Here is a 57235-nt window from a genome sequence, read left to right as displayed (position 1 = left end):
GGACATCGACGCCCGCTTCCCGCACCTGCTCGACACCGTGCTCGCCGCCGCCGACCGGGACGACGTCGGCAACCACGTCACCACCCCGGGCGCCGCGTGCTGAGCGAAGGGGTCCGCGGCGCCGGTCCCGCCGGCAGGATGTCCGCGTGACCAGGGGCCTGCAGTACTTCGCCGCGTGGTCGGCGTCGACGGCGGTCGCGGTGGTGCTGTCCTGGCTGGGCATCCGGTTCGTGCTGGACGCGGGCGCGCCCGAGCGGCCGCGCGTCGTCGCCGGGCCCACGCAGTCCTCGGCGATCGCCCGGACCACCACCACGACCACCACCGCCGCGCCCATCACGACCACGACCACGGTCGCGGTGATCGCCACCGTCGCGCCGACCACGACGACGACGGCCGTGCCGACCACCACCACGACCACCCAACCCCTGCCGTCGGAGAACGGCACCTGGACCGAGCGCGACGGCGAACCGGTCTACCTGCGCAGCTTCACCCTGCACGGCGGGGTCGCCGCGATCAGCTTCTCCGCCTCGGACATGGAGCCCATCTCGGCCACCCCGCGCCAGGGCTTCGCCGCCACCGTCGAACAGCCCGCGGACGCCGTCGTGGTCGAGTTCACCGGCGGCGGCCACCGGTCCCGGCTCGAGGCCACCTGGGTCGGCGGACCGCAGTGGCGGATCGTCGAGGCCGGCTGACCGCCCGGCCCGGTCGCGGCCCGACCTACACCGCCAGGGTCACCTCGGCGCGCAGCCTCGGCAGCAACGCGTGGAAGGCGTCGCCCGGGCACACGGTGCCGTCCCAGAAGTCCCGGTGGCCGTGGATCTCCGCCGGCGGGATCGAGTACTGCCGGCAGATCACCACGCACAGCCACACCAGCGCGTCCCACTGCCCGGCGGGCGGCACCTCGTCGACGTAGGTGCCCTCGTTCTCGATCCCGATCGAGTTCCGGTTCTGCCCGTACGCGTGCGCGCCCTCCACCATCCGGTCGCCGGCCAGCAACGCGTCCACGCTGCCGTGCCGCCCCTCCAGCACCACGCCGCCGCGCGTGATGGTGAAGTGCTGCCCGGTGTCGCCCCAGTCGTTGGCGTCCATGTGCAGCGCCTGGAAGAACCGCGCCAACTCGTGCGCGTGCTGCCGCGAACCGTCCGCGACGTTCTCCGTCGCCGTGTGGTGCACCAGGATCCGCTCCGGCCCGCGGCCCAATACCACCGGCCGGTCGACCGGCGTCCGGGCACCCCACTCGGCGCACCGCTCGATGCGCCGTCGCGGCGCACGGGGCGGCAACGTGGCCGCGACCGACCCGACCACCGCGCCGACCCCGAGCAGCACCGCACGCCTGCTGACCACCGCTCCCCCTGATTCGTCAGCCGGGAGCCGATCACCCCGGCCCCCGGCGGGCAACCCGCCCCCGCTGTCCATGCTTTCACCCGTTCGCGGCAGCGACGCCACCCGTTGGCCGAGTGGTGGTTCGATCACGGTCATGACGCACCCCGGCGAACCGCACCGCGACGACCTCTCCGGCCGGCTCAACCGGCTGCGCGCCGGCGTCCTCGGCGCCAACGACGGCATCGTGTCGACGGCCGGGCTCGTGGTCGGCGTCGCGGGCGCCACCACCGACCGCACCGCGATCTTCGCGGCGGGCCTGGCCGGGCTCGTGGCGGGCTCGCTGTCCATGGCGGGCGGCGAGTACGTCTCGGTCAGCACCCAGCGGGACACCGAGCGGGCCGCGCTCAGGCTCGAGGAGCGCGAGCTGCGCGAGATGCCCGAGGAGGAGGAACGCGAGCTCGCCGAGATCTACCAGGACAAGGGGCTGTCGGAGGACCTCGCCGCGCGGGTCGCCCGCGAGCTGACCGAGCAGGACGCCCTGCGCGCGCACGCCGAGGCCGAGCTGCAGATCGACCCGGACAACCTGACCAGCCCGTGGCAGGCCGCGTGGGCGTCGCTGGTGGCGTTCGCGGCGGGCGCGCTGATCCCGCTGGTCGCGATCGTGCTGCCGCCGACCGGGTGGCGGGTGTGGGCGTGCGCGGTGGCCGTGCTGGTCGGCCTGGTGCTCACCGGCGTGATCAGCGCCCGCCTCGGGTCGAGCCGCGTCGGCCGCGCGGTGCGCCGCAACGTGGTCGTCGGGTCGCTCACGATGATCGTCACGTACTACGTCGGCCTCCTGTTCGGAGCAACGGTCGGCTGACCGTGATCACGCAGCGCACACACCCTCGGTGGTTCGCGGGAAAAAGTCACCACCCGGAGGTGTGAGGTACGCAAAGTGCGGGTACCCGCAGCCGACTTGTCGCCGTCGAGCGCGGCAGGCCCGGACCGGAGGTGCGCGCCGTGGCCCATCCACCGACATCACTGCTCCTCCTGCGCGGCGCGAAGGCCGAACGCCGGCTCTGGGCGCTGCTGGCGGCGCTGTTCGCGCTGGTCTCGGGCGTCAACGTGATCTTGGCCGTGAGCGAGGGCGCGTGGTGGCAGGGCGCGCTCGCGGCGCTGTGCCTCGTCGTCGCGGTGGGCTGCGGGCGGGAGTCCAGAAGAGCCGGCAGCTGATTTCACCCGGCACTGAAGTTCCGAAAGTGAGCGAAACTCTGGTCCGACCGGGTGTACCCCGTTGGTCGGAACGGCGTCAAGTAGTGGTGTGATTCACCACGACGCCCTGTCGGACTAGAGCCATAACCGCGAATTCACACTATCGTCACAAGACCCCGGCAATCCCGGTGCACCGCCAAGCGCTCCCGAACGGCCCCATCCGGCCGCGAGGCGCGCACGAGCAAGTGCAGTTCTCCCGCACAACGGAGTGCGGAACCCACGCCGACGATCTCTCGGGCGTGGGTCCACAGCCAGTACCTGCAGGCCGAGCTGTCCGCGTAAAGCCGCGCGCGGGCGTTCGGCCGTCTCCGTATGCCCGGACGACGCCACGGGAGGGCCCGTTGTGACCCACCACCAGCCGCAAGGCCTTTACGACCCGCAGTACGAGCACGACGCCTGCGGTGTCGCGTTCGTCGCCGACCTGGCCGGTCGCAGAAATCACGCGATCGTCAGCCAGGCCCTGGTGGCGCTGCGCAACCTCGAACACCGGGGAGCGCGCGGCGCCGAGCCGGAGACCGGTGACGGCGCGGGCATCCTGATCCAGGTGCCCGACGCGTTCTACCGCGAGGTCGTCGGCTTCCCCTTGCCCGAGCCCGGCGGCTACGCGGTCGGCACCGCGTTCCTCCCCCAGGAGGGTCAGGACGAGGTCAAGGAGCAGATCGAGCGCATCGCCGCCGAAGAGGGCGCGACGGTCCTCGGGTGGCGCGCGCTGCCGGTGGACGCCGACCACGTCGGTCCCACGGCGAAGACCACCATGCCCGCGTTCAGCCAGCTCTTCCTCAGTGGCGCGGAAGGCCTGGAACTGGAACGCCTGGCGTTCGTGGTGCGCAAGCGCGTCGAGCACGCGACCGACGTGTACTTCCCGAGCCTGTCCGGGCGGACGATCGTCTACAAGGGCATGCTCACCGAGCCGCAGGTGGAGAAGTTCTTCCCCGACCTGACCGACGAGCGGGTCACCAGCTCGATCGGCCTGGTGCACTCGCGGTTCTCCACCAACACGTTCCCGTCGTGGCCGCTGGCCCACCCGTACCGGTACGTGGCGCACAACGGCGAGATCAACACGTTGCGCGGCAACCGGAACTGGATGGACGCGCGCGAGTCGGTGCTCGCCACCGACCTGATCCCCGGCGACCTGTCCCGGGTCTTCCCGGTCATCACGCGCGGCGCCAGCGACTCGGCGACGTTCGACGAAGTGCTGGAGCTGCTGCACCTGGGCGGGCGCAGCCTGCCGCACGCGGTGCTGATGATGATCCCCGAGGCGTGGGAGAACCACGCCGAGATGGACGCGCAACGGCGCGCGTTCTACGAGTTCCACTCCACGCTCATGGAGCCGTGGGACGGCCCGGCGCTGGTGGCGTTCACCGACGGCACGCTGATCGGCGCGGTGCTCGACCGCAACGGCCTGCGCCCGGCCCGGTACTGGGTCACCGAGGACGGCCTGGTCGTGCTCGGCAGCGAGGCGGGCGTGCTGGAGCTCGACCCGGCCACGATCGTGCGCAAGGGCCGGCTGGAGCCGGGCCGGATGTTCCTGGTCGACACCGCCCAGGGGCGGATCATCGACGACGAGGAGATCAAGGGGCAGCTCGCGGCCGAGCACCCGTACCAGGAGTGGGTCGCCGACGGCATCCTGCACCTGGCCGACCTCCCGGCGCGCGAGCGCGAGGTGCCGACGCACTCGTCCCTGGTGCGCCGCCAGCAGGCGTTCGGCTACACGGAAGAGGAAATGGCGCTGCTGCTGCGCCCGATGGCGCGCTCCGGCGCGGAACCGATCGGCTCGATGGGCAACGACGCGCCCTTCGCGCCGCTGTCGGACCGGCCGCGGCAGCTGTTCGACTACTTCACGCAGCTCTTCGCCCAGGTGACCAACCCGCCGCTGGACGCGATCCGCGAGGAGCTGGTGACCTCGCTGCACGCCACGCTCGGCGCGGAGCCGAACCTGCTGTCGGTCGACGCCACGTCGTGCCGCCGGATCTCGTTGCCGTTCCCCGTGCTGGACAACGACGAGCTGGCCAAGCTCGTGCACGTGGACGACGACGGCACGCTGCCGGAGTTCCGCACGTTCACCGTGCGCGGCCTCTACGAGGTGGCCGGCGGCGGCGAGGCGCTGGTGCGGCGGCTGGACGAGATCCGGGCCGAGGTGTCGCAGGCGATCCGGGACGGCGCGCGGCTGGTCGTGCTGTCGGACCGGGGCGTGGACCAGGAGCACGCGCCGATCCCGTCGCTGCTGCTGACCGGCGCGGTGCACCACCACCTGGTGCGGGAGAAGACCCGCACCCAGGTCGACCTGATCGTGGAGTCGGGCGACGCGCGCGAGGTGCACCACATCGCGCTGCTCGTCGGCTACGGCGCGAAGGCGGTGAACCCGTACCTGGCCATGGCGTCGGTCGAGGAGCTGCCCGACGTCGAGCCGGAGGTGGCGACCCGCAACCTGATCAAGGCGCTGGGCAAGGGCGTGCGCAAGACGATGTCCAAGATGGGCGTCTCGACCGTGGCCTCCTACACCGGCGCGCAGATCTTCGAGGCGATCGGCCTCGGTGACGAGGTCGTGGCCACGTGCTTCACCGGCACCACCTCGCGGCTGGGCGGCGTCGGCTTCGACGTCATCGCCGAGGAAGTGGCGCGGCGGCACCGGATGGCGTTCCCGGCCGACGGCGTCCGGGCGCACCACCGCGAGCTGGAGGTCGGCGGCGACTACCAGTGGCGCCGCGAGGGCGAGGCGCACCTGTTCAACCCGCAGACCGTGTTCAAGCTCCAGCACTCCACGCGCACCGGGCGTTACGACATCTTCAAGGAGTACACGCGGGGCGTGGACGAGCAGGCCAAGCGGCTGATGACGCTGCGCGGGCTGTTCGCGTTCAAGGAGGGCGTGCGCGAGCCGGTGCCGATCGACGAGGTCGAGCCGGTCTCGTCCATCGTGAAGCGGTTCGCCACCGGCGCCATCTCCTACGGGTCCATCTCGCAGGAGATGCACGAGGTGCTGGCCATCGCGATGAACCGGCTGGGCGCGAAGTCCAACACCGGCGAGGGCGGCGAGGACGCCGAGCGGTTCACCCCCGACGCCAACGGCGACTCGCGGCGCAGCGCCATCAAGCAGGTGGCCTCGGGCCGGTTCGGCGTGACGAGCGAGTACCTGGTCAACGCCGACGACATCCAGATCAAGATGGCGCAGGGCGCGAAGCCCGGCGAGGGCGGCCAGCTGCCCGGCGCGAAGGTGTACCCGTGGATCGCCAAGACCCGGCACTCCACGCCCGGCGTCGGCCTGATCTCGCCGCCGCCGCACCACGACATCTACTCGATCGAGGACCTGGCGCAGCTCATCCACGACCTGAAGAACGCCAACCCGGCGGCGCGCATCCACGTGAAGCTCGTCTCCGAGGTCGGCGTCGGCACGGTCGCGGCGGGCGTCTCCAAGGCGCACGCGGACGTCGTGCTGATCTCCGGCCACGACGGCGGCACCGGCGCGTCACCCCTGTCGTCCATCAAGCACGCGGGCGGACCGTGGGAGCTGGGCCTGGCCGAGACGCAGCAGACGCTGCTGGCCAACCGGTTGCGCGACCGGATCGTGGTGCAGACCGACGGCCAGCTCAAGACCGGGCGCGACGTGGTGATCGCGGCGCTGCTCGGCGCGGAGGAGTTCGGCTTCGCCACCGCTCCCCTGGTCGTCTCGGGCTGCGTCATGATGCGGGTCTGCCACCTGGACACCTGTCCGGTCGGCGTGGCCACGCAGAACCCGGTGCTGCGGGCGAAGTTCGCGGGCAAGGCCGAGCACGTGGTGAACTTCTTCGAGTTCGTCGCGCAGGAGGTCCGGGAGCTGCTGGCGCAGCTGGGTTTCCGCACCCTGGCCGAGGCCGTCGGGCACGCGGACCTGCTCGACACGCGGGCCGCGGTCGACCACTGGAAGGCGGCCGGGCTCGACCTGTCGCCGATCTTCCACGTGCCGTCGCTGCCCGAGGGCGCGGCGCGGCACCGCACCACCTCCCAGGACCACGGGCTGGACAAGGCGCTGGACAACACGCTGATCCAGCTCGCCGAGGGCGCGATCGCCTCCGGCGACCGGGTGCGGCTGGAACTGCCGGTGCGCAACGTCAACCGCACCGTCGGCACCATGCTCGGCTCCGAGGTGACCAAGCGGTGGGGCGGCGAGGGCCTGCCCGACGACACGATCGACATCACGTTCACCGGCACGGCCGGGCAGTCGTTCGGCGCGTTCGTGCCGCGCGGCATCACGTTGCGGCTCATCGGCGACGCGAACGACTACGTGGCCAAGGGCCTGTCGGGCGGGCGGATCGTCGTCCGGCCGGTGCCCGACGCGCAGTTCGCCGCCGAGCAGCACATCATCGCCGGCAACGTGATCGGCTACGGCGCGACCGGCGGCGAGATCTTCCTGCGCGGCAAGGTCGGCGAGCGGTTCTGCGTGCGCAACTCGGGCGCGCTGGCCGTCGTCGAGGGCGTCGGCGACCACGGGTGCGAGTACATGACCGGCGGCCGGGTGGTCGTGCTCGGCGCGACCGGGCGCAACTTCGCCGCGGGCATGTCCGGCGGCATCGCCTACGTGCTGGACGCGGCCGTGCCGCGGGTCAACCCCGAGATGGTGGACCTGGACCCGGTGGACGAGGCGGACCGCGAGTTCCTGCGGCGCGCGGTGGAGAAGCACTACCTGGAAACGGACTCGGCGGTGGCGCACGCGCTGCTGGCCGACTGGGACCTGGCGGTGGACCGGTTCACCAAGGTCATGCCGAAGGACTACAAGAGGGTGCTGGCGGCACAGGCCCGGGCCGAGCTCGAGGGCCGGGACGTCAACGAAGCGATCATGGAGGCGTCTCATGGCTGACCCTCGTGGGTTCCTCACCACCGAGCGTGAGACCCCGCGCAGCCGTCCCGTTTTCCTGCGCCTGCGCGACTGGCGCGAGGTCTACGAGGAGTTCGAGCGGCCCAAGCTGGAGAAGCAGGCCGGCCGGTGCATGGACTGCGGCATCCCGTTCTGCCACCAGGGCTGTCCGCTGGGGAACCTGATCCCCGAGTGGAACAACCTGGTGTTCAGCGACGACTGGCGCAAGGCCTCGGAACGGCTGCACGCCACCAACAACTTCCCGGAGTTCACCGGGACGTTGTGCCCGGCGCCGTGCGAGGCCGCGTGCGTGGTGGGGATCAACGGCGATCCCGTCACCATCAAGCGGGTCGAGATCTCCATCATCGACCGGGCGTGGGACGAGGGCTGGGTCACGCCCCAGCCGCCCGTCGCGCGCACCGGCCGTTCGGTGGCCGTGGTGGGTTCCGGGCCGGCGGGCCTGGCCGCCGCGCAGCAGCTGACCCGCGCCGGTCACTCGGTCGTGGTGCTGGAGCGGGCCGACGCGATCGGCGGGCTGCTGCGCTACGGCATCCCCGAGTTCAAGATGGAGAAGTGGCGGCTGGACCGCAGGCTCGACCAGATGCGCGCCGAGGGCACCGAGTTCCGGACGAACGTGAACGTCGGCGTCGACGTCACGGTCGAGGAGCTGCGGGAGTCCTACGACGCGGTGGTGCTGGCCGGCGGCGCGACGGCGTGGCGCGACCTGCCGGTGCCCGGCCGGTCGCTGACGGGCGTGCACCAGGCGATGGAGTACCTGCCGGGGGCCAACAAGGTGGCTCGCGGCGAGCTGGACGCGCCGCCCATCACCGCCGAGGGCAAGCACGTCGTCGTCATCGGCGGCGGCGACACCGGCGCGGACTGCGTCGGCACGGCCCACCGCCAGGGCGCGTTGTCCGTGACGCAGCTGGAGATCATGCCCCGGCCGCCGGAGAAGCGCGCCGAGGCGCACCCGTGGCCGACCTACCCGATGCTCTACCGGGTCACGTCGGCGCACGAGGAGGGCGGCGAGCGGCTGTACTCGGTGTCCACCGTCGAGTTCCTCGGTGACGACGAGGGCGCGGTGCGGGCGTTGAAGCTGGTCGAGGTCGAGGCGTCCGGCGGGCGGTTCGAGCCGGTGCCCGGCAGCGAGCGGGAGATCCCGGCGCAGCTGGTGACGTTGGCGATGGGCTTCGTCGGCCCCGAGAAGGACGGCCTGCTCACCGAGCTGGGCGTCGACCTCGACGCGCGCGGCAACGTGGCGCGGGACGAGGAGTTCGCGACCTCGGTCGACGGCGTGTTCGTGGCCGGCGACATGGGCCGCGGCCAGTCGCTGATCGTGTGGGCCATCGCCGAGGGCCGCTCGGCCGCCGCCGGCGTGGACGCCTACCTGACGGGCCGCTCCGTGCTGCCCAGGCCGATCGAGCCGACCGACCGGCCGCTCGTGTGACTCGTCCCCGGCCGCACAACGACGTGCGGCCGGGGACGGCCTTCCCGCGCGGCCGGACAGCGTGGTCCGGCCGCGCGGGAAGTCGAAGCGGCGCGTGCGCCTACCGGTCGAGCCTTTCGCGCACGCGCTCAGGCGGGCCGGTCCGGTGGGTGGGGACCACCACTCACCGGGCCGGTTCGCTCACGGGCAGGTCTTCCAGGCGAAGTGGTAAGTCGTCTCGACGCTGCCGTCCGTGGAGTCCATGGACATGAAGCTGGTGGTCGTCGTCGTGTCGGACGACCCGGCGCTCACCCGCAACTCCGTGTTGATGTTGAACAGCCGTTGCTCGCCGCACGGGTGGTAGACGATCGCGGCGAGTTCGGTGGTGTCGGTGGCCTGCCAGTCGTCGCTGAACGGTCCCGCGTAGCTGTGGCTCCGGTACGCCGTCGGCGACATGCCCTGGAAGTAGTAGTTGGCCCGTTCCAGACCGGTCGCGCCCCGCTCGAGGTGGGCGAAGCCGCGATAGTCGGTTTGCGCGATGCCGTAGGTGAACCCCTGTGGGATGTTCAGCCTCAGGTTGAGCTGGCAGTTCTTCCGGAAATCGGTGGGCAGCGCGCCTACGCCCACCTGCGCCATGAACTGGCTGTAGGTGACGGTGAACGCCTTGTTGTCCGGAGAGACCGCCACGGCCGCGGTACCGGCCGGGCATCCGGATCCGTTGACGGTCACCACGTCGATGGTCATGTGATCCGGCGGCGGGGTGGTGTTCGGCGCCCCGCCGGGAGGAATGATGATCACCGCCGCCGCCATGGTGACGGCCGCCACGAAATTGAACATGCAGCACCTTCCGACTCGTCATTGAGCACGGTATCGGCGGCGAATTGACGCAAGTCCCTTGCCCGGTCACCGGTCGGGCCGTCCTAGCACCGCTTCCACGAGAAGTGGTACGTGGTGCTCACGTTGCTGTCGGTCGAGTCCATCACCATGAAACTGGTGCCGGTCGACGTGCCCGCGGTGACCCGGAGTTCGGTGTTGATGTTGAACATCCGCTGTTCGCCGCACGGCGCGTAGACGATCGCGTCCCATTCCGTGGCGTCCGTCGCCTGCCAGTTGTCGCTGTAGGGCCCGGCGTAGGAATGGCTCTTGCGGGCAGTCGGAGACATGCCCTGGAAGTAGTAGTTGCCCTGCTCCATGCCCACCGCGCCGCGCTGGAGGTGCGCGAACCCGCGGTAGTCGGCCCTGGCGATGCCGTAGGTGAAGCCCTGGGGGTAGTTCAGCTCCAGCGCGAGCTGGCAGTTCTTCCGGAAGTCCGTCGGCTCGGAGTCGGCGCCGGCCTGCGCCAGGAAACTGCTGTAGGTGACGGTGAAGGCGGTGCGGTCGGGCGAGGCGGCGACCGCCGCGGTGCCGGCCGGGCAACCGGATCCGTTCACGGTCCTGACCTGGACCGTGACGTATTCGGGCGCGGTCTCGACCGTTGTTTCACCGGAGGGGGAGAGCGCGGACAGGGTCAATGCAGCCGCGGCCACTAAGGTCAGCATGAACGGCCTTTCTCCTGCGGGTTGACGTGCGGTGTGACGGCGGTTACAGGACCGTAGCGCAACGTCGCCGGAGCACTGCTCCTCCATTAGAGTGGAACCGCTCCCAGATATTGGGACAAATGTTTTCCCGCAGAAATGGCCAAGACTTTTCCAGCCGACCGGGCATACCGACGCCGTGAATTCGACGACGACCGCGGGCGATCCGCACGGCGTTCGTTGAAATCGCGACGAAATTGCGAAAAACCGCGTCTCGACCGGGCTACCTCGGACGGGCGGCGGCCACTCGTCGGAGCAATTGCACCATCTGCGCGCGCTCGTCGGGGTCCAGCACGGCGAACCAGCGCGCCTCGCGCGCGTTCTGGTGCGGGAAGGCCCGCGCCACCGCCGAGCGGCCCTCCTCGGTGAGCGCGACGAACACCACGCGCCGGTCCTGGCCGTCCCTGGTCCGCTCGACCAGCCCGGCCCGCTCCAGCGTGTTGATCAGGTTGGACATCGCCGACCTGGTCGTGCCGGACAGGTCGGCCAGCCGCGCGGGCTGGGTCGGGCCCAGGATCCACAGCTTGAACATCAACCGGAACCCGGGCATGGTCCAGCCCTGCTCGCGGTGCACCAGCGCCTCGTAGTCGTTGATCATCACGTACGCCAGGTGCAACACGTTGTACGAGAGGCCGAACGCGTCCGCGTCGCCTCCCAACTCGGCGATCCGGTGCCGGGCGAACCGCTCGTACTCCTGCTCCGTCACCACGTCGGCGGCGACGGGAACCTCCTGCTCTGCCACCCGCCGATCCTCCCAGGGCGACCCGGCCGAAGGCACCGGAATGCGGCACACTGGCCGACGTGATCGGGACGAGGCGGTTCGCCATCACGGCCGCGGTCGTGGTGGCGCTGGCCACCGCCGCGTCCGTGGCCGCGAGCTTCGACCTCGTCAAGGGCGAGGGCGCGGTGGTCCTCGACGACCTCGCCCAGCTCGCCACCGGTCTGTTCGCCACCGGTTGCTGCTGGTGGACGGCGCGCCGGGCGACCGGGCCGGACCGCCGCTGGCGGCTGGCGATGGGGTTCGGCATGGCGGGCTGGTCCACCGGCCAGGCGTTGTGGACGTGGTACCAGCTGGTCGAGCGGCGCGCCGTGCCGTCGCCGTCGCCGGCGGACGCCGGGTACCTCAGCATCGTGCCGTTCGCGTTCGTCGCGCTGCTCGTGATCGGCAACTTCCGCCGGTCGGACTCCCCCGACGCGCTGCTGGACCGCCGGTCCCGCAGCGCCCGGCTGGTGCTGCTGCTGGACGGCCTGATCGTGGTCGGGTCGTTGTTCGTGCTGACCTGGACCACGTCGCTCGGCGGGCTGGTCGCGGCCGGGAACCCGGGTTCGGCGGCGTTCCTGGTGGCCATCGCCTACCCGGTGACGGACCTGGTGCTGCTGGTGATCGTGGTGGTGCTGAGCGCGGACCGCAAGGTCGTGCTGCGACCGCAGCTGCGGTTGCTCGGCCTCGGCCTGGTGGCGCTGGCCGCGTCCGACTTCGCGTTCGCCTACCTGGTCAGCATCCAGGCGCCGGAGGTGCCGCCGCTGGCCAACGCCGGGTTCGTGGTGGGACCGGCGCTGATCGCGTTGGCGGCGCTGGCGCCCGTGCCGTCGCCGTCGACCGGCCCGAGCCGCAACCGGCGGCCGTGGCAGTGGGCCTACCTGCTGATGCCGTACGTGCCCTTACTGGTCAGCAGCGTGCTGGTGCTGCGGCGCACGATCATCGGCGACCTCGGGCCGTTGGACGCGGTGGAGATCGGCTGCGGCTTCACGGTGTTCGTCGCGGTGATTTTGCGGCAGCTGGTGACCCTTGTGGACAACACGAAGCTCGTTCTGCTGCTGCGCGAGTCCGAGCGCACCCTGACGCACCAGGCGCACCACGACCCGTTGACCGGGCTGGCCAACCGGGCGCTGTTCGAGCGCAGGCTGGACGAGGCGATGGCCGAGCACCACCGCGACGGCAGGCCGTTCGGGCTGCTGTTCGTGGACCTGGACGACTTCAAGGCGGTCAACGACGTCTCCGGCCACGCGCACGGCGACGCGTTGCTCGAACGGGTGGCGCAGCGGCTGCGGCAGTGCGTCCGCGACACCGACGTGGTGGCCAGGCTCGGCGGTGACGAGTTCGGCGTCCTGGTCGAAGGGCTGGAGGAGCCGGAGAAGGTGGCGTTCCGGATCCTCGACGCGCTCGGCGAGGAGATCAGCGCGTCGGTCGGCGTGGTGATCTGCGCCGACCACGACCCCGAGGCCACCGCCGCGACCGTCCTCAGCCGTGCGGACAAGGCCATGTACGAGGCGAAGCGCGACGGTGGCCGGGGTCTGGTCATCCACTCGTAGGGCCGGCCGCGTCGACCTGGTGGAGCGAGGTCCGCGTCAGCCGACCAGGTCGGGGTCCGACCACCACTGCACGGCGTACTGGCGGCCCGCGGGCTCGACCCGGTAGCCCGCGGCGGGGCGGAAGCCGGGTTCGTTGAAGCAGATGCCCAGCGACAGCACCATCACGTTCTCCGGGCCGAAGGCGTCGTCGACGTCGGGGTTGACGCCGTACAGCTTGGTGACGTCACGGCTGAGCCCGGAGCGGAACGAGGTCCACGGCTGTTTGGGCGACTGGCACTTCAACTCGGTGATGATGACCGGCGCGGTGTCCGCGACGGCGGGGCTGAGCGCGTTGAACACGAGATCGGCGCGGGCCTGGGGGGTCTCGAAAACCGGGACCGCGCCCTCGCCGGTCGGGATGAAGTTGGCTTCCGTCAGGACGTCGAGCGGATTGTTGTTGCGGAGCCGCAGTTTCAGCTCGGCCTGCAACCACAGCGCGAACTGGTTGCGGGCCCAGCCTTCCCAGCCGCCCGCGAACACCGAGAGCGCCTCGATCGTCGGCTGGTCCGCTTGGATCCAGCCGACCAGGGCCTTGATGACGTCGACCGGGCCGATGGTGTTGTAAGCCATGGGTGAACTCCTGGGGAGAGGGAGGAGAGGAAGGGGCGCGGAGCGCGCCGGGGAAGTCGCGCTCCGCGCCCGGGACGACGGGCCGGTGTGGTGGGGGCACCCGGGCTGTCGAGCGGGGCGGGTCGTGGGCGCCACCGGACCTCGACCCCGTCGTCCTCCGCGATGCGCCGGAGGGGCGTCCGGGCGCACGGGTCATCGGGGACCGGGGAGAGGTCCGGTCACCGGTGCGGTCAGGCGGCGACCGGCTGCATGCCGGTGCTGATCGACCACGTGTTGTCCGCCTGCAGCACCGCGGTCATGTCGAAGCCCGCGTTGTACTGCAGCTCGACGGAGTTGCTGATCTGCTCGATGTCGAGCACCTCGCCGTGGACGTAGGTGCCCGCGGTGAGCCAGTAACTGGGGTGCGGGGTGAAGACGAGGTTCTCGTTGGGCTGCGCCTGCACCGCGAACACGCCGGAGTTCGACATGCCGATGCCGACCGCCGCGCCGTCCGCCGGCACCGTCGGCAGTTCCCGGACGTAGAGGCTGCCGAGCTCCGGGACGCCGAACGCCTTTCCTGGCACGAACCGGTGCGCGCCGTCGGTGTAGTCGAACAGGATCTGGTTCGCGGTGAGGTCCTGCGGGTTGGCCCGGCGGACCTCCTGCGCGCGGAACCGCGTGCCCGGCTTCAACGAGCCCGTGTAGGACCAGACGAAGCAGTAGTCGAGGGTCCACTCGAAGGTCACGGTGGTGTTCGGCCACGCCGGCGCGGTCAGCCAGGCGAGCGACATGGCGTTGCGCACGCCGAGGTCCACGGGCTGCTGGTACACGCAGAGGTCTTGGAACTGGGTAGATTCATTGCGGACCGTCAGGGAGTACTGGGTTGGCATGGCAGCACAACTCCTTCACGAGGAGACGATTCGGATAAATTCGAACCACGGCGCGGAATAGTCGGCGCAGTGCGATCGGTCGCGGGCCGGTCGATCCCACCGCGTTCCTCCGGGCTCGGAACGGTCGGCCGATCAACGCATTCGGAAACTTTTCGATTCACTTTGCCGGTCCGTCCGACAAAACCAGTACACGCTGGCGAACGCAGGGCGTCAAGCGACCGGCCTTCACCCGATACGTCGACGTCGCATTCACCTGACTTGGCCACCGGAAGCGCCGGGCGCGCCTTTTCGCAACGTGAAAACGCCGGGCGATCCGTAACGAAAGTCGCGTGAATTGAATTGCCAGCAGTGTCGGAAGGAGTTCGCCGCGCGGACCACCGGAAGGCCCCGTCGGTACTGCTCGTCGGCGTGCCGGCAGCGCGCGTTCCGGGCCAGGCGGGTCACCGAGCGGTCGGCCGTGGCGCTGCCCGGTCAGGTGGAGGCGCTCGCGGTCGAGCTCCGGGACAACGCCGAGGTCATCCGCTTCCTGGCGCGCGGCTGGACCCCGGTGGAGCCCGGGACGTCCCTGAGCGACCTGATCGAGGCCACCGCGGACCTCGCGGAGCGGTTACGGGAACTGGGCGGTCGCCTGGCCGACGCGCCGTCCGGGCACGGTGACGCAACGCGCGACGCAACCCCGTGAGCGGGACCGCCCGCGAGTGACCCCCGAAGGCCTGGCGACGACCGTTGGAGGACGCGGGCGCTACCCGGTCCGGTCCCCGAGCCCGCGGTCGGCCGGTGCTCCCGGGCAGGACGGGCAGGTCGGGCGAGAGGTCCGACCAGGGTCGTCCGCGCCCGGCGGCTGTCGAGCAAGCCCCACCACAGGCCTGTGACCAGCCACTTCAACGCCACCCCAGTTTTCCGCAAGCGCCCGCGGGCATGCTCGGGCTTGCCGGGCGGACGTCAGGGGAGCGTTCGACCGGAGGCGGAGCCGGTCGAGGCACGGCGGCCCCCAGACCGCCTGCCTCCCGGCTCCGTCCCGTTCGCCCACGGGCCGCGCGGCGGTCCGGTCGTCAAGCCGGCAGCCCGGCCCAGACCTCCGCCGCGACGACCCGCACCGCGGCACAGGCGTCCTCGACCGCGGCGCCGGTCGGCAGGGCCACGGTGACGAGCGCGAGTTCGCTCAACCCGTCCCCGAACGGGATGTGGGTCGTCTCCGCGCCGCACAGCACGAGCGAGGACGTGGTCAACCCCGACATCACGGTGGGTCGTCCGGCGATGTCCTCGATCTTGCTGTTCCCGCCGTTCGGTTCGGTCGGCACGCCCACCGAGTACGTGACCCGCACCCTGGGCGGTGTCGTCGTGCCGTCCGCGCTCCACCGGCACTGGTGGCCCGCCGGGTAGGCCCAGGCCCGCGAACCCGCCAGCCCGGGCAGCCGCCCGACCGTCGCGTCCGACAGCCCGCGGCACGCGTGCACCGGCCCGAGGGACTTCGCCGCGAACCGCCGGTGCTCCACGTCGCCCGCGAGCACGCGGTCCGCGACGGCGCTCACCACGACGTCGGCGACCTCGCACAGCCGGGTCGCGGCCACGTCCTCGTCCGAGTGGTTCTCGACGGTCACGTTCAGCGCCACCAGGTCCGCGAACACCAGGCCGCGCTGGCACTGCACGTCGCCGCCCCGGATCTCCACGATCCGCAGTTCCTTGTACGGCACCAAGGGCCCGTCGAACACGGCCTCGTGCAGCACCCGGTCGAGGCCGCCCGCCAGCACGTCGAGCACCGCGCCGCCCGTGGACACCTTGAGCAGGCAGTGGTCGAAGGACTCGACCGGCGCCACCGAAGCCTCGCCGAACGCGGCCAGGTCCGCCGGCTCCACCTGCCCGCACGGGTCGACCGACGCCAGGTCGCCGAGCAGCACCTCGGCGGTGCGCGGGGGAGGTTCGGGGAACGTCGGGTCCGGCACCGGCACGGCGGTCCCGGTCACGGTGGCGCCGCACCCGACGAGCAGTGCCGATAACAGGACGACGCCAAGCGCTCTCGCCATGGCGGAAGGGTAGGCGACGATCATCCTCGCACGACACGGTTTCACCCGAGCGCCCTGCGGTTCGAGCCACCCGCGATCGGCCGACCGGAGGCCGCGGCTCGGACGTTCGCCGGCACCGGATCCCGTTGGGCGACACCGGTTTCGAGCACCGCGGCGACATCCCCGGCCACGCCGGTCACGAGGTCGGCCTCGACGCGGACCTCCGGACGATCCGCGCCGCCGCGCCCGGCCGCGTGAAGCCCGCGGTGCCGACCCGAGGCACGCTCACCTGTTTGCCGCCGGCGTGATCAGGGCATTCGGAACTGTCCCGCTCACGCGACCGGAGGTACGAGGTGTCACCCTCGGCAGGCGAGAACGTGCTGGCCGACCGCTACCGGCTGATCGAGCCGATCGGGATCGGCGGCATGGCCGAAGTGCACCGGGCCTGGGACACCGTGCTGCGGCGGCACGTCGCGGTGAAGCTGGTGCAGCCCGGTTTCGACCCGGAGGCCGCCCGGCGGTTCGACAACGAGGTCCACCTCCTGGCCGGGCTCACGCACCCCGCGCTGGTGTCGGTCTACGACGCCGACACCACGGCGCCGACGCCGTTCGTCGTGCTGCGGTTGGTCGAGGGCCGGACCCTGCACGACCGCCTGCTCCTCGGGCCGCTGCCGCTGGACGAGGTGCGCCGGCTGGGCGCCCGGCTGGCCGACGCGTTGGCGCACGTGCACGCGCACGGCCTCGTGCACCGCGACGTGAAGCCGGCGAACATCCTGCTCGACCACGAGGACGACGCCTACCTGGCGGACTTCGGCCTGGCCCACTTGACCGGCGCCACCCGGCTGACCCGGACCGACCAGCTCGTCGGCACCGCCGCGTACCTCGCGCCCGAGCAGGTGCTCGGCCAGGAGATCGACCACCCGGCCGACGTCTACGCCCTGGGGCTGGTGCTCCTGGAGTGCCTGACGGGTCGGCGCGAGTACGAGGGCGGTGAGGTGGAGGCCGCGGTCGCCCGGCTGCACCGACCTCCGGTGATCCCCGAAGACCTGCCCGCCGACGTCCGCGACCTGGTGGCGCGGATGACCACCGCCGCACCGGACGACCGGCCCACCGCGCACGACTGCGCGCGGGTCCTGGCGGGCGCGGTCGTCCTACCGCCCGACGTCGGGGCCGAGGCGGACACCGAAGAACTCCCGCGCGCGGTGACGCGCCCCTCGTGGCGGGTGCTCGTCGCCTCGGCGGGCGCGCTGGTCGGCGCGTTCACGATCACGATGGCCGCGCTCCCGGGCGACCGACCGGCGGACGACCCGCCGCCCGGGCCCACGACGCGGCAGGCGGCGCCCGCGACGGCGGGCTCGTCGGACGTGCCGCGGGACCAGGCCGAGCCCCGGTTCATCGTCACACCGCAGGCCACGGGCGCCGCGCCGTCGACCACTCCCCCGCCGACGACGGCCCCGGCCGCCAACCCGCCGGCCGGGAACCCGGCGCAACCCGCGGCCGGGCCGACCGACGACACCGCGGAGCCCGTCGTCACCACCACCGCCCCGCCGACCTCGGCCCCGCCGACCACCACGTCCCCGAGCCCGGACCCCGAACCGGAACCGTCGGTCCAGCCGACCGAGACGGGAGCTGACGGCGTGCCCGCCGAGGAATGAGCAGTGGTCGCGACTCTGGGTCATCGCTTGCGTGCGGACCGTGTCAACTCCTGAGAACTCGCCGGGTCAGGCCGAGCGGCCGGCGCGGCGCTGGGCGTTGCCGACCACCTGAGCCAGGGGCCGAGTCGGTCGGCGCCGACCCGCGCCGGACCCTGCGGCTGCCGGCCACGCGCGGCGTCTTCGCCGAGGGCGTCCCGGTGACGTGAGGACGTCCCGGCTCAGGGGTGCACGCCCGGCCCGTGGTCGCCCTCTTCGGCGTGCGCGAGAGGGGTCGGGCTGAGCGTGGTCTCGTCCTCACCCTCCTCCAGCAGCGTGGCCGCCGGGCCGACCACCCGCGGGTCCGGCTCACCGACCACCTCGGGGTCCTTGTCGGTGTAGTCGACGCGCGCCAGCACGCTGCGCATGGCCTCGAGCCGGGCCCGCTTCTTGTCGTTGCTCTTCACCACGGTCCACGGCGCGGCGTGGGTGTCGGTGGCCCGGAACATGGCCACCTTCGCCGCGGTGTAGGCGTCCCACCGGTCGAGCGACCTGATGTCGTTCGGGCTGAGCTTCCACTGCCGGACCGGGTCGACCTGCCGGATCAAGAACCGCGTCCGCTGCTCCGCCCGTGACACCGAGAACCACAGCTTGACCAGCGCGATCCCGTCGTCCACCAGCATCCGCTCGAACGTCGGCGCCTGCCGCATGAAGCGCTCGTACTGCTCGTCGGTGCAGTAGCCCATCACCCGCTCGACGCCGGCGCGGTTGTACCAGGACCGGTCGAACAGCACGATCTCCCCCGCGGTCGGCAGGTGGGCGACGTACCGCTGGAAGTACCACTCGCCCTGCTCGCGCTCCGTCGGCTTGCTCAACGCCACCACCCGCGCCCCGCGCGGGTTGAGGTGCTCGGTGAACCGCTTGATGGTGCCGCCCTTGCCCGCCGCGTCACGTCCCTCGAACACGACGACCATCCGCGCGCCCGTGTCCTTGATCCAGTACTGCAGCTTGAGCAGCTCGATCTGGAGCAGGCGCTTGGACAGCTCGTACTCCTCGCGCGTCAGCCGCGTCGGGTACGGGTAGTTCTCCCGCCAGGTGTCGATCTCCGTGCCGTCGGGGTGCCGCAGCACGGGGTCGTCGCCGTCCTCGTAGTCCACCACGAGGTCGTCCACGCGCAGGCCGGGGAAGAGGTCGCCGAGGTCGAGCACGCTGTCCACCGGTTCGGCGTACCCGGCGGCGGTTCGCCGAAACCTGCCGGTCACGCGGGTCGCGCCGCAGGAGCGCGACCCGCGTGGGCGTTACAGCAGCGTGGCGATCTGAGCGGCGACCAGGTCGATCCGGACGCCCTGGTTCGGGCAGCCGCCGTAGTGGTGCAGGCCGATCACCTTGTGCGTGCTCCGGGACAGCACCGGGGAGCCCGACGAGCCGCCCTCGGTGTCGCACCGGTAGGCGATGTCGGACTGCGACGAGCTGCCGTTCACCCGGACGGCGGACACGGCGCAGTACCCGCCGCCGTTCTGGTCGTCACGCAGGGAGAGCTTCTTGAGCTTGCCCGCCGGGTGGCCGACGATGTACATCTCCTCGCCGACCGCCGGCACCCGCGCGTCCAGCTCCAGGTAGCCGAACGACGCCAGCGACGCGAAGTTCGTGACGCTGAACAGCGTGTAGTCCAACGCCGCGCTGGTCTTGAGCACCGACGACACCAGCACCTTCGTGACGGTCGCGCTGGCCGTGCCGCCGCAGGTCGGGCACTGGTAGTTGAACCACACCTCGATCCCGGTGCCACTGGTGAAGCAGTGGTTGTTGGTCAGCATCCGGTTGTTCGCGCCGACCCGCCACGCCGTGCACAGCGAGCCGCCGTTGCGCAGGAGCTTCGCCACCGCCTTGGTCCGGCCGAACTCGGTGGGGTTGCTCGTCTGGTAGCAGACGGCGTCGCGGTAGTCGTTCGTGCCGCAGATGCTCTTGGGCGCCAGGTCCGCCGCCGCGGCCAGCTCGGCGTCGGTGTACCCGCGGGTGATCTTGTCGAGCCGCACCCGGCTGGCCGGGTGCGCCGGTCCGCCGTCCCGGCCGCGCAGGCTGATCACGGCCCGGTCGCCGGTGATCGACATGGCCCAGAAGCCGGTGCCGTCCACGGTGGCGGTGCCCGACGCCGCGACGTCGGCGGTGTAGCGGTAGGACTCGGCGCCCGCCGGGTCGGACACCGTGAGCACGTCGCCCGCGACCAGGCGCAGGCCGGTGAAGTGGGTCTTGAGGTACCACGAGCCGGGTCGTTCGAGGGTCGTGGTCTGGTTCCGGCCGCCGAGGACGGTCGAGACGACCTCGTCCTCGCCGACCTTCTGGGTCTGTTCGACGAGGTCAGGCGCCGGCGCCGCGGTCGCGATCCCGCTTGTCAGCGGGATCGCGAGGAGGGCGGCAGCGAGGAGTTGCAGGGTTCTCCGCACTGGTTCACCTCACATCTGGAGCAGGGATGGGTGACACCTCGATGCTGCTCCTCGGAACGTGGGGTGTCAGCCCTCCGAAGGTCGGGTAAAGCAGGCTGTCCACTTAGGACAGTGCGAAGCAATCGGGAGTCGGCCGATCCATCGCGGGGGCGGATGTTGACCGTCCTCTGTGGACTCTACGAGCCGCGCCTACCGACGGGTAACATATCGTCGGCATATCGAGAACCGCATACGCGCCGGCAACGCCGCGCCGTCTTGACTGACGGCATGACCGACAGCGAACCGGCACGGACGGCGGCCCGTCACACCCGATCGCCGGTGTCCTGGTCCTCGTCGGCCGGTCCGACGACGGGGATCACGGTGTACGGCTGCGAGCCGGACGAGGCCGCCCTGTTCCGGGAGATGGCGCCCCGCTTCGGCGTCGTGCCGACCATCACCCCCGACCCGGTCTCCACCGCCACCGTCGCGCTGGCCTCCGGGAACCGCTGCGTCAGCGTCGGGCACAAGACCCGGATCACGAATCCCACGCTGCTCGCGCTCAGCCGGGCCGGCGTGGAGTACGTCTCCACCAGGAGCATCGGGTACGACCACCTCGACGTCGACTACGCCGAACGCGTCGGCATCACCGTCGGGAACGTCGCCTACTCGCCCGACAGCGTCGCCGACTACACGGTGATGCTGATGCTGATGGTGCTGCGGAACGCGAAGTCCCTCATCAGGCGTGCCGACGCCCACGACTACCGGTTGCCCGACGTGCGCGGGAAGGAGCTGCGCGACCTGACCGTCGGGGTGGTCGGCACCGGCCGCATCGGCGCCGCCGTCATCGATCGGCTGTGGGGCTTCGGCTGCCAGAAGCTGGCTTACGACATCCGGCCCCGGACCTCCGCCGACTACGTGCCCCTCGACGAGCTGCTCCAGCAGAGCGACATCGTCACGCTCCACACCCCGCTCACCGCCGACACGCACCACCTGTTGGACCGCCGGCGCATCGGGCAGATGAAGCACGGCGCGTTCGTCGTCAACACCGGGCGAGGTGGGCTCATCGACACCGAGGCCCTCGTGCCGGCGTTGGCGAGCGGCCGGTTGGGCGGCGCCGCGCTGGACGTCCTCGAAGGAGAGGAAGGGATCTTCTACGCCGACTGCCGCGACCGGCCCCTCGCCGGCACCCCGCTGTCGCGGCTGCAACAACTCCCGAACGTGCTGATCAGCCCGCACACCGCCTACTACACCGACCACGCCTTGAGCGACACGGTGGCGAACTCCCTCGCCGGCTGTCGCGACTTCGACCGCAGAAAGCAGCACTGGATATGAAGATCGGAATCCTGTTCGGCGGCCGCTCCGAGGAGCACGACGTCTCCGTCAAGTCCGCGCGGGAGGTGGCGAAGCACCTCGACCCCGGGAAGTACGAGCCGTACTACGTCGGGATCACGAAGAGCGGCTCCTGGCAGCTCTGCGACGGGCCGGACGCGGACTGGGAGGACGGCGAGTGCCGCCCGGTCGTGCTGTCACCGGACAGCGGCGTGCGCGGGTTGCTCGTGCTGGACGACGGGCAGTACAAGACGATCGGCCTGGACGTGGTGCTGCCCGTCCTGCACGGCAGGCTCGGCGAGGACGGCGCGGTGCAGGGCCTGCTGGAGCTCTCCGGCATCCCCTACGCCGGATGCGACGTCCAGAGCTCGGCCCTGTGCATGGACAAGTCCCTGACCTACCTCGTCGCGCGCGGCGCGGGGATCGCGACGCCGGACTTCCGGACCGTCCCGGCGGGCGGGCACGTCGACCCGGACCGGCTGACCTATCCCGTCTTCGTGAAGCCCGCCCGTTCGGGATCGTCGTTCGGGGTCGTCAAGGTGACCCGGGGAGAAGACCTGGTGAGCGCGGTGGAGACCGCGAGGCGGTACGACTCGAAGGTGCTGATCGAAGAGGCGGTCGTCGGCAGCGAGGTCGGCTGCGCCATCCTCGGCGACGACGGCGAGCTGATCGCCGGCGAGCCGGACCGGATCGCGCTGTCGTACGGCTTCTTCCGGATCCACCAGGAGAACGACCCGGAAAGCGGATCCGAGAACTCGACCACGATCGTCCCGGCCGACATCCCGGCCGAGTCGCGCTCGCTCGTCCAGGAGACCGCCAAGGCCGTCTACCGCGCGCTCGGTTGCCGAGGGCTGTCACGCGTGGACATGTTCTTGAAGGAGGACGGCACCGTGGTCCTCAACGAGGTCAACACCCTGCCCGGCCTGACCTCCTACAGCCGGTACCCGAGGATGATGGCGGCCGCCGGGATGTCGCTCGGCGACGTGATCGACCGGGTCGTGTCGTCGGCGCTGGCCGGGAAAGCCCGATGAACGACGACTTCGTCTTCCTGGACGAGTTCGCGCCCGGCATCCGCTGGGACGCCAAGTACGCCACCTGGGACAACTTCACCGGCAAACCGGTGGACGGCTACCTGGCGAACCGGATCGTCGGCACGAGGGCGTTGTGCGCGGCCCTGGAACGCGCGCAGGAGAAGGCCACGACCCTCGGCTTCGGCCTGCTCGTCTGGGACGGCTACCGCCCGCAACGCGCGGTGGACTGCTTCCTGCGCTGGTCACGGCAGCCCGAGGACGGCCGGACGAAGCCGCGGCACTACCCCCGCCTCGATCGCGCCGAGATGGTCGAGAAGGGGTACGTGGCCGCCAGGTCGGGCCACAGCCGGGGCGGCACGGTCGACCTGACGCTCTACGACTCGGCCACCGGCGAACTGGCGCCCATGGGCGGCGACCACGACTTCATGGACCCGGTCTCGCACCACGGCGCACCGGGGATCACGCAGGTCGAGGCGACGAACCGCCGGCACCTCCGTTCGATCATGGAGGACTGCGGTTTCCGCGCCTACGACTACGAGTGGTGGCACTACACCCTCGTCGACGAGCCGTACCCGGACAGCTACTTCGACTTCCCCATCACCGGCTCGACGCCGCTCGACTGCCGGTGCGGGGCGGCGCGACGGGTAGCCGCACGCTGATGCGGAGGCCACCGCCGACCCGCGGGGTCAGGGTGAGGACGCCGTCGTGGGCCTGGGCGATGCTCTCGACGATCGCGAGGCCGAGCCCGACACCGGCGTGGTCGCTGCGCGCGCGTCGGGTGCCGCGCTGGAACGGTTCGGTGAAGGTCCTGATCAGCTGCGGCGTGAGCTGCTCACCGGTGTTCTCGACCGTGAGCACCGCCTTCTTGGCCTCGACGGCGGTCGTGACCCACACGGTGCCCTGGTCGGGCAGGTTGTGGACGATCGCGTTGTGCACCAGGTTCGTCGTCAGCTGCAGCAGCAGCGCGTGCGAGCCGGTGGTGGGGGTCAGGTCGCCGGAGGTCTCGATGGTGAGGCCGCGCCGCTCCGCGAGCGGGAGGAGCGTTTCGGCGGCCTCCTCCGCGATGAGCGACAGGTCGACGTGCTCCCGGTTGAAGGTCCGCTGGTTGGCGCGGCTGAGCAGGAGCAGCGCCTCGGTGAGGTCGATGGCCCGGCTGTTGACGAAGCGCAGGCGTTCGACGAGTTCGCCGGCGTCGCGGTCCGGGTCGTCGCGGGCGACGTCGAGGAGCGTCTGGGTGATCGCCAGCGGGGTGCGCAGCTCGTGGGACGCGTTGGCGGCGAACCGCCGCTGTTCGCCGTCGTGCGCTTCGAGCCGCGCGAGCATGGTGTCGAAGGCGTCGGCGAGTTCGCGGAACTCGTCCTGGCGGCCTTCCAGCGCGATCCGGTGGGAGAGCGATCCCGCCGCGGCCAGGCGGGTGGCGTGGGTGATGCGGGTCAGGGGCGCGAGCATGCTGCCGGCCAGCAGCCACCCGCCCAGGAGGCCGAACACCAGCAGGACCGCCATCGCCAGGCCCGCCTTCGGCACGAAGGCCTCCTCCAGGGCGGCGCGGTCGGGCACCACCGGGCCCGGCCGCCAACTCCCCGGAGGCTCGGGGTGGACGATGACCTCGGGCACGTACCGCAGCAGGAACACCCACACGACCGCGAGCAGCGAGCCACCCGCGAGCATGAGGAACCCGGCGTAGCTGAGGGTGAGCTTGAGGCGGACGCTCAACCCCGGCTGCCTATCCACGGTCGCGTCCCCCGCGCCCGGCGCCGGACGCCGGGTCGATGCGGTAGCCGACGCCGGGCACGGTCGCGATGACCCACGGTTCGCCGAGGCGCTTGCGCAGTGCCGAGACCGTGATGCGCACGGCGTTGGTGAAGGGGTCGGCGTTCTCGTCCCACGCCCGTTCCAGCAGCGCCTCGGCGCTGACGACACCGCCCTCGGCGGCCACGAGCACTTCGAGCACGGCGAACTGCTTCCTGGTCAGCGCGACGTACCGGCCGTCCCGGTAGACCTCGCGGCGGAACGGGTCCAGCCGCAGCCCCGCGATCTCGCGCACGGGCGGCCTGCTGTGCGCGCGCCGGCGGTCGAGCGCCCGGAGCCTGAGCACGAGCTCCTTGAGCTCGAACGGCTTGGTGAGGTAGTCGTCCGCGCCGAGCTCGAACCCGGAGGCCTTGTCGTCGAGCCGGTCGGCGGCGGTGAGCATCAGGATCGGCATGCCGCTGCCGGACGCGACGATGCTCTCGGCGACCTCGTCACCGGAGGGCCCGGGGATGTCGCGGTCGAGCACGGCGATGTCGTAGGAGTTGACGCCCAACAGCTCCAGCGCGGTGTCGCCGTCACCGGCGATGTCGGCGGCGATCGCTTCCAGGCGCAGCCCGTCGCGGATCGCCTCGGCCAGGTAGGGCTCGTCCTCGACGACCAAGACACGCATGCTTGCGATGCTACGGTCGGGTGCATATCGCGGGCATATCGAAAAGCTCGAACGCGCCCGCAACACCGCGTCGCCTTGATTGGGGGCATGCGCCACCTCGAATCAGCACGCACCGCGACCCGATTGCCCGCGTCACCCGCCGACCTGCGCGCCCACGGCGCCGTCCCCGACCCCGTGCCGGTCTTCGACCAGGACGTTCCGGCCGTGGCCAACCTCGATCCCGACCTGCTCGCCGCGCTGCGCCGCGCCGCGACCGACGCCGCGGCCGACGGGATCGAGTTCTCGGTGAATGGCGGTTGGCGTTCCCCGGAATACCAGGAGCGGCTATTCGACGAGGCGGTCGCGAAGCACGGCTCGGAAATGGCGGCCGCCCGCTGGGTGGCCACTCCCGAGACGTCCGCCCACGTGTCGGGGAACGCGGTCGACATCGGCCCGGCCGCGGCCAGGGCGTGGCTCGCCGAGCACGGCGCCCGGTACGGGCTGTGCCGGATCTACCGCAACGAACCGTGGCACTTCGAACTGCGCCCCGAAGCTGTCGTCCACGGCTGCCCTCCGCTGTACGCCGACCCGTCGCACGATCCCCGGATGCGGCGGTGACCGATCCGAGCCCGCGCGGGACGGCCGTCAGTGGCGCAGCCGGCCCGTGATGCCGCGGTCGTCGGTCGCCACGCCCTCGATCCTGGTCGGGTCGACGCTCCACCGGTGGGCCAGCGCCATGACGTCGTGCTCGCCCGGGATCCTCTTCCACCAGGTGTCGTCGTCCGGCGACTCGGGCCGGGTGCCGATGCCGAGCGCGGTCTCGTCCACCGTCACCTCGCCCTCGAACAGCGGCACGCCGCCGCCGTCGAAGTGGTAGGCCCGGCGCACCTCCCCGCCCGAGGCCAGCACCCAGGCGCACGTGCCCGTGGCGCGGTGGGTCTGGAAGAACTGCACGTGCCCGAGCCGCTCGCTCAACCCGGCGATCCAGTCCAGGAAACCCGGGCTGGACGCGTCGGGCAGGCCGCGGCCCGGCACCAGCACCCAGGGACCGATCGGCGGAGCGACGAACACCGCGCCGTCGTAGGCGAGGTCGACGCCGTGCGCCCACGTCACCCGCTTGCGCCGGATCAGACCGAGCACGTCGGCCGCGGTCGCCGCGTCCGGCGCGGTGACGGCGAGCCACCAGCACTGGTAGCCGAACGGGACTGCCCGGTCCACGCCCATGCCGAAAGCCACGCCCAATCCTCGCATCCCGCACGCCCCCGCCGCTCCCGTTTACGGCGGCCTCGACGTGTCGGGCCCGTCGCGTTCCCCGGCGGCACGACGTGGCCGGCCGGTATGCTCGGCCCGGCGTCGGAGGGCGCCGCCGGGTCCGCGGGCAGGACTGAGTCCACCTCCACCACCGAAGCGAGTCGCCTCTCGTGACGATCTCTTTCGACCCGGACGCGGACCACGGGTGACGAAGGAGACGTCATGCCCGACCTCCCCGCGCGGCCGAACCTCGACCAGTTGCGGCACCAGGCCCGGGACCTGCTGCGCGACGCCCGACGGGGTGGCGTCGACGCGCTCGCCCGGATCGGGGCGGTGTCCGACCGGGTCGTCCTCGCCTCGGCGCAGCTCGCGATCGCCCGGGAGCACGGGTTCCCGAGCTGGGCCAGGCTCAAGCTGGAGGTCGAGCGCCGCGAGGTGCTCAACCGGCGCGACGCGTCCCGGCTGGCGGACCTGCTGGCCCGGCACCCCGAAACGGCCACCACGAGGATGGAAGGCTGGTCCGACCACCGCAAGGGCGCCGACGTGCTCGGCTACCTGGCCATGCTGCGGCTCGACCACCGCCGCCTCGGCCTGCCGCGCGACCTGCCCGGCTCGGACGTGGCGGCCAGGGCGCTGATCGAGGCGGGCGCGCCGGTCGACGGTCATCCCGGCGACCAGGAGACGCCCCTGATCACCGCCGCCAGCTGTGGTGACGTCGACGTCGCGAGGGTGCTGATCGAGGCGGGCGCGGACCTCGACGCGGTGGCCGCGCCGGACTCCGGCGGCGTGCCCGGCGGCACGGCGGTCGAGCACGCGGCGGTGTTCGGGATGACCGACGTCCTCGACCTCCTGGTCGCCGCCGGCGCCCGGGTCGACGGCCCGGAGATGGCCGCCGCGGCGGGAGACCTGACCGCCTGGCCGCCGGAACGGCTGAGCCCGCAATGCCGATTGCGGTCCCTGGTGTTCGCCGCCGACCACCAACGGCTGGACGTGATCGACCGGCTCGTCGCCGCCGGCACCCCCGTCGACGAGGCCGACGCCGTCTGGCAGCGGATGCCGCTGCACGTCGCGGCGGCCAACGGCAAGCCCGCCGGTGTCCGGCGGATGCTCGACCACGGCGCGGACCCGGCGCTGCGCGACCCCAAGCACCTCCGCACACCGCTGGAGTGGTGCCGGCTCTCGGACGGCGACAGCCCGGGGCACGCCGAAGTCGCCGCCCTGCTCGTGGAACAAATGAAACAAAGGCTGTAACTCAGGCGGGCACAGGACCGGTGGAGTCACGCACGACCAACGTCGTGGACAGCTCCAGGTGCAGGGCTTCGGGCCGGTGCCCGTCGAGCACGCGCATGAGCTGCGTGACCGCGATGCGGCCCATCTCCTGCAACGGCTGGCGGACCGTGGTCAGCGCGGGACGGGTCGCGCGGCTGAGGTCGATGTCGTCGAACCCCGCGACCGAGAGGTCCTCGGGCACCCGGAGCCCGCGGTCGTGCGCGGCCTGGAGCGCGCCGACCGCGAGCTTGTCGTTGAAGCAGACGATCGCGGTCGGCCGGCGCGGCTCGTCCAGCAGGTCGGCCGCGGCGCGCAGCCCCTCGGCCGCGGTGGGCTCCACGTGGTGGACGCGGTGCCGGGCGGGCAGCACGCCCGCCTGGGCCAGCGCGGCGTGGTGGCCCGCCGTGCGCGCGTCGCCCGCCAGCCAGTCCAGGGGTCCGGCGATGACGCCGATGTCGCGGTGGCCCAGGTCGACCAGGTGCGCGGTGAGCGCGCGGGCGCCGGCGAGGTGGGCCGCGGACACCGAGGCGATGTCCGGCGGCGGCGCGGTGCGCGGGTCGACCACGACGAACGGGAAGCCGCGCCGCGCCAGCGCGACGAGCCGGTCGCCGTCCTCTGGCGGCAGGATCAGGATCGCGGCGTCCACGTCCGCGTCGTCGGGCAGCGTGGTCAGCACGTCGTCCTGCTGGGAGGACACGCCCGCGTCGAGGACCATCCGGACGCCGTGCAGCCGCAGCGTCTCGGCGATCGAGGAGACGATCAGGCCGAAGTAGTCGGTCAGCACGTAGGGGCACCGGACGTGCACCGTCCGGCGGCTCCCGGGCGCGTCCGCGCGGCTGCGCGCCATCGCCCGGAGCACGAGTTCGCGCGTGCGCGGCGCCACGTTGACGTGGTCGTTGAGCACCCGGGAGACGGTGGCGATCGAGACGCCCGCCTCCGCGGCGATGTCGCGCACCCGCGCACGCCTGGTCACCTCGGCATCTTAACGGCGACTTGCACCTTGACTTGTCCCGCACGTCAAGTGTTCCATCACGAAACACATTTTCCGAGCTTGTTACATTGCTCGAAGGAGAGCGATGAAGAGATCCCGGACGATCGCCCTGACCGCCGCCGCGGCGCTCTCGGTCGGCCTGACCGGCGCCGTGCAGGCGGCCGACCGCGACCCGACCTCGGCCCGGGTGTGGGTCACGACGGTGGATCGGAGCGAGCTGCTCGCCGAACGCCCGTCCGTGGCGTTCCGGACCGGCACGTCGCCGCACCAGACCATCGTGGTCGACCCCGACGTGACCTACCAGGAGGTCGACGGCTTCGGCGCGTCGATCACCGACTCCTCGGCCGACGTGCTGCACCGGCTCACGCCGGCGGCGCGCGAGGAGACGATGCGCAAGCTGTTCGACCCGGTGCGCGGCATCGGCGTGAGCTTCCTGCGCCAGCCGATCGGCTCGTCGGACTTCACCGCCGAGGCCGAGCACTACACCTACGACGACGTCCCGCCCGGCCGGACCGACTTCGAGCTGCGCCACTTCAGCATCGCCCACGACCAGGCCGAGATCCTGCCGCTGCTGCGCCGGGCGAAGCAGCTCAACCCGGCGTTGAAGGTCATGGGCACGCCCTGGAGCCCGCCGGCGTGGATGAAGACCACGGACTCGCTGGTCGGCGGTCGGTTGAAGGACGACCCCGCCATCTACGACGCCTACGCGCGCTACCTGGTGAAGTTCGTGCAGGCGTACGCCGCCTCCGGTGTGCCGGTGGACTTCCTGTCGTTGCAGAACGAGCCGCAGAACCGGACGCCCGACGCCTACCCGGGCACGGACATGCCGGTGGCGCAGCAGATCAAGGTGATCGAGGCGCTGGGACCGCTGCTGCGCAAGGCGAGCCCGCGCACGAAGATCCTCGCCTACGACCACAACTGGAGCACCCACCCGAACGACGTCGCCGCCACGCCGCCGGGCGAGGACCCGGAAACCGACTACCCGCACCGGATCCTGGCGAGCCCGGCCGCGCGGTGGGTCGCGGGCACCGCGTACCACTGCTACTCGGGCGACCCGGCGGCGCAGACCGCGTTGCACGACGCGTTCCCGGACAAGGGCATCTGGTTCACCGAGTGCTCCGGCTCGCACGGCCCGGGGGACCCGCCCGCGCAGGTCTTCCGCGACACGCTCAAGTGGCACGCGCGCAACGTCGTCATCGGCACCACCCGCAACCGGGCGAAGTCGGCGGTGAACTGGAACATCGCGCTGGACAGCGCGGGCGGGCCGCACAACGGCGGCTGCGGCACGTGCACCGGCCTGGTCACGGTCCACCCGGACGGGACCGTGTCCACCGACGCCGAGTACTACACGATCGGCCACTTGGCGAAGTTCGTGAAGCCGGGCGCGAAGCGCGTCGCCAGCACGTCGTTCGGCACGACGGGCTGGAACGGCCAGATCATGGACGTCGCGTTCCGCAACCCGGACGGCTCCACGGCGTTGGTCGTGCACAACCAGAACGACGAACCGCGCACGTTCGCGGTCGAGTTCGGCGAGCGGATGTTCGAGCACACCCTGCCCGGCGGCGCGCTGGCCACGTTCACCTGGCCGCGTGCCAAGGGTTTCCACCACGGGCTCGACCCGGTCTCCCTGGCCGGCGCCACCGCCACCACCGCGCCGCACGGGCAGGACCCGGCCGCGGCGGTGGACGGCGACGCGTCGACCCGGTGGAGCAGCGGCCAGGCGCAGGAGCCGGGCCAGTACCTCCAGGTCGACCTCGGCCGCGAGGCGAAGTTCCGGCGGGTGGCCATCGACAGCGGCGGCAACCTCGGCGACCACGCCCGCGGCTGGCAGCTGTCGGTCAGCGACGACGGCGTCGGCTGGCGGACCCTGGCGTCCGGCGCGGGCGTCGGCCAGTTGACCGCGGTCGACGTGCCGCGCACGCGGGCCCGGTACCTGCGCGTCAGCACCACCGCGTCGGCCGGCAACTGGTGGAGCGTCGCCGACCTCCGCCTGTACCGCTGAGGCCCGCCCGGTCGGGGTCACGCGATCGCGGACCCCGACCGGGCCGCTGGTGTTAGCGTCCGGGTGATCATCCAGGGGGGATGCGCGATGACAGGTCCGGACGACGCGGTGAGCCGCACCGCGGCGGCGCTCGAGTGGTGGGGCCGGGTGTCCCCCGAGCTCGACTGGGCCGCGGTCGAGAGCCGGGAGGGCTTCCGCTTCCCCGCCGACTACAAGGAGTTCATGGCCCGGTTCCCGTCCGGGTTGTTCCGGGACGTCGTCAGGCTCCACAACCCGGTCCAGGACCAGCGGTCCCTGGCGGGGTTCGAGGACGACCTCGACCGGATGCTGACCGTGGTGGAGGAGTTGCGGGAGTACGACGACTCCTACGCGCCGTTCCCGGAGCCACGCGGGGTGATCCCGTTCGCCGACGACGTCGCGGGCGGGGCGCTGTTCTGGCTGCCGTGGACCTCCGACCCCGACCACTGGCACGTCGTGCACCTGAGCAGGGGCAACCACTGGACGAGGACGAAGCGGTCGATGACGGCGGTGATGCTCGAACTCGCGACCAGCCGCAGCGAGCGCAACGTCCTCGGCTGGGACCTCGCCGCGAAGGACCCGGTGTTCGAGCCCTTCGACCAGGACCCGTGACGCGGACGCCGTACCGTGGACCGGGTGAGCACCGCACCGGCAACCGTCACCCTGAGCGACCACTTCGCCCGAACGCTCCCGGAGCTGGCCCTCGCGTGGCAGGCCGAGCACGCTCCCTCGCCGACCCTGCTCGTGCTCAACGAGCGGCTGGCCGCCGAGCTGGGCCTGGACACCGACTGGCTGCGGAGCCCGGAAGGCCTGCGGCTGCTCGTCGGCGAGCACGTCCCCGACGGCGTCACCCCGGTGGCGCAGGCCTACGCCGGGCACCAGTTCGGCCACTACGCGCCACGGCTCGGCGACGGTCGCGCCCTGCTCCTCGGCGAAGTGGCCCACGCCGACGGCGGCACGCGCGACCTGCACCTCAAGGGCTCCGGGCGCACGCCGTTCGCCCGTGGCGGCGACGGCCTGGCCGTGGTGGGCCCGATGCTGCGCGAGCACGTCGTGAGCGAGGCCATGCACGCCCTCGGGATCCCGACGACCCGTTCGCTGGCCGTGGTGGCGACCGGGCGGGCGGTGCGCCGCGAGACCGTGCTGCCGGGCGCCGTGCTCGCCCGCGTGGCGAGCAGCCACCTGCGCGTCGGCAGCTTCCAGTACGCCCGCGCCACCGGGGACGTCGACCTGCTGCGCCGGCTGGCCGACCACGCGATCGCCCGCCACCACCCCGGGGCCGCGGACGCAGGCAACCGCTACCTCGCCCTGTTCGAGGCGGTGGTCTCGGCGCAGGCGTCGCTGGTGGCGCGGTGGATGCTCGTCGGTTTCATCCACGGCGTCATGAACACCGACAACATGACGATCTCCGGCGAGACCATCGACTACGGGCCCTGCGCGTTCATGGACGCGTTCGACCCGGCCACCGTCTACAGCTCGATCGACCACGCCGGGCGGTACGCCTACGGCAACCAGCCGCGCGTGGCGGAGTGGAACCTGGCCCGGCTCGCCGAGGCGCTGCTGCCGCTGTTCGCCGAGGACGAGGAGCGGGCGGTCGCGTCGGCGGTCGAGGTGCTCGGCACGTTCCGCGGGCGGTACGACGACGCCTGGTCGGCCGGCATGGCGGCGAAGCTCGGCCTCGCCGACACCCCGCCCGCGCCTCTCGTGGACGACCTGCTCACCCTGCTGCGCGACAACCACGTCGACCACACCTCGTTCCACCGGCGCCTGGGCGCGGCGGCCGACGGCGCCACCGGGCCCGCGCGCGAGCTCTTCCTCGACCTGGCCGGGATCGACGCCTGGCTGGCCCGCTGGCGCGCCCTCGGACCCGACGCCGCGGCCATGCGCCGGGTCAACCCGGTCTACGTCCCCCGCAACCACCTGGTGGAGGAGGCGCTCGCCGCCGCGACGGAGGGCGACCAGGTCCCGCTGGGTCGGCTGCTCGACGCGGTGACGTCCCCGTTCGACGAGCGCCCCGGCCTGGAGCGCTACGCCGAACCGGCGCCGGAGCACTTCGCCGCCGCCTACCAGACGTTCTGCGGCACCTGAGCGACCACGTCGCGGACGGCGGCGGCGATGCGCTCGCCGCCGCGAAGCTGCGGATGGACAACCGGGTCCAGGCCGCGCTGCTCGCCGCCGGCTGCGGCTGACGCCCGGCGATCACCCGTCCGGGGTCAGCGCTTGGGCACGAAGGCGTAGACGCTGGCGGGCGAGCCGGACCCGCGGCGGTTGACCGTGCCGCCGACCAGGACGTGCGCGCCCTGCTCGGGCAGCTCGGCCAGGTTCGCCAGGACCTCCAGGCTGATCCGGTGCTCGCGGTAGAGCAGCTTGGAGACCCGGTACTCGGCGTCGAGCGCGGACTCGGGGCTGAACGTGTCCGTGCCCAGCGCGCCGCGCCGGCCGAGGCGACCGGTGTCGACCAGCCACCGCACGGCCTCCAGCGAGAACCCCGGCTGGTGCATCCGCCCGTCGGCGTCGAAGTTGAAGAACGCCGGGGTGCCCCAGCGCTCCTCCCACCCGGTCCACAGCACGACCGCGGCCTCGTTCGGGATGCGGCCGTGCTGCTTCTCCCACCGCTGCAGGTCGGCGACGCTCACCTCGTGGTCGGCGTCGCGCGCGGCCCGCTCCCGCACGTCGATCTTGACCGCGGGCAGGAACAGGTCCTCCGCGTCGAGCTCGTCGGCGTGCGGCTGGTCGTCGTTGAAGTGCGAGGGCGCGCCCCAGTGCGTGCCGGTGTGCTCGCCCTGCTGCACGTACTGGAGGTAGTACCCGTGCTCCGGCACGGTGGTCACGGTGGTGAGGGTGAACGCCGGGTCGCCGGGGTAGACGTTGGTCCGGTCCGGGTCGTTGACGTGCGCCAGGTTCACCAACCGGTAGTCGGCCAGGCCGAGCCTGCCCGAACGACCCGAAGCGCCCGCCGCACCACCGCCCGCGAACATGCCGCCCACCGCTGTCGCCACACCCGCGAGCATCGAGCGTCTCCGCACCGCCGACCACTCCTCCGCCTAGCCGTCACCCGATCCGGGCAACCGTACCGGCTGGGTGATCACCAGAGGATGACCTGGCGGACGGCTTCTCCGGAGGCCAAACGGGTGAACCCGGTGTTGATGTCGTCCAGTGCGAGGCGTCCCGACAGCAGTTCCTGCACGGGCAGCTGCCCGGCCCGGTAGAGGTCGACGAACCGGGGCACGTCGCGCCGCGGCACGCACGAGCCGAGGTAGCTGCCCTTCAGCGTCCGCTCCTCGGCGACCAGGCTCAGCGCGGGCAATGTGATCGTGCGGTCGGGGTGCGGCAGGCCGACGGTCACCGTGGTGCCGCCCGCGCCGGTCGCCAGGTACGCCTGCTCCAGCACGGCCGCGACACCGGTGGTGTCGATGACCTTGTCCGCGCCGCCGCCGGTCAACGAGCGCACCTCCTCCACCGCGTCGGGACCGCCGGCCACGTCGTGGGTCGCGCCGAGGCCGCGCGCCAGCTCGCGCTTGTGCGCCACCACGTCCACCGCGATGATCTGCGACGCGCCGGCCGCCCGTGCGGCGAGCAGCGCGGCGAGCCCGACGCCGCCGAGACCGAACACCGCGACCCGGTCCCCCGGCGTGACGGCCGCGCTGTAGAACGCCGCGCCCGCGCCGGTGAGCACCGCGCAGCCGAACAGGGCGGCGATCTCGAACGGCAGGTCGGCGGGCACGAGCGTGGCGGACTTCTCCGACACCACGGCGTAGTCGGCGAACCCGGACACGCCGAGGTGGTGGTGCGGGCGCGTGCCGTCGGGCAGCCGCAGCCGCCGTCCGCCGCCGAGCAGCGTGCCCGCGCGGTTGGCCGCCGCGCCCGGCTCGCACAGCGCCTGCCGCCCGGACACGCACCGGCGGCACGAACCGCAGGCCGGCACGAACGACAGCACCACGCGGTCGCCCACGGCGAAGTCGGACGCGCCGGGCCCGGTCTCGACCACCTCGCCCGCGGCCTCGTGGCCCAGCAGCATCGGCAGCGGCCGCACCCGGGAACCGTCGATCACCGACAGGTCCGAGTGGCACAGCCCGGTGGCGCCCACCTTGACCAGCAGCTCCCCCGGGCCCGGCGGGTCGAGGTCCAGGTCGAGCACCTCGAGCGGTCCGCCGACCCCGGTCAGCACCGCGCCCCTGGTCTTCACGCGACCACCAGCCCTTCCATCGCGGCGCGCAGGCCGTCCGGGATCGCCACCGGCTTGCGGGTCCCGCGATCGGTGAACACGTGCACGAAGTGCCCTTCGGCGACCACGTCGTCCCGTCCCTCCGGGTAGAAGCCGACCTCGTAGCGGACACTGGAGCGCCCGAGGTGCCCGATCCGCAGGCCCGCGTCCACGGCCTCCGGGAACGCGATGGACGCGCGGTAGTTGCAGTGGGACTCCACGCACAACCCGATCGCCTGCCCGCGGTGGATGTCCAACCCGCCCTCCGCGATCAGCCACGTGTTGATCACGGTGTCCATGAAGGCGTAGTGCACGACGTTGTTCACGTGCCCGTACACGTCGTTGTCGTGCCACCTGGTCGGTATCCGCTGCCAGTGCCGGTACTGCTCGCGCACCAATCCTCCTGAGTCAGTCGAGCATCCGGGTCAGCTCGACCCGGGACCGCACCTCGAGCCTGGCGAAGATGTTGCGCAGGTGGTGCTCGACGGTGCGGTGGCTCAGGAACAGCCGCGCGGCGACCTCGCGGTTGGTCGCGCCCTCGGCGACCAGGCGGGCGATCTGCGCCTGCTGCGGGGTCAGGCCCGCGGTCGGGTCGACGTCGGAGCGGCCCGCGGCCCGGTTGGCGGCGCGGTCGGCGGTCCGGTCGGCCTGGGTCGGGCCGACCGCCTCGCCCGCCGCGCGCAGCTCCGCGCGGGCCCGGGCGACCCAGCGGTCGGCGTCGTAGCCCTGGAAGATCTTCACCGCGTCGCGCAGCAGGTCCCGCGCGGCGCGCGGCTTGCGGTCGCGCCGCAGCCGGTGGCCGTAGAACAGCTCGGTCTTGGCCAGTTCCATGGCGGTGCCGCTGGCCCGGTGCAGCCGGATCGCCTCGCGGAAGTGGTCCTCGGCGCGCAGGCCGTCGGCGAGCAGACCGCGGCAGCGGTGCGACAGCGCGAGCCGGGCCGCGCTGCCCGTGGTGCCCGCCCACTTCTCGTACCGGCGCAGCGCGCGGTCCGCGGTGGCGGGCCGGCCGCAGCCGACGGCGGCCTCCACCACGTGCGGCGCGGCCATCACCTTGATGCCGGTGTGCACGCCGCCCGAGCCGGCGGCCATCAGCCGCAGCCGGTCCAGCGCGTCGGCCGGCCGGTCGAGCACGAGGTCCACGCAGGCGAACGCCCACGCGCCGAACGTGCCGGAGCGGCCGAGCCCGCGTTCGGCGATCTGCTCGGCGGCGGCGTCGATGCGGTGCATCGCGGTGTCGGTGTCACCGCGCAGGGCAGCGACCAGCGCGAGGATCGTGAGGTGGTCGACCACGGCGTTGTGCTGGCCGATGGCGGTGGCCGCGTGCACGCCCTCGAACGCGGCGGACAACGCCACCGAGTGCTGGTCCAGCAGCAACGCCGACAACGCGCGGTAGACCAGCGCCCAGGGCACCAGCGCGGTCAGGCCGTGCTCGTGCGCCGCGGTGACCGCGCTGGTCGCCAGCTCGTGCGCCCTGGACGCGTCGCCGAGGGTGTAGGCCGCCTGGCCGCCCCAGATCTTGGCCTGCGGGTGCGGCACCCGTTCGGCGAGCTCGATCACCGAGCGCAGCACGGGCAGGGCCTCCTCGTGCCGGCCGGCGAACGTGGCGGCCATGCCCGCGAGGTGGTCCAGGGTGATCCGGGTCTCGTCGGGCTCGTCGGGCCGGCGCAGGCTCGCGGCGAACGCGGCGGTCTCGGCGTACCGGGCGTGGTCGCCCGCGATGCTGGCCGCCTCGCCCGCGAAGCCCAGCGCGGTGATGGCCAGCGTGCGGTGCGTGCCCACGAGCTCGCCCGCCGCGTGCAGCAGCCGGCGCACCGCGACGTCCGGCAGGCCGTTGCCCAGGTCGATGCCGCCGCGCAGCAGCTCGGTGCGCGCCCGCAGCTCGCCGCTGTCGGTCAGCCGTGCCGCGGTGCGCAGCGCGACGCGGGCCCGGCGGGGCGCGCCGGAGGCCCAGTGGTCGGTGGCGGCGGCGATCAGGTGGCGCGCCCTGGCGTCCGGGTCGGCGGCGAGCGCGGCGGCGCGGTCGTGGTCGCGGGCGGCGGCCGGGTAGTCGCCGCAGCGGCGGGCGCGGCTCGCGGAGGCTTCCAGGCGTTCGGCGAACGCGTCGCGCACGCCGGGCACGCGGGCGGCCTCGTGCCAGGTGCGGCGCGGTCCGGGCGGCAGGTTCTCGGCCAGCGCGGCGTGCGCGGCGTAGCGCAGGGCCAGCGGGATCGCGGTGCGCAGCGTGGAGCGGACCAGCGGGCCGCCGTCGAGCAGGGCGTCGGCCTCCTCGACCGCGGCCAGGTCGAGGTCGGGCATCCGGGCCAGCGCGTCGGCGTCGACCTCGTCGTCCACCACGGTCAACGCCACCGCGTGCTTGGCCTGCGGCGAGAGGGCGTGGAAGCGGGCGCTGAACCGGGCCCGCAGCGAGCTGTCCTCGGGCAGCTCGTCTGGCGCGGGCGCCGTGCCGCCGAGCTGCTCGGAGGTCAGCGCGCGGGCCAGTTCGGTGAGCGCGAGCGGGTTGCCCCTGGCCAGGTCGGCGACGTCGTCGGCGAGCCCCGGCGCGAGGCCGGGCCGCAGGTCGCGCAGCACGCGCAGGCTGTCGGCGTGGTCGAGCGGGTCCAGCCGGACCCACGGCAGCCCGAGCGGCTCGCCCTCCGTGGCGATCAGCACGGCCACCGGCTCGTCGGCGGCCTCGGCGGCCAGCTCCACGAGCCAGTCGGTGTCCTCCAGGAGGTGGGCGTCGTCCACGCAGAGCAGCACCTGGCGGTCGGTCGTGGCGGCGGACTCCCGAACGGCGGCCAGCATCGCCGTCTTGCCGGCGCCCGGGCCGCCACGCAGGACCAGCGCCCCGCCGTGACCGGCCCGGGCGCGGGCGAGCAACGCGTCGACGGCGACGCGCTGCCGGTCACGTCCGCGCAGCATGTGGCCAGTCTGGCGGGAGGGCGACGTCCGGCGGAAGAGTTGCGGCAGAAATTATCTACCAGTGTTAGTTTTCGCGCCGGGACCGGTGGTTGCACCGATGCGGAGCGCTCACGTAGTGGCGCAAGGTCATCGCTGTCCGTAGTTCCCTGCCAAGCGAGGTGTACACCGACGTGCAACTCCGCAAACTGATCCCCGCGCTGATCCCCGCGCTGGCCCTGTCGCTGGTCGGCGTGACGCCGGCGCACGCCGAGGAGGAGTACCGGCGCGGTCCCGCGCCGACCAACTCCAGCATCGAGGCGTCCCGCGGCCCGTTCGCCACCGCCTCCACCACGGTGTCCTCCTTGTCGGTCACCGGCTTCGGCGGTGGCACGATCTACTACCCGACCAGCACCGCCGAGGGCACCTTCGGCGCGATCGCCATCTCGCCCGGCTTCACCGGCACGCAGTCCAGCATCGACTGGCTGGGCCCGCGCATCGCGTCGCAGGGCTTCGTGGTGTTCACCATCGACACCAACACCATCTACGACCAGCCCGACAGCCGGGCGAGCCAGCTGCTGTCCGCGCTGGACTACCTGACCCAGCGCAGCACGGTGCGCACCCGGATCGACGCGTCCCGGCTGGGCCTGATGGGCCACTCGATGGGTGGTGGCGGCACCATGCGGGCCGCCGAGCAGCGCCCGTCCCTGCAGGCGGCGATCCCGCTGACCGGGTGGCACACCGACAAGACCTGGGGCAGCAACCGGGTGCCGACCCTCGTCGTCGGCGCTGAGAACGACTCGGTCGCGCCGGTGTCGTCGCACTCGATCCCGTTCTACACCTCGCTGCCGTCCACCCTGGACAAGGCGTACCTGGAGCTGAACGGCGCCAGCCACTTCGCGCCCAACACCTCGAACACGACGATCGCGAAGTACAGCATCGCGTGGCTCAAGCGGTTCATCGACAACGACACCCGCTACGAGCAGTTCCTGTGCCCGTCCCCGGCCAACAGCTCGCTGATCTCGGACTACCGGGACACCTGTCCGCACTCGGTCTGACCCACCGATCGCAGACCCGGGCGTGGCGTCGCGACCGATCGCGACGCCACGTCCGTTCCACGAATCGACCACGCGGTGTCGACATCACGTCGGCACCGCGTTTTCGTGTCCCACCGACGATTGAACTTTCCGCCCGCACATGCGCGGACTGACGACCGCACGTCGCATCGGCCATTGTCAACGACACGTTCCGGTGAACATTCTTACGACAAACGAAGGAGAGATTCCCTTTCGCCACGAATGTTCACCAATGCACGCCAAGATCACCCGTTAATTACTTGCGAGGTGGACAAGGTCCACGGTGAGTACGCGCAACAGGCCCGATTGACCCTCAGGGATGTCGTCACATCGGCCGCTTCCCGTAAGGCATTCAGGCTCACTACGGTCGATCCGGACCATCGAGAGAATCCGATTGGCGGTGTGAGCGGTGACTGTGACCGATCCGGACTTGGAGACCGAGCGACCTCGCTTGAGCCTCGGCACGGCGGCGGCGCGAAACCTCGCGACCACGACCAAGTCCGTTCCCCAAATGCAGGGCATCACCTCGCGGTGGCTGCTGAAAGTCCTGCCCTGGGTGGAGGCGAAGGGCGGTGCCTTCCGGGTCAACCGCAGGCTCAGCTACGAAATCGGCGACGGCCGGCTGACGTTCACCAACATCGGCGCGGACGTGCGGGTCATCCCGCAGGAGTTGACCGAGCTGGCGCTGCTGCGCGGCTACGAGGACGTCGAGGCGCTCGGCGCGCTGGCCGACCGGTTCACCCAGCGCGAGTACGAGCCCGGCGCGGTGATCGTGGAGGAGGGCCGGCCGCAGGACGCGGTGCACCTGATCGCGCACGGCAAGGTGAACAAGATCGGCCGGGGCGAGTACGGCGACCAGACCGTGCTCGGCTCGCTGGCCGACGGCGAGTACTTCGGCGGCGGCGTCCTGGCCGGGCCGCAGGGCGAGTGGGAGTTCACCATCAAGGCCGTCACGCCGGTGATCGTCCTGGTGCTGCCGTGGGAGGAGTTCGAGCAGCTCAACGGCGAGGCGGGCGGCCTGCGCGCGCACATCCAGCGGATGTCCACCACGGGCGGCAGGTCCAACGCCTACGGCGAGGCCGAGATCGACATCGCCTCGGGCCACGAGGGCGAGCCCGACCTGCCCGGCACGTTCGTCGACTACGAGGTCGCGCCGCGCGAGCTGGAGCTGAGCGTCGCGCAGACCGTGCTGCGGGTGCACAGCCGCGTCGCCGACCTCTACAACCAGCCGATGGACCAGGTCGAGCAGCAGTTGCGGTTGACCATCGAGGCGCTGCGCGAGCGCCAGGAGCACGAGATGGTCAACAACCGCGACTTCGGCCTGCTCAACAGCGCCGACCTCAAGCAGCGCATCCACACCCGCACCGGCCCGCCGACCCCCGACGACCTGGACGACCTGCTGGCCACGGTGTGGAAGGAGCCGACGGCGTTCCTGGCGCACCCGAAGGTGATCGCCGCGTTCGGCCGCGAGTGCAACAAGCGCGGCATCTACCCCTCGACGGTCGACCTCAACGGCCACCACGTGCCCGCGTGGCGCGGCGTGCCCGTGCTGCCGTGCAACAAGATCCCGATCACCAAGACCCGCACCAGCTCGGTGATGCTGCTGCGCGCCGGCGAGCACAACCAGGGCGTCATCGGCCTGCACCAGACGGGTCTGCCCGACGAGTACCAGCCCGGTCTGTCGGTGCGGTTCATGGGCATCAACGAGAAGGCGATCATCTCCTACCTCGTCAGCGCCTACTACTCCACCGCGATCCTCGTGCCGGACGCGATCGGTGTGCTGGAGCACGTGGAACTCGGCCGCGAAGACTGAACCAGTCCCCCCGACCAGATTGGGCAGCCCAAGTGACCGTGACAGACCCCGGCCTCGCACCGGAAGAGGCCGAGCAGCAGCGGCAGAGCCTGAGCACCGCGGGCGCGCGGAACCTGGCGAGCACCACCAAGTCCACCCCCCAGATGCAGGGCATCTCGCCGCGGTGGCTGCTGCGCAAGCTGCCCTGGGTGAGCACCCAGGCAGGCACGTACCGGGTCAACCGCCGCCTCACCTACGCGCTCGGCGACGGGCGGGTGAGCTTCACCAGCACCGGCGCCGACATCCGGGTGATCCCGCAGGAGCTGCGGGAGCTGCCCGTGCTGCGCGACTTCCCGGACGACGACGTGCTGGTCGCGTTGGCCGACCGGTTCCGGCAGCGGGAGTTCCAGCCGGGCGACGTGCTGGTCTCGTCGGGCGAGCGGGCCGACGAGGTCTACCTCGTCGCGCACGGCAAGGTGAACAAGATCGGGCAGGGCAAGTACGGCGACGCGACGGTGCTCGACACCCTGGCCGACGGCGACCACTTCGGCGACGAGGTGATGTACGGCGGCGAGGTGGTGTGGGACTTCACCATCAAGGCGGTCACCCCGGTGATCGTGCTGGCGCTGCCGTGGCGGTCGGTGCAGGAGCTGAACGGGCAGGCCGACGCCCTGCGCGCGCACATCGACGCGTTCGCCGCCAACGCCGGCAAGCCGCAGAACAAGCACGGCGAGGCGGCGATCGAGATCGCCTCCGGCCACGAGGGCGAGCCGGACCTGCCGGCGACGTACGTGGACTACGAGCTCTCGCCGCGCGAGTACGAGCTGGAAGTGGCGCAGACCGTGCTGCGGGTGCACAGCCGCGTCGCCGACCTCTACAACCACCCGATGAACCAGACCGAGCAGCAGTTGCGGTTGACCATCGAGGCCCTGCGCGAGCGCCAGGAGCACGAGATGCTCAACAACCGCCGGATCGGGCTGCTGCACAACGCGGACCTCAGGCAGCGCATCCACACCCGCACCGGCCCGCCCACCCCGGACGACCTCGACGAGCTGGTGTCCCGGCGGCGCAAGACGGCGTTCATGCTGGCCCACCCGCGGGCGATCGCCGCGTTCGGCCGGGAGGCGAGCAAGCGCGGCCTGTACCCCGGCACCGCCGACGTGGACGGCACGCGGGTGGTCACCTGGCGCGGCATCCCGCTGCTGCCGTCGGACAAGATCCCGATCACCCCGCAGGGCACGACCTCCATCCTCGCCATGCGGATCGGCGAGAAGGACAACGGCGTGATCGGGCTGCACCAGCCCGGCATCCCCGACGAGGTGCAGCCCAGCCTGAACGCGCGGTTCATGGGCATCAACGAGAAGGCGATCGTGTCCTACCTGGTCACCGCCTACTACTCGGTGGCCGTGCTGGTGCCCGACGCGCTCGGGGTGCTGGAGCACGTCGAGCTCGGCCGGTCCTGACCGCACCGTCGTGCACGGCAGCCGGGCCGCCACGCCCGGCTGCCCCACCTCCCCCGCCCGCGCGTGCTCCGTGGCCGGGCGCATCCCCCGAACAGGAGCTGTGGCGATGACCGACCTGGACGTGAGCCGCGATCACCGGACCGCGCGCGAGGTGCTGGACTGGAGCCGTGCCGGGCTCGACCCCGCGATGCGCACGGCGGTGGACCGGTTGCCGGACTCGATGCGGGCGATCGCGGGGTACCACTTCGGCTGGTGGGACGAAAACGGCAGGCCGACGGGCGCGGACGCGGGCAAGGCGATCCGGCCGGCGCTCGTGCTGCTGGGCACGCAGGCGGTGGGCGGCGCGGCGCACGCGGCGCTGCCGGCCGCGGTGGCGGTGGAGTTGGCGCACAACTTCTCGCTGCTGCACGACGACGTGATGGACGGCGACAAGACCCGGCGGCACCGGCCGACGGCGTGGCACGTGTTCGGCGTGAACCCGGCGATCCTGGCCGGTGACGCGCTGCTGACGCTGGCGCTGGACGTGCTGGCGGGCAGCGGTCACCCGAAGGCGCAGCAGGCGATCCGGGTGCTGTCGGCCGCGGTGCAGCGGCTGCTGGACGGGCAGAGCGCCGACCTGGCCTTCGAGGAGCGCGACGACGTGCGCCTGGCCGAGTGCGTGCGGATGGCCGAGTGCAAGACCGGCGCGCTGCTCGGCGCGGCCTGCGCGCTGGGCGCGTTGTTCGGCGGCGGGCGGGCGGACCAGGTCGAGCACCTGCGGTCGTTCGGCGAGAAGGTGGGGCTGGCGTTCCAGTTCGTGGACGACCTGCTCGGCATCTGGGGCGACCCGGCGGTGACCGGCAAGCCGGTGTACTCGGACCTGCGCAACCGCAAGAAGTCGCTGCCGGTGGTGGCGGCGCTGACCTCGGACACGCCCGCCGCCCGCGAGCTGGACGCGCTGTACCACTCCGAGCAGCCGCTCGGCCAAGCCCAGCTGGCGCGCGCGGCGGAGCTGATCGAGATCTCGGGCGCGCGGGCGTGGAGCCAGGGCCGGGCGGACGACCTGCTGGCCCGGGCGCGGGAGCACCTGCGCGCCGCCGGGCCGTCCGAGCGGGCCGCGCGCGAGCTGGACGCGGTGGCCCGCCTGGCCACCCGACGCGACCACTGACACCCGCCTACCCAGGAGTGGCCATGGCTTTCCCCGTTGTGCTGCTGGCGTCGCCCCGGTCGTTCTGCGCCGGTGTGGAACGGGCGATCGACATCGTGGACCGGCTCCTGGACCAACGCGGCGGGCCGATCCACGTGCGCAAGCAGATCGTGCACAACACCCACGTGGTGACCGAGCTGGAGGCGCGTGGCGCGGTGTTCGTCGACGAGCTGGACGCGGTGCCCGACGGCGCGACCGTGGTGTTCTCCGCGCACGGGGTGTCGCCCGCGGTGCGCGAGGAGGCCGCGCGCCGCGGGTTGGACGTGATCGACGCGACGTGCCCGCTGGTGACCAAGGTGCACGCGGAGGCGAAGCGGTACGCCGCGCGCGGCGACACGGTGGTGCTGATCGGGCACGCCGGGCACGAGGAGGTCGAGGGCACGCTCGGCGAGGCACCCGCGCGGACCGTGCTGGTGGAGACGGTCGCGGACGTGCGGGCGCTGGAGGTGGCCGACCCGACCAGGGTCTCCTACCTGACCCAGACGACGCTCTCCATGGACGAGACGGCCGAGGTGCTGGCCGCGCTGCGGGAGAGGTTCCCGGCGCTGCGCGGTCCTTCGTCGGCGGACATCTGCTACGCCAGCACCAACCGGCAGGACGCGGTGCGCGAGATCGCGCAGGAGGCCGACGTGGTGCTCGTGGTGGGTTCGCGGAACTCGTCGAACTCGGTGCGGCTGGTGGAGACCGCCCGCCGGATGGGCACGCCCGCGCACCTGATCGACGACGTCTCCGACATCCGGGAGGACTGGCTGGACGGCACGCGGGTGGTCGGGGTGAGCGCGGGCGCGTCCGCGCCGCCGCGGTTGGTGGACGAGGTCATCGAGGCGCTGGGCGCGTGGGACGTCCAGGTGCGCGAGACGGCGCGGGAGACGATCCGGTTCACCCTGCCCGCGGCGGTGCGCGGGGCCGGGCCCACCGCCTGACCGACCCCGACGGTGCAATCGACGGGCACGCCGGGTGCCCGGCCTGATCCGTTGGCGTGAGAACGTCCGGCGAGGCTGGAGGCGCGCGGAGGCTTCGTGGAAGGTTGTCCCATGCGATTCAGCTTCGTACTGCTGCCCGACTACCCGCTCGACGACACCATCGAGTCGATCAAGCTCGCCGACGCGTTGGGGTTCTACGCCTGCTACGCGGCGGACGAGACGTGGCACAAGGACCTCTGGCTGCTGTTCGCCGCCGCGGCGGACAAGACCGAGAACATCCGGTTCGGCCCGAGCCTGTCCCCGGTGACGCTGCGGGAGCCGTCGCTGATCGCCCAGGCCACCGCGACCCTCGACGAGCTCACCGGCGGTCGTGCCGAGTGCGTGCTCGGCTCGGGGAACTTCGGGCTGCTCGCCCAGTACGGCATCGACTGGGCGGGGACGAAGCCGTTGTCCCGGCTCAAGGAGGCGCACCACGTGCTGCGCACCCTGCTCGACGAGGGCTCGATCGACTACGCGGGCGAGTTCTTCCGCTACCGCGGTCTGTTCACCTTCGCCCGGCCCGTCCAGCGGCACGTCCCGGTCAAGCTCGGCGCGATGCGCGGGCCGAAGTCGTTCCAGGTGGCGGGCGAGCTGGCCGACGGGGTGCACCACGCGCTGAGCTACACCAGGTCCGCGTACGAGTACATGGTCGAGAACGTGCGGATCGGGGCCGAGCGGGCCGGCCGCGACATGTCCACCTTGGACTTAGGGGCGTGGGTCGTGTTCGCCACGGGCCCGGACGGGCGGGCTGCGAAGGACGCCGCGAGGGCGATGGTCGGGCTGTACGCGTCGTCGATGTCGAAGGAGCAACTGGCCCGCAACGGGGTGGACCCCGCGTCCCTGACCGACGTCATCGCCGCGGTGGGCGAAGGCCGGCTCGACCGGGCGTTCGAGCTGACCCCGCCCGAGCTGGCGGACAAGCTGTCGGTGGCCGGCACGCCGGAGGAGTGCGCGGACAAGCTCAGGTCCGAGATCGCGTCGACCGGCGTCAACCACCTGATCCTCGCCATCACCGACGCGGCGCTGGTGAAGTCCTTCACCGGCATGGACCTGCCCGGCGTGGCCACGATGCGCGAGCAGTTGCGACTGGTGCACGACCACGTGATGCCGGCGCTCGGGGACCGGCCCGCCGGGTGAGCGGGACGCCCGGCCGGCCACGAGCAGACCGACCGGGCGCGTCACCGCTCACTCGTAGGAGATCGCCCGCAGGACGTCCAGCCGGGCGGCGCGGATCGCGGGCAGGATCGCCGCGACCACCCCGACGCCGGCGGCGATCAGCAGGTAGCCGCCCAGCTGCGCCCACGGGATGCCCAGGTCGGTGATGCCCAGGTCGCCGAGCGCCCGGACCGCCGCGGCGCCCAGCGCGGTGCCGACCACCAGGCCGAGCAGCGCGCCGAACACCGAGATCACCACCGACTCGACGGTGATCATCCGCATCACCTGCGCCCGGCGCATGCCGATCGCCCGCAGCAGGCCGAGCTCGCGGGTCCGCTCGATGACCGACAGCGCCAACGTGTTGATCACCCCGAGCACCGCGATGAGGATGGCCAGGGCGAGCAGGACCTGGATCATCAGCAGCACGGTGTCGAGCTGCGAGGCCTGCTGCCGCACGTAGGAGCTGAGGTCCTGGACGGAGACCTCGGGGTTGTCGGCGAACACCGGCTCGATGCCCCGGCGCAGGGCGGCGACGTCCGTGCCGGGGTCGGCCTTCACGAACGCGGTGTTGACCTGCGCCAGCGCGAACTCGCCGACGACCGACTCCGGCAGGAACACGGACTCGGTGACCATCCTGTTCTTGGCCAGCACGAACGCGACCGTGTACGTGCGCTCCCCGCCCTTGGTCGTCTGCACGGTCGCCGTGCTGCCGGGCTTCAGGCCCAGCGCGGTGGCCGTGGTCTCGTCGAGGCCGATCTCGCCGTCCGCGAGGTCGGCGAGCGTGCCGCCGGCCGCGCTGAGCCCGAAGACGCGCTGCATCGCGGGCACGTCGGTCGTCACGGTGGCGAACTTCCGCTGCCCGTCGATCAGGACGCCGTCGTTGTACCAGCCGAACGCGGACTCGACGCCCGGCGTGGCGAGCACCCGGTCGAGCCGGTCCGCGGTGAACGCGCCGCTGCTCTCGCCGTTGACCGACTCGCCGGAGATGATCAGGTCGGCCTTGATCTGCGTGTCGGCGACCTTGGTCATGCTGGTGGTGGCCGAGGTGAGCACCACGCTCACGCCGGTGATCAGGGCGATGCCGACCATCAGCGCGGCGGCCGTGATGGCGGTGCGGCGCGGGTTGCGGGCGGAGTTGCGCCTGCCGAGCGTGCCGGGCATCGACCACGCCAGCAGCTTGCCGATCACCGACACCACGGGCCTGCTGACCAGCGGCGTCAGCAGCGCGACGCCGACGAACGCCACCAGCAGCCCGGCCATGATCAGCCACAGCGTCCCGTCGGCGAACCCGAGCCCGAGCATCGCGCCGCCGGCCAGCGAGAGCACGCCGCCCCCGACGGTGAGCCTGGTCAGCGGCCGGTCCGGGGTGGCGGCCTCGCGCAGGGCCGCGACCGGCGCGATGCGGGACGCGCGCACGGCGGGCAGCAGCGCCGCCAGCACGGTCACCACGATGCCGACCGCGAACGACGAGATGATCGCCGAGGACGGCACCGCGATGCCCGCGAGCTGCATGCTGCCGCCGCCGACCGCGCTGAACACCGCGGCCAGCAGGGCGCCGACGCCGATGCCAGCGCCGAGGCCGACCACCGAGGCGATCAGGCCGATGACCACGGCCTCGATCACGACGGAGGCGATCATCTGCCTGCGGCTCGCGCCCATCGCCCGCAGCAGCGCGAGTTCACGGGTGCGTTGCGCGACGATGATCGAGAAGGTGTTGAGGATGATGAAGATGCCGACGAACAGGGCGATGCCCGCGAAGCCGAGCAGCACGTAGTTGAAGAACGCCAGGCCCTCGCCGATCTCGTCGGCGGACTCCTTGGCCAGCTGTTCGCCGGTCTTGACCTGGTAGGTGTCGCCCAACGCGGCCTGCACGCGGTCCCGCAGCACCGCCTGCGACACGCCTTCGTCGGCGCGCACCGTGATCCCGCTGTACGCGCCGGGCGCGGCGAGCAGGAGCTGTTGGGCCGCGGGCTGGGTGAACGCGGTGGTGAGCTCGCCGCCGAGGGAGTCGCGGTTGCCGGGGTAGCCGAAGATCCCGGCGACGGTGAACGTCCGCTTCGGCTCCAGGGTCAGCACGGAGATCGGCTCGCCGACGGAGAACCCGCCGGTCTTGGCGAGGTAGGCGCTGATCGCCACCTCGTCGTCACGCCGGGGCGCGTGCCCCTCGCGCAGTTCCTCCTGACCCCCGTCACGCCACGCGATGCCGACCCGCGGCGCGCCGGAGGTGGTGAGCACCTTGCCGTTCTCGCCGATGGGCCGGGCCGACCCGGCCACGTCGCCGACCGCCGTGCGGACACCGGCCACGGCCTCGACGGCCTTGACGTCGTCGGCGGTAAGGGTGCCGGCGCGGGCGGCCTCGGGGTCGTCCTGGTCGACCTTCGGCTTGACCGCGACCTCGACGTCCACCTCGGAGTAGACGGTGGCGAACAGGTCCTTGAACGACCGGTCCAGCGTGTCGGTCAGCACGAGCGACCCGGACACGAACATCACGCCCAGCACCACGGCCAGGCCCGACAGGACCAGCCGCAGCTTGCGCGCCAGCACGCTCTTGAGCGTCGCCTTCAGCATCACGCCACGACCAGCCGGTCGTCGCCGTCGAGGGCCTTCATGGTGTCGAGCACGGCCGCCGCCGTCGGGTCGTGCAGCTCGCGCACGATCCGGCCGTCGGCCAGGAAGATCACCCGGTCCGCGTACGAGGCGGCGTTCGCGTCGTGGGTGACCATGACGACGGTCTGGCCGAACTCGCGGGCGGAGCGGCGGAGGAAGCCGAGCACCTCCGCGCCGGAGCGCGAGTCGAGGTTGCCGGTGGGCTCGTCGGCGAACACGACCTCCGGCCGGGCCACCAGGGCACGGGCGCAGGCCACGCGCTGCTGCTGGCCGCCGGACAGCTGCGTCGGCCGGTGCGTGAGGCGGTCGCGCAGGCCGACGGTGTCCACCACGGTGTCGAACCACGCCCGGTCGACCTGCCGGCCGCCGATGGCCAGGGGCAGCGTGATGTTCTCCTCGGCGGTGAGCGTCGGCAGCAGGTTGAACTGCTGGAAGATGAAGCCGACCTGGCGGCGGCGCAGGTCGGTCAGGCCCTTGTCGCGCAGGCCGTTGACCTTGGTGTCCCCGATCCAGACCTCACCGGAGTCGATCGCGTCCAGCCCGGCGAGGCAGTGCATGAGCGTCGACTTGCCCGACCCGGACGGTCCCATGATCGCGGTGAACCGACCGCGGTCGAACTCGACGCTCACCCCGGCCAGCGCCGTGACCGCGGCCTCCCCCGTGCCGTAGGACTTCCACACGTCCACCGCTTTCGCGGCGGCACCCCCGTTGCGCGTCACCGGACTCCACCCCTTCGCACCGGACGGCACTCGCCGTCCACTCGGGGTAAATGTGGCCGACGGGCGGTTCGCGGCGCGTCGGGAATGACCCCGGAATCGCGGTCGGGGTAATTCCCCTAGCCCCGTGCGGGAAACCCGAACATCAAACCTTGGTCAACAACCGTTGTGAGAGCGCTCCAGCCGTCACTACCTTCGGTTCCGGCCACAAGCCGCTCGGTGGTGAGCTCATCGCCAGGACACCCGAAAACCCCCGACGTGTTCTGCGAGGTAAGCGTGATCGCGAATCCCACACCCATCGGGTAGACCCCCGGCGGACGCCTGGGACGAGCAGTCCCAGGCGATCCGAAGCCGAACGACCGGCGAACGGACGGTGAAGATGTCCGATCATCCGATGCCTGCGCACGGGCCGCGCACCGCGTCGGACACCCCCTGGAAGCGACCGGGCACGGACCGTCGCGACGACACGTCGAATCTCCCACATACCGGGAAAACCGAGACAGGAGCGGTGATCGCTCGTAGGGTCTAGCGGCGTCGGCGACCCTGACCCCCGCTCGACCATGATCACTTCGACGGCTTTGAGGAGCTGGTGTGTCGACCCTCCGGGTGCGTCCCTACACCAGAACCGGCGGGCGGACGCGCTCCGCGACGACGCTGGCCATCGAGACCATCGTGACGACGAACGAAAGAGCGGCCAGAGACGCTCTCACGTCGACCGCGGAACACCGCATCATCAGCGACCTGTGCCGCAATCCGCATTCCGTCGCGGAAGTCGCGGCGACTTTGCGGTTGCCGCTCGGCGTGGTCCGGGTGTTGTTGGCCGACATGTCCGACATGGCCCTGATCAACGTGCACGAGGATCAGGCGATCGACGCCGCGGGCCGGCCTTCACTGGAGTTGATGGAACGCGTCCTCTCCGGGCTGCGCCGAATCTGAGCGTTCCCGCAGGACCTGCACGACGGCGGCCATGTCCTGCTTGCCGTGCCCCAGTTCCACCGTGCGACCCATGAGGGCCAGGCACTGGTCGATCAGCGGCGAGGAGACCCCGGCGGCGCGGGCGGCGGCGGTGATCAGCCGGGTGTTGGTGAAGACGTCCGCGGCGGCGGCCTGCGCGTCGAAGTCGTCGGCGAGCAGCTTGGCGGCCTTCGCCCGGGACACCTTGCTGGCCATCGGGCCCTTGTCCAGCACCTCGACCAGCGTGCCGAGGTCGAGCTCGTGCCGTTCGGCGAAGTGGAACGCCTCGACCAGGCCGGTGGTCATGGTGATCAGGAACAGGTTCACGGACAGCTTCATCAGCAGCGCGTTGGGCGTCGGCCCGCACGACACGGCCTCCGCGCACATCGGCGCGATCACGTCGCGGACCCGTGCCACCGCGTCCCGGTCGCCGGCGAGCATGGCGACGAGCTCGCCGGCCTCGGCCGGGCCGCGCGAGCCGGAGACGGGCGCTTCGACGTAGTCGCCGCCGGCCGCGCGGACGTCGGCGCCGAGGGCGTGCGAGTAACCCGGCGAGGTCGTGCCCATGTGCACGATCGTGCGGCCGGCGACGTGCCCGGCGAAGCGGTCCGTGCCGCGGTCGAGGACGGCGTCGATCGCGTCCTCGCCGGAGAGCATGAGGATCACGACCTCGGCGGCGGCGAAGACTTCGCCCGCCGTCGCCACGACCCGCGCGCCGGCCTCCCGCAGCGGTTGCGCCCGGTGCGGCGAGCGGTTCCACACCACGAGCGGCCGACCGGACCGGGCCAGGTTGAGCGCCATCGGCTGACCCATGATGCCGAGACCGACGAATCCGACCTCCACCAAGACCTCCCTCGCACGGCGGCACGGCGCCGCCTCCCTGGTGGGATTAAACGCCGTGCCGGCGGTGCCCGTCGCGAGGTGGTGCGCCGCGCGTGTCCCGGGCGATCGACTCGGGCGTTCCGGACGTAGGACCCGCGCGTTCCGGAGGTAGGACGCGCGCGGGTCAGGAGGAGGTCGGGAGGCGGACCAGGGTCGCGCCTTCCTTCGTGTCCCGCACGACGAACTCCGCGATGTCGTGCCAGCGCATGCCGACGGAGGCCTGCAACGTCACCGGGTCCTTGCCCGGCCCCGTCGTGGTCACCAGCCAGGAGCCGAGGACCATCGCCTCGCCGGTGCGCGACTTCGCCACCAGCTCGCACCTGGTGGGCCCCTTCGCGCCCTTCACCTCGACCTGCACCGACGTGCCCCACGGCTCGGGGCTGGCCGAGAGCCGGGCGAACACGCCGGTCGAGGGGTCGGTGCGGGTGATGGAGCCGGAGGCGTCCGGGGCGCCCTTCGCCACGTTGGACTGCTCCGGCACCGACGGCGTGGTGGGCGTGGCGACCGGGTCGGACGGTGCGGCGACGTACACCGACACGACCGCGGTCAGCACGACGAGCAGCGTCGCGGCGGCGGCGGCCAGCAGCGCGACGTTGCGGCGCTTGCGCGCCCTGGTTTCCGAGACCGAGTCGAGCATCGCGCGCACCGAACGGCCGTCTGGCCGCTCCCCCGCGTTGGCGCGCAGCATGCCGTTGGCGTCGGCCTCGTCGAGCAGATCGGGAAGTTCGGCGAAATCGCGCAGGTCGAGCGCACATCGACGGCATTGGGCGAGGTGGTTCTCGAACGCGTCGACCTCGTCCTCGTCGAGGACACCGAGGACGTACGCCGCCACGTCGACGTGGAACGGCTGCGAAGTCACCTGTTCAGCCCCGATCCTGCAAAGCACGCCGCAGGGCGCGAAGCGCGTAGTACACCCTGGACTTCACCGTGCCGGGCGGTACCCCGAGCACCGCCGCGGCTTCCCCGACCGTTCGATCTCGCAAGTACGTCTCGAGAATAGCCTCCCGGTGTTCCTCCGTCAGTCCGTTCATCGCTTCGGCTACGACTATGGCCGCCAGCGTGCGGTCCGCTTCGTCCCGCTGCGGGGCCTCGTCGGACGGCGTCAACTCCGACTCCTGCGGTCGGACGCTCCGCTTGCGACGGTCGTCGATGACCAGTCGCCGGGCGACGGTGAACAGCCAGGAGCGCAGCAGGACGGGGTCCCGCTCCAGCTTCTCGGCGTTGCGCCACGCCCGCACGAGCGTCTCCTGGACGATGTCCTCTGCCCACTGCCGGTCGCTGCCGGTCAACCTCATGGCATGCCCGAGCAGCGCGCTGCCGAACTCCTGGTAGAGCCTGCGGATCAGCTCGTCTTCCAGACTCACGTCCGGCCAACTGCGATCTCTCTGGGGGGAAGTGCTGCGTCTGTGCCGCGCCACGCCGAGCATCCAAGCGCGCCGAGGGCTTCCGCGTCGAGGGTTCGGCCGCAAAAAAAGTCGTCGATTTGTTCGTGAACCGTCATCGCATCGTGTCCGTACTCCACGGTATCCGCTTCAAAGGCTCGGACCCGGACACCGGTTCGCTAGCCCTTTCGGCGGACCCGCCGGCAGGAGAAAGGACCAACGATGCGAAGTCGACGTACCCGGAAAGCGTTGCTGCTGGTTCCGGCAGCCGCGGCGTTGATGCTGGTCAGCGCTTGCGGCGCGACCGGTGTCGACAACGTGGCGAGCCAGAACGCCGCGAACGGCGCCGGTTCCGGTTCGACGACTCTCCAACAGCAGCCGGAATTCGGCAAGGAGCCGCACCAGATGCTCTCGGCGACCGAGTCGAAGCAGGTGGGCTGGTTCGTCGCGGACGCGGGCGGCTTCGCGCTGTACCGCTACGACAAGGACACCGCGAAACCGTCGAAGTCCACTTGCGACGCCGAGTGCCTGAAGACGTGGCCCCCGGTGCTGGTCGGCGACCACACCATGACCTCCGGCGTCGACCCGACGCTGGTCGGGTCGGTGGCCCGCGCGGACGGCAGGAAGCAGGTCACGCTGGCCGGGTGGCCGCTGTACCGGTACGCGGGCGACAAGAAGGCGGGCGACCTGACCGGGCAGGGCAAGGGCGGCACGTGGTTCGCGGTGACGCCCGAGGGCAAGAAGGCGCAGGCCGACGACGGCGCGGCGCCCGGCCAACCGTCCACCGGCGACGGCTACTAGGACGAGAAACCCATGTCAGCCAAGCGTTTCGCGGCGGTCGCGGTGGCCCTGCACCTGCTGTTGGCGCCCGCGCTGCCCGGTGTCGCGCACGCCGACGACCCGCCGGGCGCGGGACCGGTGGAGCAGACGCCGCTGGGCCCGATCACCGCGCAGGACAAGGAACTCCTGGTCAAGGTACGGCTGGCGGGCCTGTGGGAGATGCCCATGGGCGAGGAGGCGCAGAGCCGCGCCGCCAGCACCCGGGTCAAGGAGGTCGGCGCCCAGCTGGCCGGCGACCACGCGTTCCTCGACGAGCGGGTGGTGCGGCTGGCGTCCCAGATGGGCGTCGCGCTGCCGGACGAGGCCAACGCCGACCAGCAGTCGTGGATGGCGGAGATGCGCGCGCGCACCGGCGCGGCGTTCGACGACTCGTTCGCCAACCGGCTGCGCGCCGCGCACGGCTCGATCTTCCCGGCCATCGCCACCGTCCGGGCGACCACGCGCAACGAGGCGATCCGGCAGTTCGCCCAGGTGTGCAACCAGATCGTGCTCAAGCACATGACCCTGTTGGAGAGCACCAACATGGTCACCGACATGGGCCTGTCCAAACCCGTGGCCGCCGGCGCCGCGCCCGGGAACGCGGTGACCGCCGACCCGGTGCGGGCCTCGGCGCAGCTGCCGGCGGGCGGCCCGAGTCCCCTCTCCGTGCTCCTCATGTGCCTGGTGGGCGCGGTCGTGACGATCGCAATCCTGCGCCTGCTGCGGCCCCGCAACACCGTCAAGTGAAAGGAGGTGGTGGCCGGACCGACACCACGACGCGTCTCCCACGCGGAGAACTTCCACACCCTCGAAACCCGCCCGGCAGGTCGTGACCACTCCTGCGCGGCCCGCCGGGCGGGTCGGCCCGAACGGCGGCCGGCCACGGGTCGGCCCCCTCCCACCGCCTGCGAGTTCTCTCCCGCCATCTCGGAGGTACAGACCAGTGCTCACCCAGGTTCCGCTGCTGATCGCCCAGGCGACCGGCGGCGACCACGACGCCGGAGTGCGCCACGTGGCGCAGATCTCGGCCCGCCTGGCCTACGCGACCATGTGCGCCACCCTGTGCTGGGGCGTGCTGATCGCGACGGGCTGGGCCAACAAGATCTCCGGCAGACAGGGGTTGCGCAACAGCCACATGGTGCTGGCGACGATGGCCCTCACGTTCGGGTCGCTGCACGCGTTCGCGTTCACCCTGTTGCAGCTCGGCGCTTTCCCGTACTTGAAGCTCCTGGTGCCGTTCTACGACGGCGGCCTGCTCCGGCACGCCCTCGGCATCCTCGGCCTGGAGATCATGCTGACCCTCGCGATCACCGCGGGCCTGCGCAAGAAGGTCTACTACCGCAAGTGGCTGCGGCTGCACCAGCTGGCCTACCCCGCGGTCGCCGTCACCGTGGTCCACTCCTGGTTCGGCGCGATCGCGAACGGCAACCTGGCCGTGCTGTGGTTGGCCGGCCTCACGATCCTGGTGCCGACGGCGACCATCGCCATCGCCCGCTTCCTGCCGCCGGACTGGCTGGTGAAGCTGGGCATGCTGGAGCCGGAGCCCGGTTTCGAGCCCGAGCCGGACGGCGCGGGCGGCAGCGCGCTGGACATCAGCGTCGACAACGAGCGCTGCCACCGCTACGGCATCTGCCAGGCCGAGGCGCCGGGGCTGTTCCAGCTGGTCGACGACGAGCGCCTGCGCTACGAGCGCAGGCCGCCACCCGAGCAGTTCGCGAAGGCGCGGGCCGCCGCGCGCGCCTGTCCGATGCGCGCGATCGAGCTGCGGGAGCGTGTGCGGTGAAGAACGAGGAACGCGTGGTCATCGCGGGCGGCGGGTTGGCCGGCCTGCGCGCGGGCGAACGGCTGCGCGAGCTCGGCTTCCGCGGCGAGATCGTCATCGTGAGCGCGGAGCGGCACCTGCCCTACCACCGGCCCGCGCTGTCCAAGGAGGCCATCAACGGCGAGCTGGTCGCCTCCGACCTGCGGCTGACCATCAGCCGCGAGCTGAACGCGGTGTGGCGGCTGGGCACGGCGGCGACCCACCTGGAGCCGGACCGGCGCGTGGTGGGCCTGCCCGGCGGCGAGGAGCTGGGGTACGACGGGCTGGTCATCGCGACCGGCGTCGAGCCGCGCCACCTCGCGGGCGCGCCGCGCCAGGACCCGCGCATCCACGTGCTGCGGACCGTGGACGACGCGATCGCGATCAAGCAGGCGATCAACTCGACGCAGGGGCTGGTCGTGGTGATCGGCGGCGGCCTCATCGGCTGCGAGATGGCCGCGTCGGTGAAGTCGATGGGCCGGGACGTGGCCATCGTGAGCCGGTCGTCCACGTTGCTGGGCAGCGCGGTCGGCAAGAACATCGCCGACACGGTCACCGAGGCGCACCGGGTGCGCGGTGTCCGGATGGCGATGGGCGTGAAGATCCGGCACTGGGTGCGCCAGGCGGGCGGGGTGGCGATCCACCTCTCCGACGGGCAGGTGTTCTTCGCCGCGGTCGTGGTGATCGCGGTGGGCGCCTCGCCGTCGACCGCCTGGCTGCGCGGGTCGGGTCTGGTGCTGGAGGACGGCGTGCTGTGCGACCCCACGTGCCACGTGGTCGGCGGGTCCGACATCGTGGCCGCGGGTGATGTCGCGCGGTGGCCGAACCTCCGGTTCGGAGGGCAGCCGCGTCGGGTGGAGCACTGGCTCAACGCGGTGGAAATGGGGCGGGCGGCCGCGGAGAACCTGTTGGCGGGCAGGGACAATTCGCGGCCGTTCACCCCGGTCCCCCGGTTCTGGACCGAGCAGTACGGCATGCGCATCCAGGGGTCGGGCCTGCCGGCGATGGGCACGGACACGACGACGTTGGCGGGATCGCAGAAGGACCACCGGACCATCACCGGGTTCGTCAACGACGGGCGGCTGGTCGGGATGGTCGGGTTGGACGCGCCGACGGCGATGATCAAGCTGTCGACGGAGCTGTGGCGGCAGAACCGGGTGACCGCGAGCGCACCCCGGCGCCGCCCGCCGCAGCCCGTGCCGCAGCCCGTGCCGCAGCCCGCGCCAGAGCCCGTGCCGCAGCCGGACGCCGCGCCCCCGACCGTCGCGCGGAACGTGCCGCCGAACGTGCCACCGATGGCCTCACCGGTGCGGCACGAGGAGTCGGTGCGGTTCGAGGCGCCGCGCACCGAGTCGGTGCGGTTCGAGGCGCCGCGGGCCAAGCCGACGCGTTCGGAGCAGTCGATGCGGTTCGAGGCCGTGCGCTCCGAGGCGTTGCGCCTGGAGAACGCCCTGCTCCAGGAGGCGGTCCGGTCCGAGGCCGCGCGCTCGAACGCGGCACGCGCGGCGTCGGCGCGCGCCGAACCGGCGCGCTCGGAGTCCGTGCGCTCCGAGCCCGGCCCGGCCCGCACGCAGTTCTCGGACCCGGTCGAACTGGCCAGGGTGCCGCGGCAGCAGCAGGAGTCCCAGCCGCTGCCGCTACCGCCGTCGCACGCCCCGGTCGTGCGCTCGCGCGGGCAGAGCCGGTCGCTGGTCCGCACCGGGCCGAAGGCGAGACCCCGTTGATCGTTACCTCGACGCCGTGCCGCCGTGATCCCGACCGCCGAGCATGTGCTCGCGGTCGTGGACCGGCGGCGTCCGGCCGGCCTGCTTCGCCGCACCGAAGGCACCGCACGACCAGTTGTTCACAAACTGTTCGCGTGGTGTGAAATATTCAGACATCAAGGACAGATTGACGCAAGTTTACCTGTCCGACAGGCTCCAGAGCCGTCCCCCAACCCGGTCTGGAGGTCCCTGTGCTCCGACTAGTGTCCTACCTGGCGTCGTTAGCGCTCGTCGCCGTGGTTCTCGTGACGGGTGGCGGCACGGCGCAAGCCGACGGCTGCTACACGTGGTCCCGCACCCTCTCGCAGGGAGCGTCCGGCGCGGACGTGCGGCAGTTGCAGATCCGCCTGTCCGGCTACCCGGGCTACGGCTCGGTGCTCGCGCTCGACAGCAGTTTCGGCCCGGCCACCAAGTCGGCCCTCGTGCGCTTCCAGCAGGCGTACGGCCTCGCGGCCGACGGCGTCGCCGGCCCGGCGACCTATTCCAAGCTCTACGCCCTGCAAGACGACGACTGCACGCCGATCAACTTCTCCTACGCGGAGTTGAACACGTGCAACTCCACCTGGTCGGGCGGCGCCGTGTCCGCCGCGACGGCGAAGGCCAACGCGCTGGTGTCGATGTGGAAGTTGCAGGCGATGCGGCACGCGCTCGGTGACCAGGCGATCCGGGTCACCAGCGGGTTCCGCAGCGTCGCGTGCAACAACGCGGTCGGCGGCGCGTCCAACTCGCGGCACCTGTACGGCGACGCGGTGGACCTGGGCGCGGGTCCGCACTCGCTGTGCCGCCTGGCGCAGCAGGCCCGCAACCACGGGTTCAACGGCATCCTCGGCCCGGGCTACCCGGGTCACGGCGACCACACGCACGTCGACCACCGGAGCAGCCGCTTCTGGTCGGCCTCGTCCTGCGGCATCTGACCGATCCGCCAGGGCACCGCACGGCCGCCCGCCGGTCCGCCCCCCGACCGGCGGGCGCCGAGCTCCGGATCCCGCCGGCGCCAACCCCTTCACCCGGTGGGATCCGCTGAAGCACCGCGGGCCGCGGACGGGCCTCCACACCCCGT

General features: G+C 71.9%; 52 protein-coding genes (1 of these 52 cut by a window edge). 30 read left to right on the top strand and 22 right to left on the bottom strand.

Features of this window, described 5'->3' with window-relative positions; genetic code table 11:
- Positions 1-103, top strand: partial view of an ArsR/SmtB family transcription factor gene (locus AB0I91_RS37600; protein WP_498779512.1) — the final stretch only. The gene continues 248 nt to the left of window position 1, outside the view; only the last 103 of its 351 coding nucleotides appear in the window; the start codon falls outside the window, past its left edge; its stop codon occupies positions 101-103.
- 43 nt (positions 104-146) lie between these two features.
- On the top strand, positions 147-692 hold the full coding sequence (locus AB0I91_RS37595) for a hypothetical protein (protein ID WP_498779514.1): 546 nt from the start codon (positions 147-149) through the stop codon (positions 690-692).
- A 25-nt stretch (positions 693-717) separates the two neighbouring features.
- Here AB0I91_RS37595 and AB0I91_RS37590 read toward each other — a convergent pair whose 3' ends face one another.
- The gene (locus AB0I91_RS37590; RefSeq protein WP_498779515.1) at positions 718-1344 is read right to left on the bottom strand and encodes a peptidoglycan recognition protein family protein; all 627 of its coding nucleotides are present in this window, start codon (positions 1342-1344) and stop codon (positions 718-720) included.
- Between the two features lie 133 nt (positions 1345-1477).
- On the opposite strand from AB0I91_RS37590, the gene AB0I91_RS37585 reads away from it, so the two are divergent.
- From AB0I91_RS37585 to AB0I91_RS37570, 4 genes are all read left to right on the top strand, one after another.
- Positions 1478-2182 carry a VIT1/CCC1 transporter family protein gene (locus AB0I91_RS37585; RefSeq protein ID WP_499641119.1) on the top strand — a complete coding sequence of 235 codons (705 nt, stop codon included), beginning with the start codon at positions 1478-1480 and terminating at the stop codon, positions 2180-2182.
- 140 nt (positions 2183-2322) lie between these two features.
- Complete coding sequence (locus AB0I91_RS37580) at positions 2323-2535, top strand: hypothetical protein (RefSeq protein WP_498779519.1); 213 nt, start codon at positions 2323-2325, stop codon at positions 2533-2535.
- Between the two features lie 382 nt (positions 2536-2917).
- Entirely contained in the window at positions 2918-7405 is a 4488-nt protein-coding gene (gene gltB, locus AB0I91_RS37575; RefSeq protein ID WP_499641117.1) for a glutamate synthase large subunit, read from the top strand.
- Positions 7398-8849, top strand: coding sequence for a glutamate synthase subunit beta (locus tag AB0I91_RS37570; RefSeq protein WP_499641115.1), 1452 nt, complete (start codon positions 7398-7400; stop codon positions 8847-8849). Before gltB ends, AB0I91_RS37570 begins: the two co-directional genes overlap by 8 nt.
- A gap of 180 nt (positions 8850-9029) precedes the next feature.
- Here the strand turns inward: AB0I91_RS37570 and AB0I91_RS37565 are convergent, their stop codons facing one another.
- The 3 genes from AB0I91_RS37565 to AB0I91_RS37555 form a co-directional block, all read right to left on the bottom strand.
- Positions 9030-9638, bottom strand: a complete 609-nt coding sequence (locus AB0I91_RS37565; RefSeq protein WP_498779566.1) for a DUF4360 domain-containing protein — start codon at positions 9636-9638, stop codon at positions 9030-9032.
- Between the two features lie 110 nt (positions 9639-9748).
- A complete protein-coding gene (locus AB0I91_RS37560; RefSeq protein WP_498779523.1) occupies positions 9749-10366 on the bottom strand; it encodes a DUF4360 domain-containing protein in 618 nt (205 codons plus the stop codon).
- Positions 10367-10625: 259 nt separating this feature from the next.
- Complete coding sequence (locus AB0I91_RS37555; RefSeq protein WP_499641113.1) at positions 10626-11144, bottom strand: MarR family winged helix-turn-helix transcriptional regulator; 519 nt, start codon at positions 11142-11144, stop codon at positions 10626-10628.
- 59 nt (positions 11145-11203) lie between these two features.
- Between AB0I91_RS37555 and AB0I91_RS37550 the strand changes: the two genes are divergently transcribed.
- Complete coding sequence (locus tag AB0I91_RS37550; protein WP_498779526.1) at positions 11204-12715, top strand: diguanylate cyclase domain-containing protein; 1512 nt, start codon at positions 11204-11206, stop codon at positions 12713-12715.
- Between the two features lie 36 nt (positions 12716-12751).
- Here AB0I91_RS37550 and AB0I91_RS37545 read toward each other — a convergent pair whose 3' ends face one another.
- Positions 12752-13324, bottom strand: coding sequence for a hypothetical protein (locus AB0I91_RS37545; RefSeq protein WP_498779528.1), 573 nt, complete (start codon positions 13322-13324; stop codon positions 12752-12754).
- A gap of 230 nt (positions 13325-13554) precedes the next feature.
- Entirely contained in the window at positions 13555-14193 is a 639-nt protein-coding gene (locus AB0I91_RS37540) for a RhiA family protein (RefSeq protein ID WP_498779529.1), read from the bottom strand.
- A gap of 334 nt (positions 14194-14527) precedes the next feature.
- On the opposite strand from AB0I91_RS37540, the gene AB0I91_RS37535 reads away from it, so the two are divergent.
- Complete coding sequence (locus AB0I91_RS37535; RefSeq protein WP_499641111.1) at positions 14528-14875, top strand: hypothetical protein; 348 nt, start codon at positions 14528-14530, stop codon at positions 14873-14875.
- A 370-nt stretch (positions 14876-15245) separates the two neighbouring features.
- Here AB0I91_RS37535 and AB0I91_RS37530 read toward each other — a convergent pair whose 3' ends face one another.
- Positions 15246-16217: a hypothetical protein gene (locus tag AB0I91_RS37530; protein ID WP_499641109.1), complete on the bottom strand. Its 972-nt coding sequence runs from the start codon at positions 16215-16217 to the stop codon at positions 15246-15248.
- Positions 16218-16342: 125 nt separating this feature from the next.
- Between AB0I91_RS37530 and AB0I91_RS37525 the strand changes: the two genes are divergently transcribed.
- Both AB0I91_RS37525 and AB0I91_RS37520 read left to right on the top strand, forming a co-directional pair.
- Positions 16343-16504, top strand: a complete 162-nt coding sequence (locus tag AB0I91_RS37525) for a hypothetical protein (RefSeq protein ID WP_499641107.1) — start codon at positions 16343-16345, stop codon at positions 16502-16504.
- A 45-nt stretch (positions 16505-16549) separates the two neighbouring features.
- The gene (locus tag AB0I91_RS37520; protein WP_499641105.1) at positions 16550-17851 is read left to right on the top strand and encodes a serine/threonine-protein kinase; all 1302 of its coding nucleotides are present in this window, start codon (positions 16550-16552) and stop codon (positions 17849-17851) included.
- A gap of 218 nt (positions 17852-18069) precedes the next feature.
- Here the strand turns inward: AB0I91_RS37520 and ppk2 are convergent, their stop codons facing one another.
- Both ppk2 and AB0I91_RS37510 read right to left on the bottom strand, forming a co-directional pair.
- Positions 18070-19044: a polyphosphate kinase 2 gene (gene ppk2, locus AB0I91_RS37515; protein WP_499618602.1), complete on the bottom strand. Its 975-nt coding sequence runs from the start codon at positions 19042-19044 to the stop codon at positions 18070-18072.
- Between the two features lie 81 nt (positions 19045-19125).
- Positions 19126-20268: a trypsin-like serine peptidase gene (locus AB0I91_RS37510; protein WP_499641103.1), complete on the bottom strand. Its 1143-nt coding sequence runs from the start codon at positions 20266-20268 to the stop codon at positions 19126-19128.
- Positions 20269-20670: 402 nt separating this feature from the next.
- Between AB0I91_RS37510 and AB0I91_RS37505 the strand changes: the two genes are divergently transcribed.
- The 3 genes from AB0I91_RS37505 to vanX are packed head-to-tail and all read left to right on the top strand — an operon-like array spanning position 20671 to position 23266.
- Positions 20671-21579 (top strand): D-isomer specific 2-hydroxyacid dehydrogenase family protein, encoded by a 909-nt coding sequence (locus AB0I91_RS37505; RefSeq protein WP_499641121.1) that lies wholly within the window; start codon positions 20671-20673, stop codon positions 21577-21579.
- Positions 21576-22607: a D-alanine--(R)-lactate ligase gene (gene vanA / locus AB0I91_RS37500; protein ID WP_499641101.1), complete on the top strand. Its 1032-nt coding sequence runs from the start codon at positions 21576-21578 to the stop codon at positions 22605-22607. The genes AB0I91_RS37505 and vanA overlap by 4 nt, the downstream gene beginning before the upstream one ends.
- On the top strand, positions 22604-23266 hold the full coding sequence (gene vanX, locus AB0I91_RS37495; RefSeq protein ID WP_498779538.1) for a D-Ala-D-Ala dipeptidase VanX: 663 nt from the start codon (positions 22604-22606) through the stop codon (positions 23264-23266). Before vanA ends, vanX begins: the two co-directional genes overlap by 4 nt.
- On the opposite strand, the gene AB0I91_RS37490 is transcribed toward vanX, so the two are convergent.
- Together AB0I91_RS37490 and AB0I91_RS37485 are read right to left on the bottom strand one after the other, a co-directional pair.
- On the bottom strand, positions 23205-24338 hold the full coding sequence (locus AB0I91_RS37490) for a sensor histidine kinase (protein ID WP_499641099.1): 1134 nt from the start codon (positions 24336-24338) through the stop codon (positions 23205-23207). The two genes, vanX and AB0I91_RS37490, sit on opposite strands and share 62 nt — an antisense overlap.
- Positions 24331-25026 (bottom strand): response regulator transcription factor, encoded by a 696-nt coding sequence (locus AB0I91_RS37485; RefSeq protein WP_498779542.1) that lies wholly within the window; start codon positions 25024-25026, stop codon positions 24331-24333. The genes AB0I91_RS37490 and AB0I91_RS37485 overlap by 8 nt, the downstream gene beginning before the upstream one ends.
- A gap of 87 nt (positions 25027-25113) precedes the next feature.
- Between AB0I91_RS37485 and AB0I91_RS37480 the strand changes: the two genes are divergently transcribed.
- Positions 25114-25623, top strand: coding sequence for a M15 family metallopeptidase (locus AB0I91_RS37480; protein ID WP_498779543.1), 510 nt, complete (start codon positions 25114-25116; stop codon positions 25621-25623).
- A gap of 27 nt (positions 25624-25650) precedes the next feature.
- On the opposite strand, the gene AB0I91_RS37475 is transcribed toward AB0I91_RS37480, so the two are convergent.
- Positions 25651-26241: a hypothetical protein gene (locus AB0I91_RS37475; protein ID WP_499618590.1), complete on the bottom strand. Its 591-nt coding sequence runs from the start codon at positions 26239-26241 to the stop codon at positions 25651-25653.
- 237 nt (positions 26242-26478) lie between these two features.
- Here AB0I91_RS37475 and AB0I91_RS37470 point away from each other — a divergent pair, with 237 nt between their 5' ends.
- Entirely contained in the window at positions 26479-27507 is a 1029-nt protein-coding gene (locus AB0I91_RS37470; RefSeq protein ID WP_498779545.1) for an ankyrin repeat domain-containing protein, read from the top strand.
- 1 nt (position 27508) lies between these two features.
- Here AB0I91_RS37470 and AB0I91_RS37465 read toward each other — a convergent pair whose 3' ends face one another.
- Positions 27509-28498: a LacI family DNA-binding transcriptional regulator gene (locus AB0I91_RS37465; RefSeq protein WP_499641097.1), complete on the bottom strand. Its 990-nt coding sequence runs from the start codon at positions 28496-28498 to the stop codon at positions 27509-27511.
- Between the two features lie 103 nt (positions 28499-28601).
- Between AB0I91_RS37465 and AB0I91_RS37460 the strand changes: the two genes are divergently transcribed.
- The 3 genes from AB0I91_RS37460 (at position 28602) to AB0I91_RS37450 (ending at position 32624) form a co-directional block, all read left to right on the top strand.
- Positions 28602-30518: a discoidin domain-containing protein gene (locus tag AB0I91_RS37460; protein ID WP_499641095.1), complete on the top strand. Its 1917-nt coding sequence runs from the start codon at positions 28602-28604 to the stop codon at positions 30516-30518.
- Positions 30519-30605: 87 nt separating this feature from the next.
- Complete coding sequence (locus AB0I91_RS37455) at positions 30606-31148, top strand: SMI1/KNR4 family protein (protein ID WP_499641093.1); 543 nt, start codon at positions 30606-30608, stop codon at positions 31146-31148.
- Positions 31149-31172: 24 nt separating this feature from the next.
- Positions 31173-32624 carry a protein adenylyltransferase SelO gene (locus AB0I91_RS37450; RefSeq protein WP_499641091.1) on the top strand — a complete coding sequence of 484 codons (1452 nt, stop codon included), beginning with the start codon at positions 31173-31175 and terminating at the stop codon, positions 32622-32624.
- Positions 32625-32749: 125 nt separating this feature from the next.
- Here the strand turns inward: AB0I91_RS37450 and AB0I91_RS37445 are convergent, their stop codons facing one another.
- From AB0I91_RS37445 to AB0I91_RS37430, 4 genes are all read right to left on the bottom strand, one after another.
- On the bottom strand, positions 32750-33535 hold the full coding sequence (locus AB0I91_RS37445; protein WP_498779554.1) for a cyclase family protein: 786 nt from the start codon (positions 33533-33535) through the stop codon (positions 32750-32752).
- An 86-nt stretch (positions 33536-33621) separates the two neighbouring features.
- On the bottom strand, positions 33622-34722 hold the full coding sequence (locus tag AB0I91_RS37440) for a zinc-binding dehydrogenase (RefSeq protein ID WP_499641089.1): 1101 nt from the start codon (positions 34720-34722) through the stop codon (positions 33622-33624).
- Positions 34719-35135 carry an acyl-CoA thioesterase gene (locus AB0I91_RS37435; RefSeq protein ID WP_498779558.1) on the bottom strand — a complete coding sequence of 139 codons (417 nt, stop codon included), beginning with the start codon at positions 35133-35135 and terminating at the stop codon, positions 34719-34721. Before AB0I91_RS37435 ends, AB0I91_RS37440 begins: the two co-directional genes overlap by 4 nt.
- Positions 35136-35148: 13 nt before the next feature.
- Positions 35149-37641, bottom strand: a complete 2493-nt coding sequence (locus tag AB0I91_RS37430; RefSeq protein WP_498779559.1) for a helix-turn-helix transcriptional regulator — start codon at positions 37639-37641, stop codon at positions 35149-35151.
- Positions 37642-37811: 170 nt separating this feature from the next.
- Here AB0I91_RS37430 and bdeA point away from each other — a divergent pair, with 170 nt between their 5' ends.
- The 6 genes from bdeA (at position 37812) to AB0I91_RS37400 (ending at position 45233) form a co-directional block, all read left to right on the top strand.
- Entirely contained in the window at positions 37812-38675 is an 864-nt protein-coding gene (gene bdeA, locus AB0I91_RS37425) for a bis(hydroxyethyl) terephthalate hydrolase (protein ID WP_498779560.1), read from the top strand.
- A 427-nt stretch (positions 38676-39102) separates the two neighbouring features.
- On the top strand, positions 39103-40506 hold the full coding sequence (locus AB0I91_RS37420) for a family 2B encapsulin nanocompartment shell protein (RefSeq protein WP_498773444.1): 1404 nt from the start codon (positions 39103-39105) through the stop codon (positions 40504-40506).
- A 32-nt stretch (positions 40507-40538) separates the two neighbouring features.
- On the top strand, positions 40539-41948 hold the full coding sequence (locus AB0I91_RS37415) for a family 2B encapsulin nanocompartment shell protein (RefSeq protein ID WP_498773442.1): 1410 nt from the start codon (positions 40539-40541) through the stop codon (positions 41946-41948).
- A gap of 106 nt (positions 41949-42054) precedes the next feature.
- Positions 42055-43095, top strand: a complete 1041-nt coding sequence (locus AB0I91_RS37410) for a family 2 encapsulin nanocompartment cargo protein polyprenyl transferase (protein ID WP_498773440.1) — start codon at positions 42055-42057, stop codon at positions 43093-43095.
- Between the two features lie 23 nt (positions 43096-43118).
- The gene (gene ispH, locus AB0I91_RS37405; protein ID WP_499641087.1) at positions 43119-44057 is read left to right on the top strand and encodes a 4-hydroxy-3-methylbut-2-enyl diphosphate reductase; all 939 of its coding nucleotides are present in this window, start codon (positions 43119-43121) and stop codon (positions 44055-44057) included.
- 111 nt (positions 44058-44168) lie between these two features.
- Positions 44169-45233 (top strand): LLM class flavin-dependent oxidoreductase, encoded by a 1065-nt coding sequence (locus AB0I91_RS37400; protein WP_499641085.1) that lies wholly within the window; start codon positions 44169-44171, stop codon positions 45231-45233.
- Positions 45234-45281: 48 nt separating this feature from the next.
- On the opposite strand, the gene AB0I91_RS37395 is transcribed toward AB0I91_RS37400, so the two are convergent.
- Both AB0I91_RS37395 and AB0I91_RS37390 read right to left on the bottom strand, forming a co-directional pair.
- Positions 45282-47819, bottom strand: a complete 2538-nt coding sequence (locus tag AB0I91_RS37395; RefSeq protein WP_499641083.1) for an ABC transporter permease — start codon at positions 47817-47819, stop codon at positions 45282-45284.
- Entirely contained in the window at positions 47819-48577 is a 759-nt protein-coding gene (locus AB0I91_RS37390; protein WP_498773432.1) for an ABC transporter ATP-binding protein, read from the bottom strand. The genes AB0I91_RS37395 and AB0I91_RS37390 overlap by 1 nt, the downstream gene beginning before the upstream one ends.
- Before the next feature lie 588 nt (positions 48578-49165).
- Here AB0I91_RS37390 and AB0I91_RS37385 point away from each other — a divergent pair.
- On the top strand, positions 49166-49510 hold the full coding sequence (locus tag AB0I91_RS37385) for a DUF742 domain-containing protein (protein ID WP_498773430.1): 345 nt from the start codon (positions 49166-49168) through the stop codon (positions 49508-49510).
- Here the strand turns inward: AB0I91_RS37385 and AB0I91_RS37380 are convergent.
- The 3 genes from AB0I91_RS37380 to AB0I91_RS37370 form a co-directional block, all read right to left on the bottom strand.
- Positions 49463-50374, bottom strand: coding sequence for an NAD(P)-dependent oxidoreductase (locus tag AB0I91_RS37380; protein ID WP_498773428.1), 912 nt, complete (start codon positions 50372-50374; stop codon positions 49463-49465). The two genes, AB0I91_RS37385 and AB0I91_RS37380, sit on opposite strands and share 48 nt — an antisense overlap.
- Before the next feature lie 160 nt (positions 50375-50534).
- Positions 50535-51269 carry an anti-sigma factor family protein gene (locus AB0I91_RS37375; RefSeq protein WP_498773426.1) on the bottom strand — a complete coding sequence of 245 codons (735 nt, stop codon included), beginning with the start codon at positions 51267-51269 and terminating at the stop codon, positions 50535-50537.
- 4 nt (positions 51270-51273) lie between these two features.
- Positions 51274-51837 carry a sigma-70 family RNA polymerase sigma factor gene (locus tag AB0I91_RS37370; protein WP_498773424.1) on the bottom strand — a complete coding sequence of 188 codons (564 nt, stop codon included), beginning with the start codon at positions 51835-51837 and terminating at the stop codon, positions 51274-51276.
- A gap of 177 nt (positions 51838-52014) precedes the next feature.
- Here AB0I91_RS37370 and AB0I91_RS37365 point away from each other — a divergent pair, with 177 nt between their 5' ends.
- The 5 genes from AB0I91_RS37365 (at position 52015) to AB0I91_RS37345 (ending at position 57089) form a co-directional block, all read left to right on the top strand.
- Positions 52015-52593 (top strand): hypothetical protein, encoded by a 579-nt coding sequence (locus AB0I91_RS37365; protein WP_498773422.1) that lies wholly within the window; start codon positions 52015-52017, stop codon positions 52591-52593.
- A 12-nt stretch (positions 52594-52605) separates the two neighbouring features.
- On the top strand, positions 52606-53358 hold the full coding sequence (locus AB0I91_RS37360; RefSeq protein WP_499641080.1) for a DUF4142 domain-containing protein: 753 nt from the start codon (positions 52606-52608) through the stop codon (positions 53356-53358).
- A gap of 196 nt (positions 53359-53554) precedes the next feature.
- Positions 53555-54394, top strand: a complete 840-nt coding sequence (locus AB0I91_RS37355) for a ferredoxin (protein WP_499618290.1) — start codon at positions 53555-53557, stop codon at positions 54392-54394.
- Positions 54391-56136 (top strand): NAD(P)/FAD-dependent oxidoreductase, encoded by a 1746-nt coding sequence (locus tag AB0I91_RS37350; protein ID WP_498773416.1) that lies wholly within the window; start codon positions 54391-54393, stop codon positions 56134-56136. Before AB0I91_RS37355 ends, AB0I91_RS37350 begins: the two co-directional genes overlap by 4 nt.
- 230 nt (positions 56137-56366) lie before the next feature.
- A complete protein-coding gene (locus tag AB0I91_RS37345; protein ID WP_498773414.1) occupies positions 56367-57089 on the top strand; it encodes a D-Ala-D-Ala carboxypeptidase family metallohydrolase in 723 nt (240 codons plus the stop codon).
- Positions 57090-57235 lie beyond the last annotated feature (146 nt).

Origin of the sequence: Actinosynnema sp. NPDC049800, from assembly GCF_040656635.1 — a bacterium.
Lineage (GTDB): Bacteria > Actinomycetota > Actinomycetes > Mycobacteriales > Pseudonocardiaceae > Actinosynnema.
This window is presented reverse-complemented; position numbering and strand designations above follow the sequence as displayed.

Bases quoted from the DNA above. Each gene is read 5' to 3' on its own strand.
- AB0I91_RS37480 (WP_498779543.1), top strand. From the start codon at position 25,114: ATGCGCCACCTCGAATCAGCACGCACCGCGACCCGATTGCCCGCGTCA.
- vanX (WP_498779538.1), top strand. From the start codon at position 22,604: ATGAACGACGACTTCGTCTTCCTGGACGAGTTCGCGCCCGGCATCCGC.
- AB0I91_RS37430 (WP_498779559.1), bottom strand. From the start codon at position 37,641: ATGCTGCGCGGACGTGACCGGCAGCGCGTCGCCGTCGACGCGTTGCTC.
- AB0I91_RS37565 (WP_498779566.1), bottom strand. From the start codon at position 9,638: ATGGCGGCGGCGGTGATCATCATTCCTCCCGGCGGGGCGCCGAACACC.
- ispH (WP_499641087.1), top strand. From the start codon at position 43,119: ATGGCTTTCCCCGTTGTGCTGCTGGCGTCGCCCCGGTCGTTCTGCGCC.
- AB0I91_RS37365 (WP_498773422.1), top strand. From the start codon at position 52,015: ATGCGAAGTCGACGTACCCGGAAAGCGTTGCTGCTGGTTCCGGCAGCC.
- AB0I91_RS37410 (WP_498773440.1), top strand. From the start codon at position 42,055: ATGACCGACCTGGACGTGAGCCGCGATCACCGGACCGCGCGCGAGGTG.
- AB0I91_RS37585 (WP_499641119.1), top strand. From the start codon at position 1,478: ATGACGCACCCCGGCGAACCGCACCGCGACGACCTCTCCGGCCGGCTC.
- AB0I91_RS37540 (WP_498779529.1), bottom strand. From the start codon at position 14,193: ATGCCAACCCAGTACTCCCTGACGGTCCGCAATGAATCTACCCAGTTC.
- AB0I91_RS37460 (WP_499641095.1), top strand. From the start codon at position 28,602: ATGAAGAGATCCCGGACGATCGCCCTGACCGCCGCCGCGGCGCTCTCG.
- AB0I91_RS37530 (WP_499641109.1), bottom strand. From the start codon at position 16,217: ATGGCGAGAGCGCTTGGCGTCGTCCTGTTATCGGCACTGCTCGTCGGG.
- AB0I91_RS37360 (WP_499641080.1), top strand. From the start codon at position 52,606: ATGTCAGCCAAGCGTTTCGCGGCGGTCGCGGTGGCCCTGCACCTGCTG.
- AB0I91_RS37455 (WP_499641093.1), top strand. From the start codon at position 30,606: ATGACAGGTCCGGACGACGCGGTGAGCCGCACCGCGGCGGCGCTCGAG.
- AB0I91_RS37470 (WP_498779545.1), top strand. From the start codon at position 26,479: ATGCCCGACCTCCCCGCGCGGCCGAACCTCGACCAGTTGCGGCACCAG.
- AB0I91_RS37505 (WP_499641121.1), top strand. From the start codon at position 20,671: ATGGCGCCCCGCTTCGGCGTCGTGCCGACCATCACCCCCGACCCGGTC.
- AB0I91_RS37485 (WP_498779542.1), bottom strand. From the start codon at position 25,026: ATGCGTGTCTTGGTCGTCGAGGACGAGCCCTACCTGGCCGAGGCGATC.
- AB0I91_RS37400 (WP_499641085.1), top strand. From the start codon at position 44,169: ATGCGATTCAGCTTCGTACTGCTGCCCGACTACCCGCTCGACGACACC.
- AB0I91_RS37560 (WP_498779523.1), bottom strand. From the start codon at position 10,366: ATGCTGACCTTAGTGGCCGCGGCTGCATTGACCCTGTCCGCGCTCTCC.
- AB0I91_RS37570 (WP_499641115.1), top strand. From the start codon at position 7,398: ATGGCTGACCCTCGTGGGTTCCTCACCACCGAGCGTGAGACCCCGCGC.
- AB0I91_RS37370 (WP_498773424.1), bottom strand. From the start codon at position 51,837: ATGCTCGGCGTGGCGCGGCACAGACGCAGCACTTCCCCCCAGAGAGAT.
- vanA (WP_499641101.1), top strand. From the start codon at position 21,576: ATGAAGATCGGAATCCTGTTCGGCGGCCGCTCCGAGGAGCACGACGTC.
- AB0I91_RS37545 (WP_498779528.1), bottom strand. From the start codon at position 13,324: ATGGCTTACAACACCATCGGCCCGGTCGACGTCATCAAGGCCCTGGTC.
- AB0I91_RS37395 (WP_499641083.1), bottom strand. From the start codon at position 47,819: ATGCTGAAGGCGACGCTCAAGAGCGTGCTGGCGCGCAAGCTGCGGCTG.